Genomic DNA, 57671 nt, shown 5'->3' on the forward strand with positions numbered 1-57671 from the left:
CTCCCCTGAGCCGCTGTAAGGACGCACCATGTCCGACCTCGCAAGCTCCGCGACACCAGCCGAGCACACGCCACCGGGCGCACCCGGCCGGCGACAGCGTGATTCCGACGCCCTCCCGTCGGACGACCGCACCCCCACCCTGTGGCACCGGTGCATGGACCGGGACATCGGCATCGTGCCGCTGCCGGTGTTCGTGGCACTCGCGGCGCTGATCGCCGCGCTGGCCGCCACCGGTCACCTCACCGGGGAACTCGCCGTGGTCATCGGGATCATGGTGGTCTTCGCCTTCGCGCTGGCCGAGATCGGCAAGCGGGTCCCCGTCCTGCGCGCCGTCGGCGGAGCCGCGGTCTTCGTGACGCTCGTGCCGTCGTGGCTCGCCCACCAGGGGTGGATCCCGAGCGCCGCCGTGGAGTCGATCGGAGGGTTCTTCACCGATACGAAGGTCCTGAGCCTGTTCATCGCCTTCGTCATCGTCGGCTCCATCATGAGCATGGACCGCACGGTGCTGGTCCGGGGCTTCGCGAGGATCTTCGTCCCGCTGCTGGCGGGCAGTGCGGTCGCCCTCGTGGTGGGCACCGCCGTCGGCACCGCCACCGGCCTCGGCTTCGAGCACACGGTGTTCTTCGTCGTCGTACCGATCATGGCCGGCGGCGTCGGCGAGGGTGCCGTTCCGCTGACCATCGGTTACGCCGGTGTCCTCGGCGCCGCGCAGGGCGAGCTGCTCGCCCGGGTGCTGCCCGCCATCTTCGTCGGCAACCTGACCGCCGTCCTGCTCGCCGGGCTGCTGAGCCAGGTGTGCCGCAGGCGTCCGGACCTGACCGGCGACGGACGCCTGGACGCCGGCGAGGGCCCCGACCTGCTGGAGGCCGCCGAGTCCGGTCCGGGCGGGCGCACCCCGGTGACCGCCCAGCAGGTCGCGGCGGCGGGCATCACCGCCGTCACCCTCTACCTGGCCGGCGTCCTCGCCCACAGCCTGCTCGGCTGGCCGGCCCCGGTCGTGATGCTGGTCCTCGCGGTGGTCCTCAAGGTCGCCCATGGTGTCACCCCGCGCCTCCAGCACGGCTCGCGGTTCGTCTACGACTTCTGCCTGGCCGCCATGGCCTTCCCGATGCTGTTCACCTTCAGCGCCACCCAGACACCGTGGCGGACCCTGGTCGAGGGCTTCTCCCCGGCCCCACTGGCGACCTGCGTACTCACGGTGTGCGCCATGGTCGGCACCGGATTCCTCGTCGCCCGCAAGGTGGGCCTCCACCCCGTCGAGACCGCCCTGGTCACGGCCACGCACAGCGGCATGGGCGGCGCGGGGGACATCGCCATCCTCACCGCGGCCGACCGCATGCGGCTGATGCCGTTCGCCCAGATCGCCACCCGCATCGGCGGCGGCATCACCGTCACCGTGGCCCTGGTGGCCGCCCACACCTTCGGTCTGTGAACACCTTCCACCCCCCACCACCCCCTGAAAGGCACCCCGTGAACATCCTGGTCCTGCCCGGTGACGGCATCGGTCCCGAGATCACCGCGGCCACCCTCGACGTGCTCGGCGCCGCCGACAAGAAGCTCGGGCTGAACCTGACGTACGAGACCCACGACATCGGCTTCGCGTCGCTCGCCGCCTCCGGCTCGACCCTCCCGGACGCCGTACTGGAACGGGTTCCGCAGGCCGACGGCGTACTGCTCGGTCCGGTCTCGCACCTCGACTACCCGCCGCGCACCGAGGGCGGCGTCAACCCCTCGGCCGAACTGCGCACCGCGTTCAAGCTCTACGCCAACATCCGCCCCTGCCGCTCCCACCCCGACCTGAGCATCCTGCGCGAGCCGATGGACCTGGTCATCGTCCGGGAGAACACCGAGGGCTTCTACTCGGACCGCAACATGTTCGCGGGGGCCGGCGAGTTCATGCCCGACGAGGACTCGGCGTTCTCGATCCGCAAGGTCACCGCGACGGCCAGCGAGCGGGTCGCCCGGACCGCCTTCGAACTGGCCCGCGGCCGCCGCAGGAAGGTGACCGCCGTCCACAAGGCCAACGTGGTCAAGCTGTCGGACGGACTGTTCCTGCGCGAGGTGCGCAAGGTGGCCGCCGAGTACCCCGACGTCGAACTCGAAGAGCTGATCGTGGACGCCACCGCCGCGCTGCTCATCCGCAGCCCGCGGCGGTTCGACGTCGTCGTCACCACCAACATGTTCGGCGACATCCTCTCCGACGAGGCGTCCGAACTCTCCGGCAGTCTGGGCCTCGGCGGCTCCGTGAACGCCTCCGACACCCTGTGCGTGGCCCAGGCCCAGCACGGCTCCGCCCCCGACATCGCGGGCCGGGGCGTCGCCAACCCCACGTCCCTGATCCTGTCCGCCGCGATGCTGCTGGACTGGCGCGGCCGGCGCGACGGCGACGAGCGGCTCACCCGGGCCGCGGCCCTGATCACCGGCGCGGTCGGCACCGTGCTGGACAACCCCGCCACCCGCACCCGTGACATCGGCGGCAGCCTCGGCACCGCCGACTTCGCCGCCGAGACCGTCCGTACCATCGAACTCACCGGAGAGACCGCCTGATGATCGTCTCCAGCAACCCGGCCACCGGAACCGAACTCTCCCGCCACACCCCGCATACGCCCCAGGAGGTCGACGGCATCCTCGACGCCGCCGCCTCGGCCCAGGCCGGCTGGCGCCGGCGCGACGTCACCGACCGCACACCGCTGCTGCGGGAGATGGCCCGCGTCCTGCGCGAGGGCAAGGACCACTACGCGGCGCTCATCACCGCCGAGATGGGCAAGCCCGTCACCGAGGCGCGCGCCGAGATCGAGAAGTGCGCCATGGCCTGCGAGTACTACGCCGAGCACGCCCCGGCCCAACTCGCCGACCGCCCGGTCGAATCCAACGCCACCGAGAGCGCCGTCGTCCACGACCCGCTCGGCGTCGTCCTCGCCGTCATGCCGTGGAACTACCCCTTCTGGCAGTTCTTCCGCTTCGCCGCCCCCGCCCTCGCGGCCGGCAACGGCACGCTCCTCAAGCACGCCAACAACGTGCCGCAGTGCGCCCTCGCCGTCGAGGAGGTCGTCCGCGAGGCCGGCGCCCCGGACGGCCTGTGCCGGACCCTGCTGATCGAGGTCGACCAGGTGGCGGGGATCATCGCCGACCCGCGGATCGCGGCGGTCACCCTGACCGGCTCCACCGAGGTCGGCGCGATCGTCGCCGCCCAGGCCGCCGCCGTACTGAAGAAGCAGGTGCTGGAACTCGGCGGTTCCGACCCGTTCATCGTGCTCGCCGACGCCGACATCGCCGCTGCCGCCGCCACCGCCGTCAAGGCCCGCTACATCAACGTCGGCCAGTCCTGCGTCAACGCCAAGCGGTTCATCGTCGAGGAGGCGGTGGCCGAGGAGTTCGTGACGGTCTTCACCGCCGCCGCGGCGGCCCTGAAGACCGGTGACCCGACCGACCCCGACACCGCCATCGGCCCGATGGCCCGTGCCAACCTCCGCGAGACCCTGCACGACCAGGTCCGCCGCACGGTGGACGCCGGCGCCGTCCTCGCCCTCGGCGGCGAGATCCCCGACGGGCCGGGCTGCTACTACCCGCCCACCGTCCTCGACCACGTCCGCCCCGGCATGGCAGCCTTCGACGAGGAGACCTTCGGCCCCGTCGCCGCCATCACCCGCGTCGCCGACGCCGACGAGGCCATCGCCCTGGCCAACCGGACCGAGTACGGTCTCGGTGCGGCCCTGTGGACCGGCGACCTCGACCGAGCCCGCCGGCTGACCCGGGTCCTGGACGCCGGTGCCGTGTTCGTCAACGGCATGGTCGCCTCCGACCCGCGCCTGCCCTTCGGCGGCATCAAGAAGTCCGGCTACGGCCGGGAACTCGGCGCCGAGGGCATCCGCGAGTTCACCAACACCAAGACGGTCTGGATCGGCCCGGCCGCCTGACCACCCCCCCACCTGGAGAACACCGTGCACGACCACCACGCCACCGACGAGCCCTGCTTCGCCTCCTTCGAACCCGCCGTCCTGCGCCCGGCCGAGCTGACCTCCTTCAGCCGCGGCGGCGGCGCCCGCACCATCCCGCTGGTCACCCGGGCCGTCGGCGCCGAGGTCTTCCTCACCGGGCAGACCCTCTTCGAGGGCGGCGCGGGCATCGCGCTGCACACCCACAACTGCCCCGAGAGCGTGACCATCCTCGAAGGCGACGCCGTCGTGGAGATCGACGGCACCGAACACCACGTGACCCGCTTCGACACCACCTACGTCCCCGCCGGCACCCCCCACCGGTTCCGCAACGCCTCCGCCACCGAGCCGATGCGGATCCTGTGGATCTACGCTTCCGTCGACGCCACCCGCACCATTGTCGAGACCGGCGTCACCGCACGGGTCGACGCCGAACACAGCAAGGCCGCCGCGCACCGCGACTGACAGCAGAAAGCAGCACCGCATGATCACCGAGATCGCCCAGATCGAAGTCGAGCCGGGCCACGAGGAGCAGTTCGAGGAGGCCGTCGCCCAGGCCCGGCCCCACTTCCTCGCGGCAGACGGCTGCCACGGAGTCGACCTGCACCGCAGTGTCGAACACCCCTCGCGCTACCGGCTGATGGTCCGGTGGGAGACGGTCGAGCACCACACCGTCACCTTCCGCTCCTCCGAGGGCTTCGCCCGCTGGAGGGCCCTGGCCGGCCCGCACTTCGCGGCTCCGCCGCAGGTCGAACACGTACACTCCGTCCTCGCACCATGACGTCGGCGGCCGGGACCAGCAGGTCCCGGCCCACGCGGAGGCACCAGACGATGACAGCGCCCACGGCCGGTCCCGGCCCCACCCCGCTCACCCGGCGGACGGCCGCCCGCATCCTGGAGCACATCGCGTCCGGCGGGCTGCCGGCCGGCACCCGCCTGGTCGAACGGGCCCTCGCCGACCAGCTGAAGGTCTCCCGCTCACCCGTCCGCCAGGCCCTGCGCCTGCTGGCGGCGGAAGGTGCCGTGGCCCCGGCCGAACGCGGCGGCTACACCGTCGCCCTCTCCGGGCCGGCCCTCACCGAGGCGGCAGCGGGCCCGCCGGCCGAGGACCACGCCGAGGACGCCTACCTGCGGATCGCCGCCGACCGCCTCGACGGGAACCTGCCCGACCGGGTCACCGAGAACGCCCTCGCCCGGCGCTACGACCTCACGCCCGGACAACTCGCCCACCTCCTGCGCCGCATCGCCGTGGAAGGCTGGATCGAGCGCCTCCCGGGCTACGGCTGGGAGTTCCAGCCCATGCTCACCTCGATGGACGCGTACCAGGACAGCTACCGCTTCCGCCTCACCATCGAACCCGCCGCCGTCCTCGAACCCGGCTTCACCCTCGACCGCGAAGCCCTCGAAACCGTCCGCGCGCAACAACAGCGCCTGGTGGACGGCGACATCCGCACCATCGGCAACGCCCAGCTGTACGACCTCAACAGCCGCTTCCACGAAGCCGTGATGGCGTGCAGCCGCAACTCCTTCTTCATCGACGCGCTGCGCCGCGTCGACCGCCTGCGCCGGCTCATGGAATACCGCCGCTCGCTCCAACGCGACCGCGCACTGGTCCGGTGCGCGGAACACGTGGAGATCGCCGGCCTGCTGCTGGCGGGCAAGCGCGCCGAGGCATCCGCCTACCTGCGTGAGCACCTCTCCTCGGTCGGCGTGGAGAAGGCGAGCCGGCCGGCCGGCTGACCCGCCGGCGGCTCCAGGTGGTCCAGGAGCGCGGCGGCGCCCCGGACGGCGAGGGCGACGGAGGTCAGGGTCGGGTTGCAGGCGGTGGCGGTCGGGATGACGTTGTTGCCCGCGACCCACAGGCCCTCGGTGCCCCAGACGCGGCTGTGACTGTCGCAGACGCTGGTGCCGTCGTCGGCGGGGCCCATGCGGGTGGTGCCCTGGTAGTGCAGCGAGCTGCCCGCGGGCAGCAGGACGGGGGAGTCGTCCAGGGGGATTCCCACGGCCGCCGCCGCTTCGGTCACGGCCTTCCTGGCCCGGTCGACGGTGACGAGATCGCGCTCGGTGTAGCGGTAGTGCACGCGCATCGCGGGCAGGCCGTACGCGTCGGCCGTGGTGTCGTCGAACTCGACGCGGTCCTCGGCGGTGATGTCCTTGGCGCAGAACCAGCCCAGTCCCACGACCGTGCCGGGCTCGACGGTCGTGTCGTCGGCGAGCGGGACGGGGGAGGCGTCGAGCTGCATCACCTGGCCGTGGAAGGGGTGCGCGTCGGTGTAGGGCACCCAGCTGACCCCGCTCTGCGGGACGATGGCGCCGTCCTCGTCGCGGGTGCGGCCGGTGACGGCCCGGTGGGCGGTGACGACGTCGTCGGGCAGGCGGGCGGCGTGGACGATCTGCGGCTGGTCGTTGAGGTAACGGCCCAGGGCGGGCGGGCGGATGCCGGAGGCGTGCAGCAGCTGCGGGGTGCGCAGGGCGTCCGCGGCCACGACGACCGCCCGGGCGGTGACGGTCCTCTCCGCGCCGTCGGCCAGGTCCCGTACGGTCACCCCGGTCACGGTGCCGGCGTCCAGGACGACGCGCAGGCACAGACAGCGGTCCGCGATCTCCACGCGCGGGTCGTGTGCCGCCCGGCCGAGGACGACGTCGGTGCCGCTCCAGGTGTGGGCGCCGTCGGGGCGTCTGGTGACGGCCAGCGGCATCGGGGCCACCCGTCGGTCCTGCGGCCGCTCCGGGTCGAAGAGGGCCGAGAGGCGGGCGCGCACCTCGTCCGCGAAGGGGGCGTGGTCGAAGGCGTGGGCGTCGACGCGCAGCAGTTGCTCGGCCCGGGCCAGGTGGGCGTCCAGCTCGGCGGCGGGGACGAAGGGGATCCGCTCGCCGTCGCCCGGGCGGGGGCAGGCGCCGGTCCAGTGGGCGCCCATGCCGCCGACGTTGGTGGAGAGGGCGGCGGCGGGCAGGTCGGGCGCGCCGAGCAGGCGGGTGCCCGGCCGGCCGGCCGGGCCGGGGCCCTCGGAGGCGCGTTGCGCGCGGGCGCGTTCGCCGGCGTCGGGGATGTTCTTGACGTGGGTGCCGGGCGGGTCGGTCAGGCGCGGGCCGGCGTCGAGCAGCAGGACGCGGGCGGTGGGGTGACGGTCGTACACCTCGCGCACGTAGGTGCTGCCGGTGGGGCCGCTGCCGACGACGACGAGGTCGTAGGCGGTTGCCGAGGGGAGGGACATGGGGGCTCCGGGGTGAGGGTCAGGCCACGACGAGGGGGCGCAGGGTGTGGTGGGCGATGGCCAGGCCCTGGCAGACCTTCTCCGGGGTGCCGCCCCACAGCGGGTCCTCGTGTTCGACGGAGAGGGTGCCGGTGAACCCGGCCTCGTACAGCCGGTCGACGACGCGGGTCCAGTCGACCTGGCCGCGGCCGGGTACGCGGTAGCGCCACCAGCCGGTGGCCCAGGGGTCGCCGTTCTTGACGGTGGTGCCGAAGAAGCCGTAGCGGTTGCGGGCCACCGGGTCCAGCTCGATGTCCTTGGCCTGGGCGTGGACGATGCGGTCGGCGTAGGGCGCGATGGTGGCCAGGGGGTCGATGCCGAGCCACATCAGGTGGGAGGGGTCCCAGTTGAGGTACAGGCCGAGGGAGAACATCCACTCCCACAGCTCGGGGGAGTAGGCGATGTTGCCGGGGTGGCCGTCGGGGTGCCAGCCCTCCATCACGCAGTTCTCGATGATCAGCTTCACGTCGCGTTCGCCCGCGTAGTCGACGAGTTCGGGCAGGACGCGTTCGGCCTCGCGCTGGTTCTCGGGCACGCTGCGGGCCGGGTCGCGGCCGATGAAGGTGCCGACGTACGGCACGCCGAGGGCCTGGGCGGCGTCGACGGCGTGCTGGAGGTGGGTGCGGATCTCCTGGCGGCGGGCGGGGTCGGGGTGGAGGTTGTTCTCGTAGTAGGCCAGGGCCGAGACCGTCAGGCCGGTCTCCTCCGTCACGCGCCGCACGCGCTCGCGTTCGCGCGCGTCGAAGTGGGCGACGTCGATGTGCGCGGCCTCGAAGTCGCGTCCGCCGGTGTCCGGCCAGACGGCGACCTCCAGGCGCTCGTAGCCGGTCTGCGCGGCCCAGCCGGCGACGCGCTCCAGGGACCAGGTGGGCAGGCAGGCGGTGAGCATGCCGAGTTTCATGCGGGGACCTCCGTCCAGGTGGAGTCGGCGGCGGCCGAGTCGAGCACCGCCCGGGTCAGGCGGGCGGCGCGCAGGCCGGCGTCGAAGGTGGGCAGTCCGTCCACGCTCTCGCCCCGTACGGCGGCGTAGGTGTCGGCGACGAAGTCGGCGAAGCACTCGCGGTAGCCCTGCGGGTGGCCGGCGGGCAGGGCGTCCGGCCGGCCGCCGGTACGTGCCGGATCGCGCGTCAGCACGCGGTCGGCGTCCCGGCCGCCGACCCAGAGGCGTTCGGGACGCTCCTGGTCGAAGACGTAACTGGCTTCCGGACCGTCGAAGGAGAACCAGAGCCGGTTCTTGCGTCCGGCGCTGGCCTGACTGATCACCAGGGAGCCCAGCCCGCCGCCGTCCGTGCGGAAGGAGACCACCCCGCCGTCCTCGGTGGACACCGCGCGGCCCGCGCGGACCGGGTGGGCCCGGCCGAGGGTGGCCTGTACGGCCGTGATGCGCTGGCCGGTGACGAACTCCATCAGGTCGCACCAGTGGATGCCGATGTCCCCGAAGGCCCGGCTGTCGCCGCCGCGGCCGGTGTCCACCCGCCAGTTGTCGGCGTCCGCGTCCGCGAGCCAGTCCTGGAGGTACGAGCCGTGCAGCAGCCAGGGCCCGCGGGCCTGGTCCGCGATCAGCGAACGCGCCAGCCGTACGGAGGCGTAGAAGCGGTAGACGAACGGCACGGTCGCCACCCGCCCTGTCCGCGCCGCGAGGTCCGTGAGGTCCTCCGCCTCCTTCACCGAGACGGCGAGGGGCTTCTCGCAGACCACGTGCTTGCCGGCCTCCAGCACCCGCCGGGCCAGGTCGTGGTGCAGGTGGTTGGGGGTGCAGACGTGGACGACGTCCACGTCGGAGGCGAGTACCTCCTCGAACGTGGCGGGTACGGCTCCGGGCACGGCGTCGGCCAGCTCCCGGGCGCGGCCGGGCGTACTGCCTGCCACCAGGCGCACCCGGCCCGCCGCCGCCGTCACGGCACGGGCGTGCACGGAACCCATGAATCCCGTGCCCACGACCGCGGCTCGGATCTGCTGCATGTCCGCCTCGGCTTCTCCTCGGGAACGAATGACGGGACCACTATTGCACGTGGCGTGCAAAAGTCGTCAAGAGTGTGCTCCCCGGCGACAGAAGTCGCGACGGGGGTGCGCAATGATGGCGGCATGTCGCGTCGTCCTCCCACCGCCATCGACCAGTACGAGGCCCTCTCCACCGTGGTGCGCCTGGTGCGCGGCAACCGGGCGCGCACCCGTCCGGAGCTGGGCGCGACCGCCCTCCTGGGGCGCACGGTCATCTCCCAGCGGGTCGAGGAGGCGATGGACCTCGGTCTGCTGGAGGACGCCGACGTCGGTCCGTCGAACGGGGGGCGGGCGCCGCGGCGGCTGCGCTTCCGGGCCGAGCGGGGACTCGTGCTGTGCGCGGTGCTCGGCGCCGCCGCGCTCGACGTGGCCGTCACGGACCTCGACGGCCGGGTGCTGGACCGCCGCCACCTGGAGTGGCGCATCGCCCGCGGCCCCGAGCAGACCCTCGACTTCCTCGACGAGCAGTTCACCGCCCTGCTCGACGGGCGCGACCCCGAGCGGCTGTGGGCCGTGGTGATCGGTGTCCCCGGCCCCGTGGAGTTCGCCACCGGGCGGCCCTCGCAGCCCCCGATCATGCCCGGCTGGGACGGCTACGACATCCGCGGCCGGCTGCGCCGCCGCCGCGGCGTGCCGGTCTGGGTCGACAACGACGCCAATCTGCTCGCCCTGGGCGAGGCCAGGACCACCGGCCTCGCCGACGACCAGCACCTGATCTTCGTGAAGGCCGGCACCGGCATCGGCGCGGGCATCGTCAGCCGGGGCCGGGTCCATCGCGGCAGCAAGGGCGCCGCGGGCGACATCGGGCACGCCCGCGTGCTGGAGGACAACTCCGTGATGTGCCGGTGCGGGCGCACGGGCTGCCTGGAGGCGCTCGCGGGCGGCTGGGCGCTGGCCCGGGACGCGGTGAGCGCCGTGCACGAGGGCCGCAGCCGGTTCCTCGCCGACATCCACCGGGCGACCGGCGAGATCACCCCGGCCGACATCGGCCGGGGCGTCATGGCCGGTGACGCCTGGTGCCTGACGGCCGTAGCGCGGGCCGCCGAGCGCATCGGCAGCCTGCTGGCCGCCCTGGTGAACTTCTACGACCCCGACTGCCTGGTCTTCGGCGGCGGCGCCGTCTCCGGCGGGGACACCTTCCTGCGGGTCGTCGACCACACGGTGCGCAGCCGGGCCCTGCCGCTGGCCTCCGAGGGGCTGACCATCCGGTCCTCCGTCGCGGGCGACACCGGTGTCGTGGGCGGGGCGCACCTCGCCGTCGAGGCCCTGCTGTCGGCGGACGCGCTCGCCGCCTGGGCGCCGGGCGGAAGCCCCTCCGCGGTGGACCCCGAGCGCCTGGTGGCCGCGGTCTGAGGCGCCCGGCCGCTCGCGCACCTCGGCGGGTGGATGCCCGCGGGGCCGGCATCCATTGCGCCTATACCGCGCACAGGGTCGCCGTAATCCATTGACTTATGTCTACGGCGTGCATAAGTTCCGACGGCAGTGAGCGGACAGGACGACGTCCGCCGCAGTCACCGGCAGCCGCCCCTCCCGCCCCGCCTCCCGCGCGTCGCGGCGGCCCGCCCTGCCTCCCGAAGGGACTCGACGATGAGTGCCGTGCCCTCACCCGCCACCGGCGTGGCCGCCTCCCCCTCCGCCGGTCCGCCCGCGCCGACCAGGTCCGCCCAGTTCGGCTACGGGCTCGGTGACCTGGCGTCCAACCTGACCTGGACCACGCTGACGGCGTTCCTGCTGTTCTTCTACACGGACGTCGCCGCCCTGACCGCCGCCACCGCCGGCACGATCCTGCTGATCGGCCGGATCGCCGACGCGGCCATCGACCCGTTGGTCGGCCTCGCCGTCGACCGCACCCGCAGCCGCTTCGGCCGCGCCCGCCCCTACCTGATCTTCGCCGCGCCCGTCCTCGGCCTCGCCTTCGCGCTGGCCTTCACCTCGCCCGGCACCGGCACCACGGCGGTGGTCTGGGCCGCGGTCACCTTCGTCGTCGTCGGCATCTGCCACTCGCTGGTCAACGTCCCCTACGGCGCGATGCTGCCCATGCTCACCGACGACACCGACACCCGCCTGAAAATGAGCGGCTACCGGTTCGTCGGCGCCTCGCTCGGCCTGATCACCGTCTCCCTCGCCGTCATGCCGCTCGTCGAGGCCCTCGGCGGCACCGACCGGGCCCGCGGCTTCACCGGCATGGCCCTCGTCCTCGGCACGGCCGGCACGCTGCTCTACTGGATCGTCGCCCTGCTGTGCCGGGAACGCCCCGCCCCGCCGGCCGCCCGCGAGGCCACCTCCCTGCGCGCCCTCGCCTCGCTGCCCCGCAACCGCCACTGGCTCGGGGTGAGCGCCGCCTCCCTGACCGCCTTCGTCCGGCTCGGCATCATCACCGCGGGCGCCGTCTACTACGCCCGTGACGTCCTCGACGACACCTGGGCCACGAGCTACATCCTGCTCGCCTTCTCCCTCTCCGCACTGGTCGGCTCCCTCGTCACGCCGTGGTTCCTGCGCCGCAGCGGAAAGCGCCGCGGCATCACCCTCGGCCTCGCTGCGACGGCGGCCCTGTACGTCCTCCTCTTCTTCCTGGACGGACAGCCGGCCGCGTTCATCGCCGTCTTCCTCCTCGCCAACCTGCTCGGCGGCTTCGGGCTGGTCGCCGCCCCCGCGCTGGTCTCGGACACCATCGACCACCACGAGACCCTCACCGGCCGCCGCGACGAGGGCCTGCTCTACGCCGGGTACAGCTTCGCCACCAAGGTGGGCACCGCACTCGGCGGCTCTCTCTTCGCCTGGGCGCTCGCCTGGGGCGGCTACCGCGCCGACCACGTCTCCGCCCAGGCGAGCCAGGCCATCGAGTGGGCCTTCATCGGCCTGCCGGCCCTGCTCTGCCTGGTCCAGGCGGCCTGCATGCGCCTGTACGACCTGGAGCGGCGCCCCGCCTGACCACCGCGCGGCGCCCCAGGCGACCGACGCCCCACCGCACGCACCGAACCACGAAGGACGACCATGCTCGAACGCCCGATCATCCAGCAGCGCGGCTTCCGCAACACGACCGATGCCACCGGCACCGAGGGCTTCCAGCTCCAGCTGCGCAACCCCAACTACCGCGGCATCGCCGGCAGCCTCGTCGACGGCGCCGACGTGACCGTCGACGGCCGCGCGTTCCCCCGGCAGGCGCAGCGCTGGACATTGCAGGGACGCACGTTCACCCTCGACGAACTGCGCGCCTCCACGGACGTACGGTGGCAGCTCGACGAACCCGCCACGCTTTTCGTCCCCCACCCCGGCGGCCTGAGCGCGGGCGTCCACCACCTGGAGGTCGCCGTCCACCTGCGCCGCCCCTACATCCCCGAGATCGCCGGACCCTCGGTGTTCCGCTCCACCGCCACGGCCACGATCGTGCCCGACACCACCCCGGCCGACGGCCTGCGCTACGGCGTCTCGCTCTACAGCTACTCCGGTGACCTCTGGACCTCGATGTCCCTGGAGGACGCCATGGCCGACATCGCCGACCTCGGCGCCACCGGCATCGAGATCCTCGGCGAGGGCAACATCCCCGGCTACCCGCACCCCGACCCGGCCTGGACCGACACCTGGCACCGGCTCCTCGACCGCTACGGACTCACCCCGACCAACTACGGCTCCTGGGTCGACACCGCCCTGTGGCGCGACCGCGACCTCACCGCCGAGGAGGGCCGGGCCCAGCTCGAACGCGACCTGCGCCTGGCCAAGCGGCTCGGCTTCACGTCGATCCGCCCCAAGTTCGGCGTCGTCACCCCGGAACTCGACCCGCACCCCATCTGGCAGCCCGCCGTCGAACGCGTCCTCGACCTCGCCGCCGACCTCGACATCGTCATCTGCCCCGAGATCCACAGCCCCACTCCGGTCAAGCACCCGGTCACCCAGGCATACCTCGACTTCATCGACCGGACGGGCAGCGACCACTTCAAGCTGCTCATCGACACCGGCATCTTCCAGACGGCCCCGGTCGACGACGGCCACGAGGGCTTCGAGGGCAAGAAGCGGCCGGCCTTCCTGGAACCCCTGGCCGTCCCCATGAGCGACCTGGCCGACGTGCTGCCCCACGTGCACTTCATCCAGGCGAAGTTCTTCGAGATCGACGACCGGCTCACCGACCTGCACATCCCCTGGCCGGAGATCATCGCCACCCTGCGCACGGCCGGCTGGCAGGGCTGGCTGTCCAGCGAGTACGAGGGCCGGCGCGAGCCGTACCGGGGCCGCGAGCAGGTCCGTCGGCAGCACGCCCTGCTGCGCGCACTGAGCCAGGGAGCGGCCCCCGGCGCGGACCTCGGCTGACGGCCGGTGCCGGCCCCACGGTGGGCATCCCCGGCCGGCGGTTGCCTGGACCGGGCGGGTGTCCACGTCCCAGAAGCGCCCCGCCGGGCCTGCACCCGCGTCGACGGCAAGGACGCCATCCTGCGCGCGGCCCAGGAACGGTTCCAGGAAGTGCTCTGCACCGAGCACCGGGAACTCGTCCGGGACGACCGGTGGGAAGGCAGGCCACTGGCGGGCCTGCTCCCCGAACTCCGTCACCCCGATCCGCAGCGGGCGGTCAGGTCCTGCTTCGTCACCGTCTACGCGACGCTCGCCCGCGCCATGGCGCTCGGCGTCGCCGCGGAGGCCGCGGAGGCCGCGGAGGCGGCCGGGAGCGACAGCGGTGACCTGTCCGACCTCATCGAGGACCTGGGCGGGATGGCGCTGTCGTTCCTGCGCTGCGAGGCCCCCGCGGGGAACTGAGGGGCTCCGGTGCCGGGCGCGGGCACAGGCGCGCGGCACACCGCTCGATCAGCCGGTCGGGCCGGTGCGGAGCCTGCCCGGCCGGCCGACGTGCCCCCGGAAGCGGTGAAGACGTCCCGGCTGGAGCGGGCCAGCGGATCTCCCCGCACCCCGTGCGCGGCCGCAGGCCCCCCGCTCGGGTGTCCCCTGCGCTGACGTCCTCGATGTCCAGGGGGAGGCCGACGCGCCGGTCCTCTCCCGGGGCGACGTACCCCTGGACCGCCTCCTGGCCGCCCCGCCCGCCCGCCGGGCTGCGTGACGGCACACCCCGGTGCGACATACTCTCCCGATGAGTTCACGCACTTCCCCGATCAGCCGGCCGGTCACGGTACGGAGGGCCGTCGCACGGGATGCCAAACGGCTGACGCGGCTCGTGCGTGGCTCGGGCGCCTACGCGGGCACGTACGCGGCCGCGGTCGCGGGCTACCGGGTCGGGCCCGATTACATCGAGGCCCACCGCGTCTTCGCGGCCGTCGGCGCCGACGAGCAGGGAGGCCGGGTCCTCGGGTTCTACTCGCTCGTCCTCGCCCCACCGGAACTCGACCTCCTGTTCGTCGCCGACGAAGCGCAAGGAAGGGGTATCGGACGGCTGCTCGTCGCGCACATGCGGTCCGAGGCCCGTGCCGCCGGGCTCGACCGGGTCAAGGTCGTGTCGCATCGTCCTGCCGAGGGCTTCTACCACCGCGTAGGCGCGGTGCGGACCGGGACCGCGCTCGCCAACCCGCCCGCCGTGCCGTGGGACCGTCCCGAATTCGAGTTCCGCGTTCCTCCGGAATGACGCGGGCTCGCGTCCGGCGCCCCGGCGCCTTCGCTGAACCTCGCGGGGCAGGGCCGTGGGCCGCTATTCCACGTTCTGGTCGCTCGTCCCGTCCTGGTTGCTTGCCTTTCTGGCAGCCGCCCTGACGTCTTCGATCAGTGACTGCAGTCCCTTGTCGAAGCGCTGCCGGTATTTCTCCGTCTGCTCTTCGCTCATGGTGCTGCTGCCGAAGGTGTGGGCGAAGTCGATGAGTTTGAGCTTGGCCGAGGCGGCCTGGTTTCCGTCCGTCGGCTCCTGGTCCACTGCGATGAGCACGCTCGCGGCGATGAAGGCGAGGCCGGAAGCGCGGGCGGCGCCCCGCACCTGTTCCAACTGCTGCGCCATTTCGTCGTAGACGCTCGCGTCGTTCGACAGCTTCCGTATGTTGTGCTTGGACAACATGCCGTTCATGAGGCGGTTGCCTCCCAGGCCCGTGCCGGCGACCACGCGATAATCGTTCGACTTCGATCCGGTCACCGCATCGGCGAGCTTCAGCTTCGCCTTCTTCTTCGCGGCGGCCGCTTTCTCCATGGTGAGCAGCAACTCCTGCTTGCTCGCCGTGCTTTCACCCACCTTGATGTCGAGCAGCTTCGGCTTGTTCATCCCGTGAGTCAGGTTGTCGATGTAGATGTGGGTCTCGTCGCTGCCCTCCGTCTTGCTGTCCATTTTCTTGGCGTCCGCGGCGGAGTACGAATGCGGCACCACGTGCTCCAGAGCGGCATGCTTGCCGGCGCGCATGTCCGAGTAGAACTTCCGCTCCACCTCGTTCGTGGGCTTCTCCAGTACGCTGCCTCCGGCCCGTTTGTTGATACCGCCGTGGCCGCCCGTCGCTTTCTCCTCCGCCCGTTGGACGGTCGTCGCGGCCGTGCCGTGGCGCACGACACGCTGGACGGCTTCGGGGACCGCCGTGGCCCCTCCCTGCCGAGCCATGTCGACCACCCGTGACATGGCGGCGTTGCCCGCGGTGTTCTGCAGCAGAACGGCCGACGCCGGGAGCGATCCGGCATCGACCGGCTGACGCGTCGCGGTGGCGGCGAGCGCCGCCCTCCGCTCACGCTCCAGGTCCGCGGCCCTGGTCCGGTCTTCGGGCTGGTGCACCTCTGATGCTCCTCACGGTTCGGTGTGACCTCACTGGAATCGAACAAGGAGAGGCCGAAGGCAGGGGAGACGGGAAGGTACCGGAGGGCACGGGTGGGGGCAGCCGGCCCGGCCCCCGCGCCCTCGCGAGGCCAACGGCTGTCGCAGGGGCCGTCTGTACGATGCTCGGGCGTCCTGCCCACGTACCTCGCTGACAAGATCTCCTGTGGGCGTCCAGTCCAGGATGAGCCTGTCCCGGTCCTTGCGCCCGGCTGCCGGTCGGCGGACCCGGATCCCGGTGCGTCGATGGTCCCGGTTCTTCCCGTCGGTACCGAGGGGTCGATGACCTCGGTCAGGGCTTGCGGTCACACACCCGGGCTGACGGTGCGCCGTCGCCCGGCGAGCAAGGGCCGCACCTCGCCGGTTGTCCCGGAAGCCGGGCGCCTTGCTCATCAGCTCCGGGGGCGGCGTGGATGAGCCCGACGCGCTCCCGCCGGCGTGCGAGGGCGCATGGTGGGCCCCTTCGCCGCCGGCCGACCCGTCACCCGATCCCAGATGCCCGACCACTGCCCCCTTGGAAACGAACGTCCAGTGGCCGGTCGTGGTGGTGCGCGCCCCGCTGGGGAGGGAACGCACCACCACGGACTGTTCCCGTCACACCGCCGCTGCGGCCGGCCCCGGTCTCCCCGCCGGGCGGCCGGCCCGGACGCTCCAGCGTCCGTCGACGCGGGTGAGCCGGACCGGATGGTCGAAGCACTCGCTGACCCGGTCGCTGGTCAGCACCTCGTCGGCCGGGCCGGAGGCGAGACAGCGCCCGTCCCGCAACAGCATCACATGGCTCGTCCCCGGGGGGAGTTCCTCCAGATGGTGGGTGACCAGCACCGACGCCAGACCGGTGAAGGTGTGCTGGAGGGTGTCGATCCGCTCGATGAGTTGCTCCCGGCCGGCCACGTCCAGACCGGTGGCGGGCTCGTCGAGCAGCAGCAGCCGCGGACTGGGCATGAGGGCCCGCGCGATGAGCGCACGGCCCCGTTCGCCCTGGGACAGGGTCGGCCACCGGGCGTCGCGGCGCTCACCGAGGCCGAGCAGGGCGATCAGCCGGTCGGCCTCGGCGACCTGCTCGTGCGTCGGCTGCCGGCGGGGCACCCGCTCCAGGGTGTTGGTCAGGCCGGTCAGTACGACGTCGCGCACCTTCAGTGGCGACCGCAGGTCGTGTCGGGGATTGACATGGCCGATGTACGAGCGCAGCCGGCGCATGTCGACCCGGCCCAGGCGGTGGCCCAGTACCTCGACGTGGCCCCGGGTGGGGTGGGTCAGTGCCCCGAGGAGAGCGAGCAAGGTGCTCTTGCCCGCGCCGTTGCTCCCGAGCAGCGCCCAGTGCTCGCCGGCCCGGACGGTCAGTGACACCCCGTGCAGGATCGGGTTGCCGTCGCGTACGACGTCCACGTCCCGCACGGACAGAACCGGGGGTGCGCTCACGAGGCGACCCGCCCGGAACGGTTGACGGCGGCCATGACCGCGTGCACGGAGGCGGTGAGCACCGAGGTGTCCCAGCCGGCGCCCCAGCGCACCACGTCGTCGACGCGGCACTCGGCGTAGGCGACAGCGGGGCTGTTGGGGCCGCTGGTGGTGGAGTGCTCGGTGTAGCCGAGGATGTCGACGGTGACGCCGATGCCGCTCAGCGCGTCGGCGAAGGCGGACAGGGGCCCGTTGCCGGTGCCCGCGCAGTGGTGTTCCCGGTCGCCGGTGCGCAGGGTGCAGGTGAACCGGTGCTCGCCGGGAACGGGTTCGGTGGTGTGCCAGGACTCCAGGGTGGCCGGGCCGTCCAGGGCGGGGGCGAGGTAGGTGGTGCGGAACAGCTCCCACAGTTCCTTGTGCGACAGTTCCTCGCCGGTCGAGTCGGTGACCTGCTGCACCGTGCGGGAGAAGTCCGGCCGCATGCCCTGCGGCAGGTCCAGGCCGTGGTGGGTGTGCAGGAGGTGGGCGATGCCGCCCTTGCCGGACTGGGAGTTGATCCGGATGACCTCTTCGTAGGTACGGCCGATGTCACCCGGGTCGATGGGCAGGTACGGCACCGCCCACGGCGCCTGCTCGGCCGGCACCCCCAACTCGGCGGCGCGCTTGGCGTGGTGGGCCAGGCCCTTGGAGATGGCGTCCTGGTGGGTGCCGGAGAAGGCGGTGTGCACGAGGTCGCCGCCGTAGGGGTGACGGGGGTGTACCGGCAGCCGGTTGCAGTACTGCACGACCTCGCGCACCGCGTCGATGTCGGAGAAGTCGATCATCGGGTTGACGCCCTGCGCGTACAGGTTCAGCGCCAGCGTCACCAGATCGACGTTGCCGGTGCGCTCGCCGTTGCCGAACAGACACCCCTCCACCCGCTGCGCGCCCGCCAGGACCGCGAGTTCGGCGCAGGCCACGCCGGTACCCCGGTCGTTGTGCGGGTGCACCGAGAGGATCACCGCGTCGCGGCGGGCCAGATGGCGGTCCATGTACTCGATCTGGTCCGCGTACACATGGGGAGTGGCGATCTCCACGGTCGCCGGCAGGTTGTGCACCACCGGCCGGTCGGGGCCGGCCTCCCACAGCTCGGACAGGCTGTTGCACACCTCCAGTACGAAGTCCGGCTCGGTGAGGTTGAACACCTCGGGGGAGAACTCGAACCGGATGTCGGCGTGAGGCCGTTCCTCGACGCGGCGCAGCAGGTGGGTGGCGGCCTCGTGGATCAGCGCGTGCACCTCCTCGCGGGAGCGGCCCAGGACGACGTCCCGCCAGGTGGGCGCGGTGGCGGTGTAGAGGTGGACGAGGACGCGGGGCAGCCCTTCGACGGAGGCGACGGTCCGGTCGATGAGGTCCTGCCGCGCGGCGGTGAACACGGAGACGGTCACGTCGTCGGGGACGGCTCCGCTGGTGGCCAGGTGCCGGACGAAGTCGAAATCGGTCTGGCTCGCGGAGGGGTAGCCGACCTCGATCTCCTTGAAGCCCATGGTGACCAGGAGGTCGAACATCCGGCGCTTGCGCTCGGTGTCCATCGGTTCGGCCAGTGCCTGGTTGCCGTCCCGGAGGTCGACGGGCACCCACAGCGGAGCGCGCTCCAGCCGGCGCGACGGCCAGCGGCGGTCCGTGAGCGGCAGCGCGACCCGCTCGTGCGCGGACTGGTAGCGGTGGTGCGGCATCGCGCTCGGACGCTGGGGGTTCCAGCGGGGCGCGTCCGCGGGGAGGTCACCGGAAGGGGTGCGCAGGGTGGGGAACGCCGTGCCGTGCGGGAGGGGGGAGGAAGTCATCGGTGCGGAATTTCTTTCAGTCGGCTTTCCGGAGACCGGCCCAGCCCGGAACCCCGCTGCGGGGTGCCGGTCATGTGTCAGGCCCCGCAGCGGCAGCCGAGGAGAAGAAGCTCGCGCAGCAGCATGCGGGTACAGTAACGGCAACTCAGCTCCTCAGACAACCTGAGAGGTGATACGGCACGGTCGCGGCGGCACCCTGTTCCTCAGGGGAGTGATCTACGGGCCCATGGGAGCGTTCCTGCCCGAGCTGTTCCCGGTCCGCCTGCGTTACTCCGGGGCGGGGCTCGCCTACAGCCTCGGCGGGGTGGCGGGCGGCGCGGTGGCGCCTGTGGTGGTGACCCGCCCGCAGTCCGCCTGCGGATCGGCGTCGGTCGGCTGGTACGTGAGCGCGATGGCGGTGGTGCCGCCGGCGTGCCCGCTCCTGCTGCCGGAGACCCGTGAGCGGAGCACCGCGAAGCCTGATCCTCGGCTCGGCACACCGACCGGTGAACCGGTCGCGGCCGTCGACGGCACGGTGCCCACCACATGGGACGGCCCGCACGGTGAGGTGGACGGTCGTGCGTGAGGCCGGCGGCGTCACCCGAGGGTGGTCATCAGGTGCTGGTCGGAGTGGCCCGAACGGTTCCCCGCTGCGCCGTCCCGGCCTCCGGGAGGGCGCTGGGCACTCCGCCCCGACCGACTGGTCAGCCGCTCCCGCACAGCGGGGGATCCTCCTCCCGGCAGGTGGCGTGCTGGGCTGAACACCGCAAGCGAACGTGAGCGGCACAAGACCCGCCTGTCCGACACGCGGCGGCCGGGGTGCCATCGCGCTGTTCCAGCGCCCGCCCAGAGGGTCGTGGCTCGGTGCCGGTCGGGGCGTCATGTCCGTGAGGGCTTGGCTCGGGCCTCCGCCTCGTCGCGCATCCGGTACCGGTAACACTGCGGCGACTCCCCTACCTCCCGACGACTGAAGCACCGCTCAACTACGTTGCGACGCCGATGGACGTGACGGTCGCATGCCGGTGGCCGTTCGACGTGACGGCCGCGGTTGGGCCGGAGTGCGTCACGGCCCACCGGGGCGGGTCCGGATCGCTTCCAGCCCGCCGATGACCATGGCCACGGAGAACTCGGTCGCGGTGGCCAGGTCGTACCTTGAGTGGTCCACCGACGCGGTGTAGGCGGGCAGGGTCTCGCGGATGTGGTCGGACATGGCCGGCGTCGGCAGTCCCTGGGCGAGACCGAATGCCTGGAACTCGACCATGGCGACGACCAGGCGCAGCTGGTCTGGCCGGAAGCCCCCTTCGAGCAGCGCGGCGAACATCGGTTCGTACACCGCGATGGAACGGTCGCAGGCCACGGCGGTGGTGGACAGGAGCGGCAGGATGCGTCGGTGCCTGCTGTACAGGATGGTGAGCTGGCGCAGGAGGTTGGCCACGGCTTCGCGCCAGTCGCGCGCGGGTCCGACGGGTTCCATACGTTCCAGCATCCGCAGCCGGGCGAGGTCGATGACCTTCGCCCGGCCTGTGACATGGGAGTAGAGCGATGACGGGGCGACACCGAGGTGCCGGGCCAGCTGAACCATCTGGATGTCGCCGGTGCGCTCGACGAGTTCGATCGCGCCGTCCGCGATTCGTGTCGCGGACAACAGCGGCGTCTTCGGCCTGGCCACGCCCGGTGCCCTCACTCCCTGTCGAATGCCCTTCAGCGCAGCAGGTAGCCGCGCTCCTCCAGCGTACGGCGCAGGTTCTCACGCCCGTCCATGTAGTCCAGGCCCATGCCCACCACGACCGAGTGGCTCCATGTCTTGTCACGCAGTCCGTACTCGGCGCGGAAGTCCTTGAACGCGGTCTCGTAGTCCTCGATCCACTCCTCGGTCGGCCGTGTCCGGTAGCGCTCGCGGTGCAGTACGACGTTCTGCGCCGGGCGGGGATGCACCGCGCTGGGGCGGTGCGGGTCCGGGGTGCCGATGGCCATGCCGAACACGACATAGGCGTACGGGGGAAGTGCGATCAGGTCGGCGAGCTCCTTGGCATGGTTGCGCAGCGAGCCCAGGTACACGCCTCCCAGGCCGATCGCCTCTGCCGCGACGAGCCCGTTCTGGGCAGCCAGGGCCGCGTCGATCGAAGCCATCAGGAAGGCGTCGACGTAGTCGGTGACGACGGGCTTGCTGCCCAGCTCGACGCTGATCGTGTGGTTGCGCGACATGTCCGCTACCCACAGCAGCACGCTGGGGGCCTGGGCGACGAAATCGAACCCGGCGAACTCCACGCCGTGCGTCAGCCTCGCCAGCTCGGCCTTCGTCTCCGGGTCCGAGACGGCCACGAGACTCCACTGGTGAAGGTTCGACGATGTGGACGCCGACTGGGCGGCTGCCACCACCGTCTCCAGAGCGCCGTCGGGCAGCGGCTCGTCGGTGAACGCGCGCACTGAGCGGTGCGCGATCAGCGTTTCGATCTGCTCGTTCCAGATGAAGTTCTCCGGCTTTGCCTGCTGCCCGTAGCGGGCTTCCAAGAGTGCGTCCCGCCGCGACGAGTCGGTCATGGCTGTCCTTCCGTTATCCGAATCACATTCGGTTACGGCAACCACCAGCCTGCCGGGTTCATTCCCCGCCGTTCCGGCCTGTCGGCAAGAAGCTGGACAGGCACGACGTGATCCATCCACCTGGCGGCCGCAGCACCCGTCGCCAGGTCCGCCGGGGCCCGGCCGCGATACGGAAGTGGAGCCCGACTCCCTCTTCCACCCACCCGAGAAGTCATCGCCGACCTCTTCGCCCAGGCGAAGCCCGCGATCCCGGCCGTCACCGCTGCTGGGTCACCGCGTGCCTGGGCGCCGACCCGCAGCATCTCACCCTCCGCGATGGCGAGACGGTGAAGTCCGCGGGCGCCCCCGCCGGCGAACTCATGGCCGCACTGCGGGTCAGCGGCGCCGACTCGGTCACCGTGACCACGGCCCTGGCCCCCACGTCTGCGATCGCACGCGCGATGCCTCCGCCGGCCGGGAAGCTGCTGTCGATCCCGGTGGTGCGGCGTTTCGCCGTCCGTCGTATGGCCGCCGTCAAGGCAGAGGCCACACCCAGGCCGCGCCGGCACTCCTGGGACCACGCGGTCGTCACCTGGCCCGACGGCACCCGTCGCGAGGGCTGGCTGCGTGCCGACGACGGTATGGACCACACCGCCGTCACCGCCGAGACCGCCGCCCGCCTCGCACGCGGCCGAGGCAAGCCCGGCGCTTGCACCCCCGCGGCAGCCCTCGCACCCGACCTCGCACCCGACCTCGCCACCGCAGCCGGCGGTACCTTCATCCTCGACTGAGGCCCGTCACCGTACGCTCACGGCCACAAAGCAGATGACCCGGCCCCAAGGCCGGCTGACCGTCCACGGCGGACGCCTCCTGGTCGATCCGGTCCGCACCGGGACGCCCCAGCGCGCACATCGTCGACGCAACCGGCGTCTCCCGCGCCACCGCTCACAAGTGGGTACGCCGACGGCGGCGGCCATCGCACCATGTCCCGACGACAGACCACGGCCAACCGGCAGGCCACGACCGACGCGCCTGGAGGCGGAAGCCGGTGATCGGTCACAGCTCCGTCCACACCGCCGTCGACGACCACTCCCGGCTCGCCCGCACGAGGTCCTGACGCCGCACCGCGCTCGATGGCCGGCCACCCATCAGCCGCGTCAACAAGCCTACGGGTCAATGCACCTGGTTCTCCTCGCCGCCCCGCAGGCGCGTTCACGAGGCCGCCGGTCACTCAGCCAGCGTGGCCGCCCAGCGGGTGAAGATCTTGACGTACTGTTCCGGGTCGAGCTGGTGCATCACGTGCAACGCGTCCGGCACCGACTCGTAGTCGACCCTCACCCCGGCCGACTCCATCAACCGCCTGGCCTGCGCGGCCTGCTCGTCGGAGAGTGCCCCGAGCCGGTCGCCGGTCTCCGGGTCGATGCCGCGCGTGTGGTGCGTGAGGAGTACCGGCGTCTTGACCTGGCTCAGCATGCGCTCGTGCGGGCAGTTCAGGGCAACGGTCCCTTCCCAGAAGGCCCGCGCCCACTCCGGGTCGTACTCCTTCATGTGCTGCGGGATCTCGTCGGCCACGAAGTGCCGCGCCGCCGGCGACGACGCGGCGTCGGCCGCGCGCCGGAAGCCCTCCCAGTCGCCCACGGTCCACTGGTCGCCGAGGTACGTGCGGAAGAGTTCGAACAGGGGGCCCATCCCCTGACGGACCGAGTGGCCGTACGTGGGGACGAGTTCGGACGCGAAGAACGGGGCGTCCTCGCACAGCACACCCCGGATCTGCCCGGGCATGGCGTACGCCGACAGCCAGGCCGCGAGGACGCCGCCGGAGGAATTGCCCGCGACGACGACGGGTCGCCGCACCACCAGGGCGATGAACCGGACCAGGTCGTTGCCGAAGTTGTCGAGGCTGTACCGCTTCGGTGTCCAGCTGCTGCGCCCCTGGCCCCGCAGGTCGACGGCGTAGACGTGGAAGTCCTCCGCGAGGAGGCCCATCGTCTCCTCATATCCCCACCAGGAGCCCGTCTGCTCGGGGACCAGCAGCACGGCGGGCTTGTCGGGATCACCGGCCTCGGCGTAGTTCATGGTGATCTCACCGAGGTCGGCCTGCCGCTCGGGATAGGCGTGCGGGACGTAGACATCGCGCAGCGCGGGGTTGGGCATCATCACTGTCTCCTTGGTCTTCGAGCCCGAACATGACCAGTACCGGCGTCCACAGGTCACCGGCCGGGTGGGTCACGGAGCTAGTATTCGAACCGTGGCCGCCGACGCGCACGGACGATTCCAATGAGTGGAACACCAGTACAGACCCCTCGCTCGGGACGGCCGCCCCGTGGCGAACCGATCCTGGAGCGGGCCTTCAGGGTCCTGGGGGCCTTCGCGGAGGCCGGGGAGGGCCTGCCCCTGCACACGCTCGCGGCTCGGGCGGGTCTTCCGAAGAGCACCACGTCCCGGATCGCGGCCCAGCTGACGGGTGCGGGCGCCCTCGAACGCCTCGACAACGGCGATTTCGTCGTCGGCCTGCAGCTCCTGGAGATCGCCTCGCTGGCGCCCCGCGGCCACGGACTGCGTGCCGCCGCGCTGCCGTTCATGGAGGAGCTGCACCGGGTCACCGGCCAGCACATCCTCCTCGCCGTACGCGACGGCGACGAGGCCGTTCTCGTCGAGCGCCTGTCCGCACGGGACTCGGCAGAGGTCAAGTACCGGGTCGGCGGTCGCCTCCCCCTGACCGGAACCGGCATCGGCATCGCCCTGCTGGCGCACGCCCCCGAGCGGGTACGGGAGGAGGCGCTGGCCGACGCGAACGACGCGGAGCTCCTGCGCCGGCTCATGGCCGCCGTCCGCACCGAGGGCGTCTGCGCCATGACGGTGCCCAACCCCCTGCCTTCCGGGCCCGCCACCATGTCGACCGTCGCAGCCCCGATCCTGGACCGTCGCGGTGACGCGCTGGGCGCGCTGTCCCTGGTCGCCCCCGGCGAGGGCGGAACCCGGGCCGCCGCCGCTCGGACGGCGCTGCGGACGGCGGGCCTGGTGATCTCCCGGGCCGTGGGGCGGTGAACCGCGACTTGGCCGATCCGCTGACCCGCGCCCACGGCGCCGGGTCCCGCACTCAGGCGCCTGACAACGACCCGCGAAGCCGTCAGCGGCTCAGGACTCGACGAACTTGTCCGCCACGCCCCGTTCCAGGCAGTCGTCCGGCAGGTCCTGGACGGCCGACTCGGCTTCGGCGCGTTCGGTGTGCAGCCGCCGGCAGGCGTCGGCCGTCGTCCTGAGGCTGGGAGTCGTGGCCCCCTGGCCGATGAAGACGGCGGCCTGGTCCGAGCGCGATCTTCGCATCGCTGTGCGGGGCCGGGTGGCGTCAGGAGGTGTCAGAGCGCTCGCCTTCTGCGGACAGGCAGGATACTCAGGGCCATGACAGTGCCATCGGCGTGGAAAGAGATCGGGCCGTTCCATTTCCCGGCTTCACGCGAGTGGGGCCGTTTGCAGTGAAGTTCGTAGTGCGGCTTGCCGGTACTCCTCCACGCGGCCGTCTTTGATCAGTCCGGACAGCTCCTCCGTCATTCCGGAGAATGCCTCGATACGTGCGCTCCCGATGCGGAAGACGTGGTCCGTGCCGACGAATTTCGTATCGCCCACCTCGATATCTGCGTCGTCGACGCTCGATGTGGCGGCGAAGGCGGGAACGTTGTTCCCGAGGAATCCCTGGCTCTACCGCATACCCGGCGCGGTCTCGGTGGCCCGGCTGTTGCCCTCCGGCGACGACACCGCCTTCCGGTTCTCGGTGCGCGCGCTGGCGGACGCGGGCAGGACACTGCGCCGACTGCACCGGGAACCGTGGGCGTTCCCGGAGCGGCCACCGCATCCCGGCACGCGACGGCTCCGCGCCTGGCTCGCGGGGGAGGAGGCCGGCCCCGGGGCGGCCCGGTTGCGCGCGCTGGCCCGCACCCGGCTCGGCACCTCTTTGCGGGCGCGGCTGACGGACTGGTCCGAGGCCGCGAACGAACCGCCCGGCGGGGGAGAGGCGGTCCTGCTGCACGGTGCGCCCAGCACCGGCTGGCTGGTGCCTTCCCTGGCCGGCGGCCACGCCGCCCTGCTCACCGGCGAGGAGGTCACCGGCGGCGACCCGGCCCTCGATCTCGGCTGGATCCTCGGGGAACTGCACGAACTGCGCACCGCCGCCGCACGGGGCCTCGGCGCCGCCGGACAGGGCCCGCCGGTCGACTACCCGGCCGCGGCCCGGGCCCTGCTCTCCGGGTACACCGACGGTGCCGGTGCGCCCGCCCTCCCGTCCGGCACCGCACGCGCGGCCACCCTCCGGCTGGCCGTCCACATGCGGGACTTCGCCTCGTTCGTCGGCTGGCACGAGGACCTGCGCCGTTACTGCGACCTGCTGGCGGAGACGCTCACCGAGGACGGCGCCCCCGCCCTGCGGTGGGACGTCAGCCGCTCGCGACGACCGTCGTCGCCACCGTCACCGCGATGATCGCCGTCAGCGCGTCCTCCGCGGCCTTCACGACGTGGCGCACCGCCGCCGCGGACCACCGGCCCTGCGAGACCGACTCCATGGCCGCCTCGACCCGGCGCGCGTCGGCGCCGGGGAAGGCGAGACGGTGCAGCTTCGCTCCGTGCAGGAGGGCGACCAGGCTCGCCGTACGCTCGTCCGGCGCCGCGCCCGACAGGACGACCGCGTCGAGGCGCTGCCGCACCGCCGCCTCCACCGAGCCGTCGGCCTCCGGATAGCGGCGCACGGGGAAGAGGCCGAGCACCTTCTTCTTCTCCTCCCGGACCAGCCCCTTCTCGATCAGGCCCGTGTTCGCCCCGGCCACGGCGTCGGACTTGAGCCGGTTGATCCAGTCCTTGGTGCTGCCCGGCCGGTCCTTGCCGGCGACGGCTTCGAGCGCGGCGTCCAGGGCCGGCTCCCCCAGCGGCGTGGCATCGACGACGGTGACCTCGTCGTCCGTCACGTCGATCCGGCCGGCCAGCGCGAGTTCCACCAGCGAGGCCGCCGCGATCGCCGGGGCCACCTTCGCCGGCTCCTTGGCGGTGCCGGACTCGTCGTCCAGGGAGATGAGCAGAAGCTGCTCGCCCAGGGTGGTGGGGATTTCCTCGGGGGCTTCCATGTGTCCGTTCCTCCGGTGTCCGGGTGGGGCCGGGTGTCGGCGGCGAAGATCCTCGCCTCCGTTCTCTGGGACGCCCCTGCCCGTACTTCCGTTCCCGCACCAGCCCACTTCGCCGACGGGGCGCGGTCGTGTACTCGGTGGTCCTGCTCGGCTGGGTGAACGCACACGGAGCGCGTCGAGCGGATCAGCGCCCCCGCAGGGCGTCGAGTGCCCGCAGCGCCACAAGGAGTTCGGTGCGCTGCTCGCCGGATCCCAGGGCGCGGCCGATCAACCGTTCGATCGTACGGAGCCGTTGGTGGACGGTCTCGCGGGACACACCGCCGGAGCGGGCGGCGACGGTCCTGTTGCCGGCGGCGTTCAGGTATCCGCGCAGGGTCGTCAGGAGGTCGCGTGCCCAGGAACCGGGGTCGAGGCCCATGGGGGACAACCCCGGGCGACTGGACATCGAGGCGTCCTTTGCTGCCCTTTGCGGAGCCAGCCCCGTCGAGTGCTCGTCGGGACGGCGGCGCACACGTCGGCTCAACACGGCGGCGACCGCGAGGCGAACGCCGCACCCAGGAGGGCAAGACCCGACGTGAGATCATCCGGTGCCTCGAGCGATACACGGCCCGCGAGGTCTTCGACCTGGTCGGACGGGTTCCCCGCACCCCCGCGTTACAGGGGCGTCCGTGAGACGTGAGAGGGTCGGAGCCGTGAGTGAGACACCGCCGAACACCCTGCAATACCGCTTTGACGGGCCAGAACACCTCCCGGTTCTGATCCTCGGCCCCTCACTGGGTACCACCTGGCACATGTGGGACCGCCAAGTGCCCGAGCTGGCGCAGCAATGGCGGGTCTTCCGGTACGACCTGCCGGGACACGGAGGCGCCCCGGCCCACCCGGGGGGCTCCGTCGCCGACGTCACCACCCGGCTGCTGGCCACCCTCGACGAACTCGGCGTGCAGCGCTTCGGCTACGCCGGCTGCGCGTTCGGGGGCGCGGTCGGGATCGAGCTGGCCCTGCGCCACCCCGAGCGCCTGGCCTCGCTGGCGCTGATCGCCGCCTCGCCGCGCTTCGGGACCGCCGACGAGTTCCGCCAGCGCGGGGTGATCGTGCGGACCAACGGGCTCGACCCCATCGCCCGCACCTCGCCCGACCGTTGGTTCACCGGCGGGTTCGCCGCCGCCCAGCCGGCGATCACCGAGTGGGCCGTACAGATGGTCCGCACCACCGACCCCGGCTGCTACATCGCCGCCTGCGAGGCCCTCGCCGCCTTCGACGTCCGGCACGAACTGGGTCACGTCGGCGTGCCCACCCTCGTCCTGGTCGGCTCCGACGACCAGGTCACCGGCCCCGCCGAGGCACGCACCCTGGTCGCCGGCATCCCCGACGCCCGCCTCGCCGTGGTGCCCGGCGCCTCCCACCTGGTCCCGGTGGAGCAGCCCGCCGCCGTCACCGACCTGCTCGTACGCCACTTCACCATCGCCTGGCAGCCCGCCCCCGACGCCACGGGCCAGACCGTGCTCCCCGGTGTCCCCGGCGTTCCCGGCAAGCCGGTCCCGGTCGCGGCGCCGCAGTCCGTGCCGATGGCCGAGATCGCCCCCGCCGTCGCGCAGCCGCAGGCCGCCCAGGGCCGCCCCGATCCCTACGAGGCGGGGCTGAAGGTGCGCCGCGAGGTGCTCGGCGACGCGCATGTCGACCGGGTGCTGGCGGACGCCGACGACTTCGCCGGCGACTTCCAGGAACTCCTCACCCGGTACGCCTGGGGCGAGGTCTGGAACCGTCCGGGCCTGGACCGCCGTACCCGCAGCTGCGTCACCCTCACCGCCCTGGTCGCCGGCGGCCACGCCGAGGAGATCGCCCCGCATCTGCGGGCCGCCCTGCGCAACGGGCTGACCCCGGCCGAGATCAAGGAAGTGCTGCTCCAGGCGGCCGTCTACTGCGGCATCCCCGCGGCGGACCGCGCCTTCCGGATCGCCCAGCAGGTGGTACGAGAGGAGACGACCCCCTCGGAGTGACCCGAGGAGGCGAGCCGAGGAGCGAGCCCCGGAGTGACCCGTACCGGCCCCGGGGTCAGGATGGAACCATGAAGCTGACCAAGAAGTCCCACTCCTGCGTCCGACTGGAGAAGGACGGACAGACGCTCGTCCTCGACCCCGGAGGGTTCAGCGAGGAGGACGCGGCCCTCGGCGCGGACGCCGTCCTCATCACGCACGAGCACCCCGACCACTTCGACGAGCTGCGGCTGCGCGCCGCGATGGAGATCAACCCGGCCGCCCAGGTCTACACCCTGCGGGCGGTCGCGGAGAAGATCGCGTCGGCGTTCCCGGGCCGGGTGCACACCGTGGGCCACGGCGACACCTTCACCGCAGCCGGTTTCGACGTCCAGGTCCACGGCGAGCTGCACGCGGTGATCCACCCGGACATCCCGCGCATCACCAACATCGGTTTCCTCGTCGAGGGCGGCCGGCTCTTCCACCCCGGGGACGCCCTCACCGTCCCCGACCACCCGGTAGAGACGCTGATGCTCCCCGTGATGGCTCCCTGGAGCAAGATCTCCGAGGTCATCGACTACGTCCGTGAGGTCCGCCCGCAGCGCGCCTACGACATACACGACGCCCTGCTCACCGACCTGGCCCGCCCGGTCTACGACCGTCAGATCGGCGAGCTGGGCGGCGCCGAGCACCTGCGGCTGGCGGCCGGGGAGGCCACCGTCCTGTGAGTGTCGGACCCGGCCGGTAGGTTGTGGGGCATGCGTATCGCGACCTGGAACGTCAACTCGATCACCGCCCGCCTGCCGAGGCTGCTGGCCTGGCTGGAGAGCAGCGGCACCGATGTGCTCTGCCTCCAGGAGGCCAAGGTGGCCGAGGACCAGTTCCCGTTCGAGCCCCTGCGGGAGGCGGGCTACGAGGCCGCCGTGCACGCCACCGGCCGGTGGAACGGCGTGGCGGTGCTCAGCCGCGTCGGCCTGGCGGACGTGGTCAAGGGGCTGCCCGGCGACCCCGGCTACGACGGCGTCCAGGAGCCCCGCGCCGTCTCCGCGACCTGCGGCCCGGTCCGCGTCTGGTCGGTGTACGTGCCCAACGGCCGCGAGGTCGACCACCCGCACTACGCGTACAAGCTCCAGTGGTTCGAGGCCCTGCGCGCGGCCGTCGAGGGCGACGCGGCCGGCAGCCGCCCGTTCGCGGTCATGGGGGACTACAACGTGGCGCCGACCGACGACGACGTCCACGACCCCGCCGCCTTCGAGGGCGCCACCCACGTCACCCCCGCCGAGCGCGCCGCCCTCGCCTCGCTGCGCGGCGCCGGGCTGTCGGACGTCGTCCCCCGCCCGCTGAAGTACGACCACCCGTACACGTACTGGGACTACCGCCAGCTCTGCTTCCCGAAGAACCGCGGCATGCGCATCGACCTGGTGTACGGCAACGAGCCGTTCGCGAAGGCGGTCACCGACTCCTACGTGGACCGCGAGGAGCGCAAGGGCAAGGGCGCCTCCGACCACGCCCCGGTCGTGGTCGACCTCGACGTCTAGGGCCTACGGAACCAGTAGCCGCAGGTCCACCGAGTCGGCCAGCGCCTTCAGGCCCGCGTCCCCGGGGTGCAGGTGGTCGCCGCTGTCGTAGGCGGGCCGCATCCGCGCCGGGTCGGCCGGGTCGCGCAGTACGGCGTCGAAGTCGAGCACGGCGTCGAAGGCGCCGGAGCCGCGGATCCAGGCGTTGACCTCGGTCCGCTCGGCGTCGACGGCGGCCGTGCACCCCGCCCGGCCGCCGCACGGCACGATCGTCGCCGCCAGCGTCCGCAGACCGGCGGCGCGCGCCCGGTCCGCCAGCTCGCGCAGCCCCGCGGCCAGCGTCCCGGCGTCCGTGCCCGCCAGCAGATCGTTGACGCCCTCGAACACCACCGCCGTGCGCACCGATGGCTGGGCGGCCACGTCGCGTTCGAAGCGGTGCAGGGCGCTCACCCCGGCCTGGTCGGTGGAGACCCCGTCGCCGGGATAGCGGTCGGTGACGACACGGTTGCCGGAGATCCCGTGGTTGAGCACCCCGTACCGGGGCACCGCGTCCTGGGCCCGCAGCCGGCCGGCCAGCACATCGGGCCACCGCCGGTTCGCGTCCACGGTCGACCGGTCGCCGTCGGTGATCGAGTCCCCGAGCAGCACCACCGACCCCGGCCCGCCGCCGACGTCCACCCCGGCCAGCAGCGGCCAGGACGTCAGCGTCGAGGTGTACGCCCCGCCCGGCTCCTCCGCCGCGTGGTCGCCCGGCTCGCTCAGGTACGACCGCTGCACCGCGAGCCGGTGCACGGGCGCCGCCGTCACCGGGCCCGGCAGGTGGAAGCTCACCAGCAGATCGGCGCCCCCGGGCACGGCGAAAGCCAGCGGATCGCTGTACGCCTGCGCCCCCGCCGGGATCTCCACGCCGCCGGCACCGCCGAACGACAGCCGCGCCGGCGTCCCCCGCGCCGCCGCGCCGGACGCCCGCACCGCCACCGTCGCGGCACCGATCCGTACCGGCGCCGCCGCGAAGGTGTTGTCGAACCGCACCCGCACCCGCGTCCCGCCCACCGAGGTGTGCACCACCAGCCGCAGCGTCCGGTCCGTCCACGGACCCACCGCCGGGTAGCCGGACGTGGAGGCCGCCCACGTCCCCGTCCAGTCCCGTCCGGCGTCCCGCACCGCCAGCGCGAAGACGTGCAGGTCCCGCGCGTACGGCAGCCGTACCGAGGCCACCTCGCGCTCCGCCGCCAACGGCACCGTCACCGCGTACAGCCGGGCCCGCTCGGCGATCCGGCCGGACGGTGTGCTGACGTGCGGCAGCGCCACCGCCTTGGTGGCGAGCGGGCCGGTGCGCCAGTCGGGGGAGGTGAGGCGGAACGCCGAGCGGGTGCCGTCCGCGTACGCCACCTCGCCCGTTCCGCCCGCCTCACCGCCGCCGGTGGCCGCCACCAGGAAGGCGAGCGCGTCGCCGCGTCCGGTGACCCGCACCTCCTGCCCGTTCGCCCGTACGTTGTCCGGTTCGCCCGGCGCCCGCGCGGGCCACCGCAGCGGCGCCCCCAGCACGGTGAGCGCGCGGCCCGGAGTCCAGCCCGCGGCGGCCAGGTCCCCGGCCGGCAGGGAGGCACCCGAGCCGTCGAAATCCGCCTCGCCGGGGCGGGCGTCGTCGCTGACGGCCGTGTTGTCGAAGTACCGCTCCAGCGGCAGCGGCGCGGCGGCGCGCGCCGGGGCGCCCGGCGACAGGACCGCCAGCAGGACGAACACGACCGCGCAACCGCGGACCCCTCGGCGCACGGCGGCTCCTCCCCCTCGACGGACGGAACGCGAAGGTAGGAAGACACCCGGCGCGCGTCAACGTGCCGTGCCGCGCGGGCCCGTCATGTCACCCGTAAGCCGTACCCGCGCGCCTGTGGTGCGTACGGCGGTGCGAATGACACGCTGGAGACATGAACATCCCCTTCCTGGGCAAGAGGCACGCGGATCCGGGGACTCGTGACCCGGAGGGCATCGCCGGCCTGCTCGCCGAGTGCGAACTGCTGCGGTCCCAGGCGTCCCGGGAGGGCGTCGGACTGGACGACTCCCCGGCCTCGCTGGAGCGGCTCGACCAGCTCGTGCCGCGCTGGCGGGACGACGAGGAGATCCTGCCCTGGCTGGGCAACGACGCCGGGCTGTACCTGGGCACCGTCATCGTGCGCACCGTGCCGGGCGCCGCCTGGGGGTTCCGGGCGGACGGCCAGCCCGTCGTGCGGCTCGTCTCCGGCCGGGAGTTCGACGTGGTGGCCTCCGGCCAGGAGTGGGCCGCCAGCGGCGCGCCCGAGCTGTCGCAGTCGTACGCCGAGGTCGCCGAGGAGTGAACACCCCGCCCGGACAACGGCCTTGAGCCCGCCACGACCATGGCATCGAGCCCGCCACAACAATGACCTTAAATACGGCTAATGCTCGAAAAGTGCGTGTCGGGTGCGGGGCGCCTCCCCGGCCGGATACGTTGCGGCAGCAGCCAGGACACAGCTGAGGAAAAGGGCTGGAATGGTCGTCGATCCAGTGATCGAGTCGAGTGACGTCAGGACAGGCCCGGGGGAGAGGGCCTCGGGCAGCGGAGGGCGCGCGAGCCCCGCCCTCCGGCACATCGGGCAACAGGCCTGACCCGGCCGCGGGCACCCCTCCGGACGCCGGACCCGTCCGGTGCCAGCCGCAGATCACTCCTCGTGCCGGACGCGAGGGGAAGGTCAGCTGCGCGCCGGCCGGGCGGCGGAGCGGCCCGCACGGATCGCTCGGGGCCCGGCACCGGACACCCCGTCCGGCGCCGGGCCCCGAGGCGTGCGGGGCGGGATTCAGGAGGCCCGGTGGGAGGTGCGCGGCGCCGGCGCCGGGGCCGGCGGCGGGCTCGTCGCGGCCCGCGTCACATCCCCCACCAGCTCGACCACGTCCGGCCCGTACGCGTGCGAGTTGACCACCTTGAGCAGCAGGACGAACGTGCCGTTGCCGTGTCTGCGGGCCAGCCGCTCGTGGTTGCGGGCGAGATAACGGGTGGCGGCCTGGTTGGCGATCGCCCGCTGGCCGCAGAAGAGGAACGCCGGACGCGTCTCCCGCCGGTCGCCGGCGGTGAGCCGGGCCAGCAGTACGTACTCGGTGATGCCCGGGTCCATGCGGTAGCGCTCGCCGCCGATCTGGAAGGCACCGCGGTCCGGACCCGGCTCCGGGTCCACGTTGACCCGCACCCCCGGCAGCATCGCCGCCATGTGGGCCGTCATCCGCCGACTCGAGGCCGGGCCGCCGACGCAGAACTCGGTGCGCTCACCGAACCCCTGGTGGACCACGTCCTGGGTGACCACCTGGACATGGGCGCCACAGTCCTTGATCAGCGCGGACAGCTCCAGCAGCGCGAACACGTCGACGCGGTGGACGGCCGGCTCCGCGGTCGCCGGGTCTCGGTTGACGACGAGCAGGGACTCGGAGTTCTCCGGCAGCCCGAAGAACGCCTGCTTGCGGCGGAGGCCGCGCCGCCACAGGTAGGTGCGGGCGGCCCAGCCCAGCGTGGCGCTGATGCCCGCCGCGATCACGCCCAGGACGATGTTGCGGACGTCGTCATTCATGAGCGCGCATGCTAGCGGTCGGAGGTGGAGAGGTGTTCGACTGGCCCCTGACGGGGGCATGGCGATCAGTCGGCAGTAACGAACGGTAGCAACGAACGGCAACAACGAACGGCAGCAACGGACGGCTGTCTCTGGAGGTGTTGAGGTGCGGATGCGTCAACCGGTCGCACGGAAACTGGCGGTCCTGGCGGTCTCGGCCGCCGTCGTGTCGGTGGGGGCGGCGGCGCCACCCGCCGCCGGGAGCGGAGACGGTGAGCCGGTGAAGACCCCGGTCGCCACCGGCTACGGCGGCGCCGTCGCGAGCGTGGACGCGGATGCCAGCGCCGCGGGCATCGAGGTGCTGAGGAAGGGCGGCAACGCGGTCGACGCGGCCGTCGCCACCGCCGCCGCGCTCGGCGTCACCGAGCCGTACTCGGCCGGCATCGGAGGGGGCGGCTACTTCGTCTACTACGACGCCAAGTCCCGTACCGTACGGACGATCGACGGCCGCGAGACCGCGCCGCTCACCGCCGACGAAGGGCTGTTCACGGAGGACGGCGAGCCGATCCCGTTCGCCGACGCCGTCAGCAGCGGGCTGGCCGTCGGCACCCCGGGGACGCCCGCCACCTGGCAGACGGCCCTCGACAAGTGGGGCAGCCGGGGGCTCGGCACGCTGCTGGCCCCCGCGGAGCGGCTGGCGCGCGACGGCTTCACCGTCGACGAGACGTTCCGCTCCCAGACCGCGGCCAACGAGACCCGGTTCCGCTACTTCCCCGACACCGCCGAACTGTTCCTGCCGGGCGGCGAACTCCCGGTCGTCGGCTCCACCTTCAAGAACCCCGACCTGGCCCGTACCTACAAGGAGCTGGGCCGCAAGGGCGTCGGCGCGCTCTACCACGGCGACCTCGGCGAGGACGTCCTCGCCACCGTCAACAAGCCGCCGGTGGACCCCGACTCGGGCTGGAACGCCCGCCCCGGCGACCTGTCGGCCAAGGACCTCGCGGCCTACCGCGCCAAGCTCCAGCCGCCGACGAAGACCTCCTACCGGGGACTCGACGTCTACTCCATCGCCCCGTCCTCCTCCGGCGGCACCACGGTCGGCGAGGCCCTCAACATCCTGGAGCGCACCGACCTGTCCCAGGCGAGCAAGACCCAGTACCTGCACCGCTTCATCGAGGCCAGCCGGATCGCCTTCGCCGACCGGGGGCGCTGGGTCGGCGACCCCGCCTTCGAGGACGTACCGACGAAGGAGCTGCTGTCGCAGCGGTACGCCGACTCCCGGGAGTGCCTGATCCGCGACGACGCCGCGCTCACCAGCCCCCTCGCGCCCGGCGACCCGGGCGACCCGTCCTCCTGCGCGGCCGGCGGCACGGCGGCGCCGACGACGTACGAGGGTGAGAACACCACCCACCTGACGACCGCCGACAAGTGGGGCAACGTCGTCGCCTACACCCTCACCATCGAGCAGACCGGCGGCAGCGGCATCACCGTGCCCGGCCGGGGCTTCCTGCTCAACAACGAGCTGACCGACTTCTCCTTCGCCCCCGCCAACCCGGCGGTCCACGACCCGAACCTGCCGGGTCCCGGCAAGCGGCCCCGGTCCTCGATCGCCCCGACGATCGTCCTGGACCGGCACGACAAGCCGGTCGTCGCGGTCGGCTCGCCCGGCGGCGCGACCATCATCACCACCGTCCTTCAGACGCTGACCGGGTTCCTGGACCGGGGACTGCCGCTGGTCGACGCGATCGCCGCGCCGCGCGCCAGCCAGCGCAACGCCGCGCAGACGGAGCTGGAGCCCGGCCTGTACGACAGTGATCTGCGGGGCGAACTGGAGGCGCTCGGGCACTCCTTCAAGGCCAATCCCGAGATCGGGGCGGCGACGGGTGTGCAGCGGCTGCCGGGCGGGAAGTGGCTGGCCGCGGCGGAGACGGTGCGGCGCGGGGGCGGATCGGCGATGGTGGTGCGCCCGGAGCGTTAGCGCCGCGACGGTGCCTGCCGTTGGTCCGCATCCTTGAAAAACCATGTGGCTCATGGCGGTGGCGTACTGCGCCGCCATGAGCCACCACACCGTGGTCCGAACGCTGCGGCCTCACCGTGGCTCGAGCCGGCAAGGGCCCCGGCGAACAGCGGTCAGATCGTGTCAGTGATGAAAATGTCGAGAGACTGGGTGACGATGTCGATCGGGTTCGCGAAGGACCTGCTTGCGTTGCTGGTACCTGCAAAGATCATGCCGACAGGATTGCGGGCGAGATCGAAAGTCCAGACGATGGAACCGGAATCTCCGGGCTCGCTGAAGGACCCGAGGTTCCCCTCTATCGCGAGAGAACCGGAGAAATATGCTGCTTGTCCCCCTGGGTAACCGACCCAGTGGGAAGCGCCCACTTCTCGGACAGTCCCTGATCTCACCTCTGTCGTCCGACCACTCTTGAACACCAGTGAACCCACCGAAGCCGCCGCTGTCGTGGAACTGATGGGTACCTCGACCGGGCCCAGCACTCCGGTGATGAGGATATGAGGGCTGACTTTCGCTTCATCCGCCCATGCCGTCGCGCAGTCGACGCTGTTTATGGGACCTCCGAATTGCACCTTCGTGAAACGCTCCAGGACTGCGATCAGATCTTGCGGGCAGACTCCTCCGTCACCGACGGCAGGTTGGACAACGCAATCACCGAGCTGCCCACTGTTGCTGTTCGCGAGAATGTGGTTGCAGCTGAGGACGAGTTTTCTCTGGTTGCGCGGGAATGATCGGCCGGTGGCCAGACAGCCCAGCGTGCCAGTAGCGAGTGCATTGGGGTGTCCGATGGTCGATATCCCGCCCGGTGCGGGTCTCCTCTGGAAGGTATACGCATGTACCTCGATGGCCCCGGTGACGACCGGAATCACAGGCACTCTTGGTGATGCGGCGACGCGGACACCCATCTGCTCCACCAGTACCGATTCGACATCGTCCGCCATCCTCGGTTGGGCCAGGTAGACGTTCAAAGTATGCTGTCCTGGCTCCACGATGCTGCGGCGGGGACCGTACTCCGCTGGTGTGGCTCTGCCGATGCCAACGCCTTGTATATTGGTCAGCTCGGTGAGATCGTCCGCGGACCGGACTCCGCTGCGCTGCTCACCCTGACCACTGAGTGTTCCCTCGATCGCGACTCGCGCTTCGATCAACTCCGTCGGGAACTCTTCAGGGTCGAGCCCGGCGCCTTCGGGCAATCCTTCCGGCTGTTCTGTTTCGACGTGTTCGCCTGACTGCGCGAAGTCGTCAGGGGGCGGCTCACTAGGGCTTGGCATGACGCCCTCCTGCTGAGTTAGGGGCCGTTTGCTCTTTGCTCCGGGTGGCGTATCAGCTGTCGCCGTCGGAGAGGGGGATCTCCGTTCCGGCGGCTACCCCTTCACGGGCGACCGTGCGGTAGGAATCGGAGTACAGCGGCATGCCGAGTCGTTCGAGCATCTCGGGATCGCTGACTCTCCTGCCGCGTGGCGGAACCACCAATGTGCAGGACGGGGTCACCTCTGCCTCCGCCAGTGTGCGAAGTTCCACCCACCTGATCCATGGCGTGCAAATCGCGTATGGCATTATCTGGTAGACGGCGACCTGATGCTCCTCTGGATATTCCTTGAGCAACGTTTCCGTCAGAACAGCGAGGTTGGCGCGATAGTCGTACCGCCATCTGAAATCGAGGGCGCCTATAACGCCTATCTGCCAGAGAATCAGCAGGCTTGTAGGGTCGTGCTGCCGTTGGTTCACGAGGAAGTCGGTCGCCTCAAAGCTCTGGCAGCCGCTGCTGGCGGGGTCGAGCCCTAGATCTGCGAAGAGCCAGTCTTCCGCGGACACAGCCGGAAGCATGTGTGCTGAGAAGCCCTCCTTCTTCGCTTGCTTGATTGCCGCATGCGAAGGGGCGACGAAGACCCCTGGATGGCCGTAGAAGGCTGCGGTCACGAATCTGCCGGCCCGTACTGGGCGGAGAATGCGCTCCGTCATTTCAGAGTAGCTCTCGACCCGGGGCTTTTTGTCCCTGTAGAGGGGTTGCAGGTTCTCGGCACGGGGGTTCTGCTCAACGATCCAGCCGGCCGTTACGGGGTCGGTGACCAGATAGAAGACCTGGTCGGCCTGTTCAATGCTGGCTCGGCCCTCCAGTGTTATGTCGCTGACTGATCGGTAACCCGTGCCGACCACGTTGAGCCAGCCGCGCTCGGCATCGACTGCGGTATCCGGCTGAGGCGCACTAGTCATTCTCGCTCCAAGGCAAGGCTGATCTTCTCTTCGTGACCTGCGCGGTGACCTACACGATGACAAGAACGATGACGACGACGACCACTGTCTCCGCAGTCGGTATCTCGATTCCTGAATTCCTCACCGCGGCCTCAAGTGCCGGATCGGACACCAAGGACTTCTGGATCAGGAGGGGGTCGCCGGAAAGTATGAGAGTTTTTTCGGCGGGTGACAGATCTGATTCCTCGAGAGTCTTCTCCGGATTACTCTTGAAGGCGGCGAGCGCGCGGGGATCTGTTCCGAGTCGGATGAGGAACTGTGTGGCTCTCTCAGTCATGAGGGCAACCTCCTCGGATCAATGAGGAATGGCAATGGTTTACTTGCTCGACTGCTCGGGGACAGGCGCCTCGAATGCGGTCGCCAGGTGCAGTGATTCACCTTCTGCGAGTACTGTGCGGACCGCGCGCCCAGCGCATGTCCGGGCAACAGGCAGCGGCATGTGAAGCGGTCTCGCTCTGGCAGACGCCCTGATCATCGTCCGAAGCGACATCGAGTCGCCTGTTCCAGGACGGAGGCTCAACACCAGACCAACACAGGTGCTTCGCTTTCGCAAGGCGAGAGGAGCGGCCCCTTGCGGTCCGGCCTTCGCGTCCGCCAACACGCTCTTGGGAGTCGCGCAGTTGGGCTTCGCAGGGCAGCTGGTCGACCCTCACGCTCGGACGGCGTCTCGGACGGTTCACCGGACCAGCTCTCTTCTGCCACCTCCGTGGCCGCGTGGAGACGGCCTCGCGACGGACGCCGGAAACGACGTGACCCGCCCGGCCCGGGTCCTGCGGAACCTGCCCGTCGGGCTGATCGGGCTGATCGGGATGATCGGGCGGATCCATGGCGGCCGCGTGACGCGGTTACCGAAGCCACCGCGCATCCACGATCCCGAGGGCGGCCGGCCGTCCGAGCACGGTCCGGAGTTCCGCTACGCCCAGCCGGAGACCTGGCCCGATCCGGCGGCCACCTCCCGCACCGCCGCCACGAGCGACGGCGAGACCGTCGCACCGGCATGGGACCAGGTGCACCCGCGGCTCACCCACCGGGCCGCCTGGCTGGACCGTGAAGGTGAACTTCACCTGCACGAGGGAACGTTGACCCGGCCGGAGGACGAGCATCTGCCGAGGGGCCGTGAGGCGCCGGCGGTGTGGCTGTGGTCCGCAAGATCCCGGGACAAGTTCAGCGGCAGCAGCTGAACCTCACCGAGACAGGACACCGTCCGTCGGTGTGCGGAACGCCAGGCGTCCGCCCTCAGTGTCCACCGTCACCCGACCGCCCTCCGCGACCCGGCCGTCCAGCAGCAGCCGCGACAGTTCGTTGTCCACCTCCCGCTGGATGGTGCGGCGCAGCGGGCGGGCGCCGTACTCGGGCTGGTAGCCGCGCTCGGCCAGCCAGTCCACGGCCGCGTCGGTGAAGTCGACGGTGATGCCCTGGGCGCTGACCATGCGGCGGGTCTGGTCCAGGAGCAGGCTGGTGATCTGCCGCAGCTGTTCGCCGGTGAGCTGGCGGAAGACGACGATCTCGTCGATGCGGTTGAGGAACTCCGGCCGGAAGTGCTCGCGCAGCGGGCGCAGCACCTGCTCGCGCCGGGCCTCCTCGTCGGCTTCGGAGCCGCCGGCCCCGAAGCCCAGGGTGGCGCCGCGCCGGGTGATGACGTCCGACCCCAGGTTGCTGGTCATCACCACCACCGTGTTGCTGAAGTCGACCGTGCGGCCCTGGGAGTCGGTGAGCCGGCCGTCGTCCAGCACCTGGAGCAGGATGTTGAAGACGTCCGGGTGCGCCTTCTCCACCTCGTCGAGCAGGAGCAGGGAGTACGGGTGGCGGCGGACGACCTCGGTGAGCTGGCCGGCCTCCTCGTGGCCGACGTACCCGGGCGGGGCGCCGACCAGGCGGGAGACGGTGTGCCGCTCCTGGTACTCGCTCATGTCGAGGCGGACCATCCGGTCCTCGCTGCCGAACAGCGCCTCGGCCAGCGCGCGGGCCAGTTCGGTCTTGCCGACGCCGGTCGGGCCGAGGAAGAGGAAGCTGCCGATGGGGCGGTTCGGGCTGGCGAGGCCCGCGCGGGAGCGCAGTACGGCGTCGGAGACGACGCGGACCGCCTCGTCCTGGCCGACGACCCGTTCGTGCAGGTGCTGTTCCAGGCCGAGCAGGCGGTCTTTCTCCTCCTGGGTGAGGCTGCTGACCGGGATGCCGGTCTGCCGGGACACCACCTCGGCGATGGACTCGGTGCAGACGACGAGGTTCTGGCCCTCGTCGGCCTGGCCGTCGCCGGACGCCTCGGAGATCCGCCGCTTGAGGTCCGTGATCCGGTCCCGCAACTGCGTGGCCTGCTCGTACTGTTCGTCCGCGACGGCCTGGTCCTTGTCCCGGATCAGCTGCTCGACGTCGCGCTCCATGGTCCGTACGTCCGTGCCCTTGGTGCGGGCCCGCAGCCGTACCCGGGCGCCGGCCTGGTCGATCAGGTCGATGGCCTTGTCCGGCAGCCGCCGGTCGGTGAGGTAGCGGTCGGACATCTCCACGGCCGCCACCAGCGCCTCGTCGGTGTAGCGGACCTGGTGGTGGGCCTCGTAGCGGTCGCGCAGCCCGCGCAGGATCTCGATCGCGTCCGCGGCGGACGGCTCGGGCACCAGGATGGGCTGGAAGCGGCGGGCGAGGGCCGCGTCCTTCTCGATCCGGCGGTACTCCTCCAGCGTGGTGGCGCCGACGATGTGCAGCTCGCCGCGGGCGAGCGCGGGCTTGAGGATGTTGCCCGCGTCCATCGAGCCGCCCTCGCCGCCGCCGCCCGCGCCGACCACCGTGTGCAGCTCGTCGATGAAGATGATCAGGTGGTCGGAGTTGGCGCGGATCTCGCCGACGATGTTGTTCAGCCGCTCCTCGAAGTCGCCCCGGTAGCGGGTGCCGGCCACCACGCCGGTCAGGTCGAGGGCGACCACCCGGCGCCCGATGAGCACGTCCGGTACGTCCCCGTCGGCGATGCGCTGGGCCAGCCCCTCCACGATGGCGGTCTTGCCGACGCCCGCGTCCCCGATCAGCACCGGGTTGTTCTTGCCCCGCCGGGACAGCACCTCGACGGTCTGCTCGATCTCGTCGTCCCGCCCGATCACCGGGTCGATCCGGCCCTGCTGGGCCAGCTCGGTGAGGTCACGGCCGTACTTGTCGAGGGTGGGGGTGCCGCTGGTCCGCTGGCTCTCGGCGGTACGGGGCTGCTGACCGGCCTCCGGGGTCTCCGGCGGCAGACCGGAGGGCGAGAAGCGGGCCGCGTTCAGGATGTGCCCGGCCGCCGAGTCCGGGTTGGCGGCCAGGGCGCTGAGCACGTGCTCCGGGCCGATGTAGCCGGTGCCGGAGGCGCGGGCCAGCTCGTGCGCGTCCAGCAGGGCCCGCTTGACCGCCGGGGTCAGCGAGAGCGAGGTGGGCGGCGGGGCCTCGCCGGGGCCGTGCTGCACCGGCCCGGACCGCTCGTCGATCTGCGACGCCATGGAGTCGGGGTCGGCGCCGGCCCGGTTGAGCAGGCTGCGGGTCGGCTCGGTGGTCAGCGCGGAGCGCAGCAGGTGCTCGGTGTCCAGGTCCCGGCTGCCGTGCTCGGCGGCGTACTGGGCGGCGCCCCGCACCAGCTCGCGGGCGGGCTGGCTGAGCAGCCGCCCGATGTCGATCTGGCGGGGCCCCTGGCGCGGTCCGCCGAAGAAGCGGGCGAAGAACTCCGCGAAGGGGTCGTATCCTTCGGGTCCGCTGAAACCGCTGGTCATGGCCTTCCCATCCGGCGTCCCCGCGCCGGTCCGGGACGCCTTCGCTGGTCGACGTGCCGGGGCCGGGTAACCCGGACGGGCGCCGGTCACACACCGGGGGCGTGCTCTGCGACCACCCTGGCACGGCCGGCCGGCGGCGGCATCTTTGGTGGGCGGCGAGGAGTACGGGGTCCGGCGGGGCCGGGTGCCAGGGGTGCGGCGGAACCGGGGCCTCGTACCGCCGTCTCCTCCAGCCGGACGGAGCGGTATTAGAATGACGGCATGGTACGCACCCCTCTCACCCCCGAAGAGCGCGCACGCGGCGAGCGGCTGGGGCGGCTGCTGCGTGAGGCGCGCGGCGACCGCAGCATGCCCGAGGTCGCGGCCGTCGCCGGGGTCTCCGCCGAGACGCTGCGCAAGATCGAGACCGGCCGGGCGCCGACGCCGGCCTTCTTCACGATCGTCGCGCTCGCCCGGGCCCTCGGCCTGTCGCTGGACGCCCTGGCGGAGTGGTGCGCGCTCGCGGCGGCGGAGGCAGGGCCGGACGACGGGGGCGGAGCGCTTCCCGTGGCCGCGGCCTGACGCGGCGGGGGCGGCGTGCCGGTGCGGCTGCGCGCGGGCGTGCGCGGACACTCGGGTCCGCGCGGGGCGTGCGCGGGGTCCGGTCCGGCGGCCGGGGGCGCTCGCCCACCGGAGTGTGAAACCTGATCGACACCACGCCTTGACGACGATGGTCTTGGCAAGCTCGCCCGAGAGGCTTACGTTCATCCCTCTACGGCCTGTTCTACGGGCGTAGAGGCTCTGGCGTCGCGTCGAAGGAGCAGTTCATGGCCAACGTCGTACGTGCCGCTCTGGTCCAGGCCACCTGGACCGGAGACACCGAGTCCATGATCGCGAAACACGAGGAGCACGCGCGCGAGGCCGCGCGTCAGGGCGCGCGGATCATCGGCTTCCAGGAAGTCTTCAACAGCCCCTACTTCTGCCAGGTCCAGGACCCCGAGCACTACCGCTGGGCCGAACCCGTCCCCGACGGCCCCACCGTCCGCCGTATGCAAGCCCTCGCCCGCGAGACCGGCATGGTGATCGTCGCCCCCGTCTTCGAGGTCGAGCAGTCCGGCTTCTACTACAACACCGCCGCCGTGATCGACGCCGACGGCACCGTCCTCGGCACCTACCGCAAACACCACATCCCGCAGGTGAAGGGCTTCTGGGAGAAGTACTACTTCCGCCCGGGCAACCTCGGCTGGCCGGTCTTCGACACCGCCGTCGGCAAGGTCGGCGTCTACATCTGCTACGACCGCCACTTCCCGGAGGGCTGGCGGCAACTGGGGCTCAACGGAGCCCAGTTGGTCTACAACCCGTCTGCCACCCACCGCGGCCTCTCCGCCCACCTGTGGCGCCTCGAGCAGCCGGCCGCGGCCGTCGCCAACGAGTACTTCGTCGCCGCGATCAACCGCGTCGGCCAGGAGGAGTACGGCGACAACGACTTCTACGGCACCTCCTACTTCGTCGACCCGCGCGGCCGGTTCGTCGGCGACACCGCCAGCGACAGCAAGGAGGAACTCGTCGTACGCGACCTCGACTTCGGCCTGGTCGAGGAGGTCCGGCAGCAGTGGGCGTTCTACCGCGACCGCCGCCCCGACGCCTACGAGGGGCTGGTGCGGCCGTGACCCACGACCTGCTGGGCCGCCACCGCGCCGTGCTGCCCGACTGGCTCGCCCTCTACTACGAGGACCCCATCGAGATCACCCACGGCGAGGGCCGGTACGTGTGGGACGCCGCCGGCAACCGGTACCTCGACTTCTTCGGCGGCATCCTCACCACCATGACCGCCCACGCCCTGCCCGAGGTGTCCAAGGCGGTCGGCGAGCAGGCCGGCCGGCTCCTGCACTCCTCGACCCTCTACCTCAACCGGCCGATGGTCGAACTCGCCGAGCGCGTCGCCCAGGTGAGCGGCATCCCCGACGCCCGCGTCTTCTTCACCACCTCCGGCACCGAGGCCAACGACACCGCGCTGCTGCTGGCGACGACGTACCGGCGCAGCAACACGGTGCTGGCGATGCGCAACAGCTACCACGGCCGTTCCTTCAGCGCCGTCGGCGTCACCGGCAACCGCGGCTGGTCCCCGACCTCCCTCTCCCCGCTCCAGACCCTGTACGTGCACGGCGGCGTCCGCACCCGGGGCCCCTACGCGCACCTCACCGACCGCGAGTTCATCGCCGCCTGCGTCGACGACCTCACCGACCTGCTCGGCCACACCCGGGCGCCCGCCGCGCTGATCGCCGAACCCGTCCAGGGCGTCGGCGGGTTCACCTCCCCGCCGGACGGGCTGTACGCCGCCTTCCGCGACGTACTGCACGAGCGCGGCGTGCTGTGGATCGCCGACGAGGTGCAGACCGGCTGGGGCCGCACCGGCGACCACTTCTGGGGCTGGCAGGCACACGGCCGCAGCGGTCCGCCCGACATCGTCACCTTCGCCAAGGGCCTCGGCAACGGCATGTCCATCGGCGGCGTCATCGCCCGCGCCGAGATCATGAACTGCCTGGACGCCAACAGCATCTCCACCTTCGGCGGCACCCAGGTCACCATGGCGGCCGGTCTGGCCAACCTCACCTACCTCCTCGAACACGACCTCCAGGGCAACGCCCGCCGGGTCGGCGGACTGCTCATCGAGCGGCTGCGGGCCGTCGCCGCCGGTGTGCCGCACGTACGGGAGGTGCGCGGACGCGGCCTGATGATCGGCATCGAGCTGACCCGGCCCGGCACCGACGAGGCCGACCCGCGGGCCGCCTCCGCCGTACTGGAGGAGGCCCGCGCCGGCGGACTGCTCATCGGCAAGGGCGGCGGCCACGACACCAGCGCCCTGCGCGTCGCCCCGCCGCTCACCCTGACCGTCGCGGAGGCCGAGGAGGGCGCCGCGATCCTGGAGCGTGCCCTGCGCGGCCTGTAAGCGCCCTGCCCTGACAGAGGGGAACCGCATGAGCAGCAGCCGTACCGTCATCCGCGGCGGCCTCGTCGTCACCGCCGCCGACGAACTCCACGCCGACGTCCTGATCGAGGACGGCCGGGTCGCCGCCCTCGCCGCCTCCGGCACCCCGGCCGCCGAGTCCCTCACCGCCGCGCACACCCTGGACGCCACCGGCAAGTACGTCATCCCGGGCGGGGTGGACGCCCACACCCACATGGAGCTGCCGTTCGGCGGCACCTCCGCCTCCGACACCTTCGAGACCGGCACCCGCGCCGCCGCCTGGGGCGGCACGACCACCATCGTCGACTTCGCCGTCCAGACCGTCGGCCGCACCCTGCGCGACGGCCTGGACACCTGGCACGCCAAGGCCGACGGGCAGTGCGCCGTCGACTACTCCTTCCACATGATCCTCTCCGACGTCGACGAGAACTCCCTCAAGGAGATGGACCTCCTCGTCGACGAAGGCGTGAGCTCGTTCAAGAGTTTCGTTCGGTCGCGTGACCAGGGGTTTTCTAGCGGAGTAGATCGTGCGACGGGTGGTGGCGTGGTCGACAGGCGGCGTGAAGGGACTTCTGGGGCATGAGTCGGACTCTGATTACCGGCGGTCTCGTGATCACGGCCGCGGACGAGGTGCACGCGGATGTGCTGATCGAGCATGGCCGGGTGGTGGCGTTGGCGGCGCCGGGGACGCAGGAGTGGACTGCGGACCGGGTGATCGACGCTTCGCAGAAGTACGTGATCCCGGGCGGGGTCGACGCGCACACGCACATGGAGCTGCCGTTCGGTGGCACGTTCGCGTCGGACACCTTCGAGACGGGGACGCGGGCGGCGGCGTGGGGCGGGACCACGACGATCGTCGACTTCGCGGTCCAGTCGAAGGGCCATTCACTCCAGGCCGGCCTGAACGCGTGGCTTGAGAAGGCGGACGGGAAATGTGCGATCGACTACGCGTTCCACATGATCATGTCGGACGTGAACGAGTCGACGCTCAAGGAGATGCCGAAGCTCATCGAGCATGGGATTTCCTCGTTCAAATTGTTTATGGCCTATCCGGGGGTCTTCTTTTCGGACGACGGGCAGATTCTGCGGGCGATGCAGGTGGCCGGCGAGACCGGCGGGCTGATCATGATGCACGCCGAGAACGGCATCGCGATCGACGTGCTGGTGGAGCAGGCCCTGGCCCGCGGTGAGACCGTTCCGCGCTATCACGGGGAGGTCCGCAAGGCGCTGTTGGAGGCGGAGGCGACGCACCGGGCGGTCCAGCTCGCGCGGGTGGCGGGCTCGCCGCTCTACGTCGTCCATGTGTCGGCGCAGGAGGCCGTGGCCGAGCTGGCGGCGGCGCGCGACCTGGGGCTGCCGGTCTTCGGCGAGACCTGTCCGCAGTACCTCTTCCTGTCCACCGACAACCTCGCCGAGCCGGACTTCGAGGGCGCGAAGTACGTGTGCAGCACCCCGCTGCGGCCGAAGGAGCACCAGGCGGCGCTGTGGCGGGGCCTGCGAACGAACGACCTCCAGGTGGTCTCCACCGACCACTGCCCGTTCTGCTTCGTCGGGCAGAAGGAGCTGGGCCGCGGGGACTTCTCGAAGATCCCCAACGGCCTGCCGGGGGTGGAGAACCGCATGGACCTGCTCCACCAGGCGGTCGTCGACGGGCACATCTCGCGGCGCCGCTGGATCGAGATCGCCTGCGCCACCCCGGCCCGGATGTTCGGCCTCTACCCGCAGAAGGGCACGATCGCGCCCGGCGCGGACGCCGACGTCGTCATCTACGACCCGCACACCACGCAGACCCTGTCGGCGGCCACCCACCACATGAACGTCGACTACTCGGCGTACGAGGGGAAGACGGTCACCGGCCAGGTCGAGACGGTCCTGTCGCGCGGCGAGGTCGTCGTCGACCAGCGGAAGTACGTGGGCCGCGCCGGCCACGGCACGTTCGTGCCGCGCTCCACCTGCCAGTACCTGGGCTGAAGCACTCCGTACCGGGGCTGAAGCATCCCAGGACCTCACCGCACCGACCTGAACTTGGAGGTCCCCGCGTGGACTTCGGAATCGTCCTGCAGACCGACCCGCCCGCCTCGCAGGTGGTGGGTCTGATGCGCCGGGCGGAGCGCAACGGCTTCCGCTACGGCTGGACCTTCGACTCCGCCGTGCTGTGGCAGGAACCGTTCGTCATCTACAGCCAGATCCTCGAACACACCACGAAGCTCCACGTCGGACCCATGGTGACGAACCCGGGCACCCGGACCTGGGAGGTGACGGCCTCCACGTTCGCCACCCTCAACGACATGTTCGGCAACCGGACGATCTGCGGCATCGGGCGCGGCGACTCCGCCATGCGCGTCGCGGGCCGCAGGCCGAACACCCTGGCCCGGCTCGGCGAGGCCATCGACGTCATCCGTGACCTCGCCGAGGGCCGGGAGGCCGTGGTCGACGGCAACCCGATCCGCATCCCGTGGATCAAGAACGGCAAGCTGCCCGTCTGGATGGCCGCCTACGGGCCCAAGGCCCTCGCCCTGGCCGGTCAGAAGGCCGACGGCTTCATCCTCCAGCTCGCTGACCCCTTCCTCACCGAGTGGATGGTCAAGGCGGTCCGCCAGGCGGCGGTGGAGGCCGGCCGCGACCTCGATGCCCTCACGATCTGCGTCGCCGCCCCCGCGTACGTGACCGCCGACGACTCGCCCGAGGCCCTGGCCCACGCCCGGGACCAGTGCCGCTGGTTCGGCGGCATGGTCGGCAACCACGTCGCCGACCTGGTCGCCAAGTACGGTGAGCACTCGGACATGGTGCCGGAGGAGCTCACGGCGTACATCAAGGACCGGCAGGGCTACGACTACTCCCACCACGGCCGCGCCGACAACCCCGACACCGCCTTCGTCCCCGACGAGATCGTCGACCGCTTCTGCCTCCTCGGCCCCGCCGAGGCCCACATCGCCAAACTCCGTCACCTCAAGGACCTCGGCGTCGACCAGTTCGCCGTCTACGCCATGCACGACCACCGCGAGGCCACCGTCGACGCCTACGGATCCATGGTCATCCCCGCTCTTCGCTGACGAATTCATTCGGTGCAGGGGATAACGGCCATCTACCTGTTCTCGATGCCCCGCCCTGTTGAGTGCCTGGCGATCCTTAAGTCTGTCGAAGACGAGCCGTTGAACGCTTCTTGCAGCAACAATGCTGAAAATCTCGATGTCAGACCGCAGCGATAGGGTCCGTCCGTGAGGTGCTTGGGGTGTGTGACCCTGCGCTATATCGGAAAGGACACATGGCTCTGTTGACTTCCGCACTGCTGGCGAAGGTGGCCGCGCCGTGGGCTGGCAAGCTTGCGCTAAGCGGGTTCACGAAGGTCGTTCGCAGGCCCAAGGTGGCGCGTGCCGCGGCCAAGCGGGCCGCTGAAGCTGGGATCCAAGTGACGGCCAAGTCGCTGCGGATCTGGCTGGCGCGCAAGGACACTGGCGAACAACTGCGCACTTGCAGCGAGGCATCGCTCGACCAGGCAGCCGGGCGCCTCGCTTACATGGTGTCCGGCGGCAGCACCGAGGAACGCCGTGGCAATGCGCTGCAGGTGCTGTGGATGGTGATGAAGGAGTCGGTGCGTGCCGCTGATCCCTCGCAGGCGACGCTTCTCATTGGTAGCTGGGGGCTGCAGACCACGAAGGAGGAGGGGCAGAAGACTCGGGGCCAGCTCCGGGAACTTCAGCAGGATGTGCGAGGCCGTGACGGTCTTGAGCAGGCCGTGCGTACGCTCAGTCCCTGGGCAGCTGAAGAAGCCCTCCTCCTCGCGGCATCGTGGCCAGGCGTGGTCAAGTGCGTGGACATCCTGACCACCGTAGGGCGGCAGCGCGGCGATGTCCTGCGGCAGTGGGCGGACGTGCCCCCGGCCTGGCTTGAGGATGCCCCCGCCGGCGCTTATGCCTGGCTGGGCCATCTCGCGGCTGACTACGGCGCTCTGGGGGCGTCCCGGCATTTCTTCGAGGCGTGCCTTCGAGAAGGGGGGCACCCGCGGGACTACTACACGATGATGGCGGCGCTCCAGGAGGAGGGCGGCGCGGGGGAAGGCGCACGAAGCTACCTCGATACTCACGAAAGCGCAGGCTCGTCCCCGCTCCTGGCAGCGTTCCGTGGCTTTCTTGATGAAGCTTGGGAGCAGGGTTTGACGGAACTTGGGCGGTGGGAACCGCACCAGGGGCGAGCAGCGGCCATCAAGACTCACTTCGAGGCCAAGGCTCTGCTCAATCTTCAACGACCGGAAGAGGCACTGGCCGTGCTCCGAGGGGCCGACGAGACCTCCAGTGGCATGGGAATGACCCTGGCCTCGACGCTGCTGGAACAAGCCCGCAACAGTCGGACCACGAACCGACTCGGTGCTGCTCAGGAGGCTCTGGCCGTGGCCCTCCGCGCCAGGAACAGCCGTCGGAGCTGGTTGGGCGATAGCACTGATGCAGCCGTACTGGCAGTACAGGCGGCCGTTGCGAGTGAGGACCTGGCCCTGGCATGGAAGCTGGCTCGACCGGCGCCGGAAGGGGAGGCCGAACCGCATGAAGCGGAAGCCCCCCACATGGGTGCACAGACCGCCCTGGTTGCCGCGATGACGGGGCGGTGGCGGGAGGCCGAGGAATTGATGGAGGGCATGCCTCACGGGTTCGCACGTGCGCATGCCGCGGCAGTTCTCGCTGAATCGAGGGACGGCCATGGTGCGAATACCGCAAGGGTTCAGCGGCTGTGGCAGGAGGCATGGGAAGTCGCCGACACGGAGGGCGAACAGTTCACAGCCGCGGCCGGCCTGGCCTCCAGCGGTGCGGATCTACCCGACCTGAGCCACCTCGTCCCCCTTTATGGTGAGCGCGTACGGGAGCTCGAACTGCTCGCCCGAGCCCTGCACGCCGAGGGAAGCGATCCGCTGAGCCTGCTACGCGCCAACATCACCAGGAGCCCGGTCATCGTGGTCACGCTCGCCGAGCGCTACCACCGTGCCGGAGACATTGCTCTGGCTGCCGAGACCCTCAGGGACGGCTCTGTCGAGTGGAACGACGCGCGACTGATGGCCATGGCCGCGGGCCTGTTCCTGGAGGCCAAGAACCACCAGCGAGCCCGTGAGTGCGCGCAGGAAGCATTGAGGATGGCCGGGCCTCACTGGGCAGGGCAGGGACGCATGCACGCACTTCTCGTCGAGGCCGAAGCCGCCGACGGACGCTACGACCGTGCCACGGACGCGGCCCTGCGTCTTCTCCAGCTTGATCCCTTGGACATCGACGCTCGTTGGGCCCTGGTCAAGTGCTACGCGCTCCGTGGCCTGCTCGACCAGGCGTGGCAGGCTCTCACCTCCGGTGGGCAGGGGCAGCCGCTCGAACCGCGCAGCTCGGACGAGACGGCCCTGTGGGTCATGCTCGGTGCACGCTTCAGCGCCGACCCGCACTTCACCGGCCGGGCCCTCGCCCTGACGCAGCGCTGGCGCGACGACAGCGACCTGGTAGGCAAGGTCCTTGCCAACCTGCACTGGCGTGCCGTCCAGTCTGCGCAGTCCCTCTCCGAGCAGGACGGGGAGCAGCTCCGCACCGCCACCGCCGCGTACCTGGAACGCTTCCCCGACAACACCGTTTTTAGGGCCGTCCAGTTCGGTCCCGAGGACGACCCCCTCAAGAACATCGCTGACGATCTACGCCGTTCCTATGAGAACGCCAAGGAACTCCACCGCAGGACCGCCGCCGGTGAACTACCCGCCGGCATGCTCGTTCTGTCCTCCGGTCGCAGTTACGCTGAGGTCCTGCTGCGTCCCTCTGCCGAGCGCCCGCACGTCTTCGCCGCTGGCTTCGTCACCGATCCGGCGGAGGTTGAAGCAGTGCGGGCCGCCCGCTCAGGTCGAGTGGTCGTAGACACCAGTGCTGCTGTCACTCTCGCCCTCCTGGAGCCGGGCATCGCCGAACGGCTCATGGGGCACCCCCTGTCGCTTGTGACGACCGACCAGCTCTTCACCGACGCCTTGCATGCGCAGGAATCACTTGCCTTGCGCAGCGACATGGTGCTCACCTGGGACGAGAGCGACGGCCGTCCGGCCGTCCTTACCACCTCCGCCGAGCGTCTCGACCGAATGCGGACCACCTCGGCTCGACTCGTCGAGGTGGTCCGGGCAATGCCTCGTGTGCCCCGGCCAGAACTACGCAGCCTCCAGCGACTGGCTGTCTACAGGAACAACACGCAGTGGCTGACAGCCCTCGACCACGCCAAGGAGCACGGTCTTGTTCTGTGGTGCGACGACCGAGTCCTGCGGGCCATTGCGCGGGCAGAAGGCGTGGCCACCTTCGGCACCCTCGCGCTCCTCGACGGACGCATCAACGCGGGCCTGACCACGCCTGAGGAAGCCCTACTGACCAAGGCCGAGCTGCTGCGGAACCACTACGTCGACATCCCCTTCTCCCCCGACCTCTACCACGCTGCCGCGCTGGCCGACGGCTGGCAGGCCGGAGCCGTCGCCGTGGCGCTTTCCCGCCCTTCTGCCTGGGCTGATCCGAAGGCGACAGCCGCCTTCTCAATCAACGCCGCCTCCTGCAGCATTGAGACACTGCCGCACGAGGCCGCGGGATGGATCAGCGCCGCGTATGGCGGCCTTCACCGGGCCACACTCCCCACACACCAGTCGCGCAACCTGCAGGCGTTCGCGCTGCAGGTCCTCATGCAGCCCTGGATATCGTCATCCACTCTCCCCTTCGCATGGGCCGGGCTGCGCGCCGGTGCGGAAGACGTAGGCGACAGCGCTGCTTCCCTGGAAGCAGCGCTAGCCCTCTATTACCGTGCCCTAGCAGAGGAGTTGACCCCCCTGGTGGCTGCGGGAACCCTTACGGCAATGTTCGTCCACACCGATGAAGTAGACCGCGCCATGGCGGCCCGCGTTGTGCTGACCTCTCCCGAGTACTGAATGGTTTCAGCATGGGCACTGATTGGGCCAGATGAGGTCGATCAGGAGATGGTTGCCAGGAGGTCTGTCGCAGGGGCTGTAGTGGAAAGTGATCGTCTTGCGCAGTGCTACCTATGGGTGGGCAGGAAGTAACACCTTGATTCCCTGTAAGCCTTGAGCCGCCCATGCGACATGGTGTTCCGCCTCGTAGTCAGGCCGGGCGGCATATGATCCGGGGGTAATCCGCTTACGGGTGGGGCACTTGAGGCGGTTGTCCTCGCCTGCGCCCGCTCGGGCGCAGGCTCCTGCGACATGGGGGGCCATGTACCTAGCACGACTGCGTGCCGAGAACTTCAGGATCTTCGGCGCTGCCACACAACAGGGCGACGGCTCGGGCGAGTCACTGGACGTATCGTTTAGCCCGGGAACGAATGTTCTGGTGGGGGAGAACGACAGCGGGAAGACTGCGATCGTCGATGCGATTCGCCTGTGCTTGCAGACCGCGGCGGCGGACTACTACCGGATATCGAGGGACGACTTCCACGTCGGTGACCATGGCAGGGCCGAGACCTTCTCGATCTCCTGCCGGTTCGAGGACCTGTCCACGCAGGAGCAGGGGGCCTTCCTGGAGCTGCTGACGAATGACGGTCGCGGCAATGCTGTCTTGGACGTTACCTTCAAGGCGCAGCTCATGGACCCGCTCCGGAATCGTGTGTCCTGGAGCACGCGCACCGGCGAGGGCGGGAGGGGGCCGGCTCTCGATGGGGCGGCGCGTGAGTTCCTCAAAGCCACCTACCTCCGTCCGCTACGAGACGCCGAAGCAGAGCTCCGCTCGGGGCGAGGGTCTCGGCTGTCGCAGATCCTTGCCAGTTATCCAGCGATGACGGACCAGGACAAGGATGACTTCGACGCGGAGGACGACTCGGCTTCCACCCTCGTAGGCATCCTCAGCCGCGCAGAGCATCACATCGGCCGGAACCCAGCCGTTACCGCTGCCCGGGACGACATCAACACGGCGTACCTGCAGAAGTTCGCGATCGGCGGGGACGTGCTCCGAGGGAAGATCGGGGTCGCGGGTGACGCGTCGCTGGCCCGGGCCCTGGAGAGGCTGGAGCTGACCCTGTTCTCGGCGTCCGACGAATGGACCCGCCGCGGGCTCGGCTACAACAACGCGCTGTTCATGGCCGCAGAACTCTTGCTTCTCGGGAAGGGCGACATCGCGCCGCTGCTGCTCATCGAGGAGCCGGAGGCTCACCTTCATCCGCAGCTGCAGGCCAGGATCATGGATCTGCTGCGTGAACGATCGGAAGAAGCCGAGGAAGCCGCCACAGCGGCACCCGTCCAGGTCATCCTGACCACGCACAGTCCCAATCTGGCGTCAGCCATGCCGGTCGGGTCCCTCACGATGGTGGCCCGGGGACGTACGTTCAGCCTGGCGCCTGAGCACACCAAGCTTGACGATGGCGACTACGCTTTTCTCTCCCGCTTCCTGGACGTGACCAAGGCCAACCTGTTCTTCGCCTGCGGCGTCGCGGTCGTCGAGGGCGATGCCGAGGCGATCTTCCTTCCCGCTCTCGCCAAGGCGATGGGGCGCTCCTTCAACGAACGCGGCATCAGCGTGGTGAACGTCGGGCACGTCGGGCTGTTCCGCTACAGCCGGATCTTCCAGCGCGATGGCGAGCAGGTTCCCATCCCTGTGGCCTGCATCAGGGACCGAGACCTCGTACCGAAGGACACCCCGGCCAAGATGCGGGGCGAACTGCGCTGCTCGGCGGAGATGACGCCGGCTGAGATCGCCGAGCACGTCGCCAGCCTCAAGAAGGAGGACGACGGACCGGTAGAGACCTTCGTCTCGGACTCTTGGACTCTCGAGTATGACCTCGCGGCGGCCTCCTGGCCCATGGCTACCCTGATGCACCAGGCGGTCCGCGCGGCCCGTTCGTCCGAGAGCTCGTGGCCGGGCGCTGAGAAGCTCAAGAAACTAACGGACGCTGCGCGGGAGGAGGTGGAGACGTGGAAGGCAGCTGACGTCCCACTGGAGACTGTCGCGCTCCGCATCTATGAGCCCTTGAAGGCGGGTAACGCCAGCAAGACGATTACAGCCCAGCACGCGGCTGACCTCCTTGAGGCCACGGACCTCACGGAAGGCGATCTCCCTCCGTACCTGGTTGCTGCGTTCGACCACATCTGCGGCGAGGTGGAGCGGTGAAGCCTCCGTACCTGCCCGATGCCCTGGTGAAGGACAAGGTCGAGGCCCTCGCCCAGATCCTCGGCCTCGACCTGCCACATGCCGAGCAGTGGGACTTCGTGCAGAGCGAGCTTTCCCAGGACCTCCAAGCGGCACCCGGTTCCGGCAAGACCACGCTGATCGGACTCAAGCTGGCCCTGCTTGCCGGCGCGTGGACCTCACGGACCCGGGGCATCTGCGTCCTCTCGCACACGAACACAGCGAAGGACGAGATCATCAACCGCCTCACAGCGGTTCCCGACGGACGACGGTTTCTCCAGTATCCGCACTTCATCGGGACGATCCAGTCCTTCGCCAACACCTTCCTCGCCCTGCCGGCCATCCGTGCCCTGGGCTACGAAGTGCAGGCTGTGGACGATGACGTCTACGAAGCAGCGGCCCTGCGTCTGCTGGAACGTCGCGACTTCTCCACCCTCCACAGCTTTCTGAGCCGCCGCCACGGTGGACTCGACACCGTTGCCCAGGCCGTCTTCGTCTGTGAGGCCGGAAAGCTGAAGGTGGTCGGCCCCCGCGGCAGCGCCCCGGCCGATCCCGACACGACGCCCAGCGGCAAGCAGTACGACCGTCTGAAGCGACAGCTGGCCAAAGAAGGAATATTCCGCTACGACGACATGTATGCGATCGCAGAGTGGTACCTGATACGGAACCCCGCAATCGCGGTGGCGGTATCGCAGCGCTTCCCGTTCGTGCTGCTCGACGAGATGCAGGACACCAGTGATGTGCAGCAGCACCTCCTGGACCGCGTCTTCTCCTCCGGCGCAGTCGTCCAGCGTGTAGGGGACGTGAACCAGGCGATCTTCACAGACGGCACGCCGGCTACACCGAGGGCATCAGCGTTTCCCGCCCCGTTGGCGGCCGAGCTTCCCGTCAGTCAAAGGTTCGGCCCCAAGATCGCGGACATGGCGAGTGCTCTCACCATCCGTCGACAGCAACGGATCAGCGGTGTCGGTCCAGACACCCAGATCGGCCTCCTCCTCTTCGACGATCATTCGGTACGTGAAGTCGTGCCGACATTCGAACGCCTGGCACACGCGTTCGTCCCCCGTGAAGTGCTGGTCCGAAACCCGCCCCGAGTGCTGGGAGCACGACTGACCAAGGGAACATCAACCACGTATCCGCAGTCGCTTACCTGCTACCTCCCCACCCACACTCCGGCAGGACGTGTCCCGGCACAGAAGGAGCTGATCAGCACCGTTCGCGCTGCTGCCGCGCGATGGGCGGCCAGCGGCAGTGAACACGAAGCCGTGGCCGAGCTCTGGGAAGGCATACGCACGACGCTGAGGCCGGCCCTCACCACAACCCTTCCATCGCTGAGCCGACTTGAACGCTCCATAACCACGACGGGCGGCCAGCTCCGGCTGATTCTGCGCGACCTGCTCATGGGCTCCAGCGACACCGATGAAGCGACCTGGAACAGTGCGACCGCACGTCTCCTCCAACTCCTTCCCGAGCTGGCACAAGAGCCGCTGCGAGACGCTGCCGCTCTGGCAGAACGCCTAGCTTTCACCCCACGCCTGAACGTCCCGGCTGTCGACCGCCCAGTCGACCACGACGATCAGGACCTGGCGGTACAAGTGCCGTCCGTCGCCGGGTCCATCCAGAGTGCCAAGGGGGAGACGCACGCAGCAACGCTGATCCTTGAGTGCTTGGACAGGCGAGGCAACAAGCACGACGTCCACGAAACGCTCAAGCTCCTGGCCAACGGCGGCATCCAACGCGCCCAGGTAACCGTGCAGCGCGCCGCACAGCTTATCTTCGTCGGGGCCACCCGCCCGACGCATCTCCTCATGCTGGCTACCCATCGGAGGCACGCGCTGCCCTACGCGGAAGAACTCGTCGGCCGAGGCTGGAGCATCCATGAAATCAGGGATCAGGGCAGGGACACCTGAACCGCACACCCCATGGTGCTGATCCCTGTGCCTGCGCCATCAGCACCAACGGCCTCCAGCCAGGTTCGGGCTCGTAGCCGCAGGAGGGTGCCGGCCATGCCCGGCCTCGGGGAACATCGGTACAGCCGTTGGCGCTGAGATTGATCATGAGGTCTAGCCGCGGATCTCCGCGTTGCGTTGGGGTGCCGTTAACGAGCAGCGACCCAGGTGACAAGTAACCTGCCAGTAGCTTTCGGATCGAAGGCCGTCGAGCCGGTTCGCATGCCTGGCCGATAGTCAGGTCAGGCCGGGTGGATCGCCGTTGAGATAGCGGCGGGCGGCGGTGACGAACGCGCGCTCGGCCTCGTCGTACATCTCCCGAACCCGGTTCGGAGGCACCGCTTCGCCCTCTGACACCAGTACTCGCTCGTTTTCGGCATCCGGCGGCACGATTTGGCAGACGTAGATGAGCGATCGGCCGATCCTGGTCAGGGAGTCAAGGAAGCCGAGCAGTTCGTCAGGGCCTTCGAGCGTGACCAAGGCCGCCGCCTTGTGCAGAGCGTCGTACGCCTCCGCGACCGCGTCGATGGCCTGGGAACGCTCCTCCTCGGCCTCCGTGCGACGGGCGTCGCTCTCGTGGTCGCGATTCCTGACCAAGTGGCAGAACAAGGCGACGTCACGGGCCCGGGCGTCGGCGTCTCGGAGGGTCCGCACGGCGGCGAGCAGTTCGAGGAAGGCGGCACGCTGAGCGGTCCGGCGATCCTGAGCGTGCTGGGCGCGGGCGGTCACCCCGGCTGCGGCGACGGGGCTGCGGGCCGCCCGGACTGCGGTGCGGGCCTGCCAGTAGACGGCCGGAAGGCCCACCGCTGTGATGGCGACGGTCGCGACAGCCGCGACGCCCTCGATAGTCACGACTGTGATCCCGTCTGATTCTCCAGGGCCGTCTCGGACTGTTCGTCCTCAGCAAGGATGCGGTAGACCGTGGCGACCGAGGGGCGCTGGCCCTTGTTCTTGCCCGAGGTGATGACGAGCCTCTGGGCGATCTGCGGTACGGGCACGCCGTTGGCGCGCAGGCTGCGGGCGTAGTCGGCCATGTCGTCGTCGACGACCTTGGGCCGCCCGCCGTGACGGCCGCGCTCGCGGGCGGACGCCTGGCCTTCCAGGGACTTCTCCCGGATGTACTCGCGCTCGGACTCGGCCATGCCGGCGAAGAATGCGAAGAGGGCGGCGCCGTGCCCGGAGGGGTCGTAGACGCCCTGGAGGGGGCCGGTGAGGAGTTCGAGCTGGATGTCGTGGTGACGCAGATCTTCGGCGATGGCCAGCAGCTCGGCGGCGCCGCGGCCCAGGCGCTTCATCTCGTGCACGGTGAAGATCACCCGTTGATGCGGGACGGCCCTCTTGATGGTGCGGGCGAAGTCCATCGCCTTGACGAACTCCGGCCGCACCCTGATCCGGGTGCTGATCTTCTCCGAGAAGACCGGATCACAGCCTGCCTCCTCCAGGGCGTCGAGCTGACTCTGGAGCTCCTGCTGGGCGGTACTGCAACGGGCATACCCCACCCTCGTGGGCTTTGTTGCGGCCTCGGGCACTGCGGCGTCGATCGCCGGGCCGATCTCCCACGCTCGGACGGGACCGCGGTCGGCGGGGGTCTTCACCTCCAGCTCGGCGCGGAGCTGGGGGACCAGCATGAAACGCGGGGTGTGGTACTTCGGGGCGACCTTGCCACCTCGGGTGCGGCAGGTGCTTCCGGCGGGCACCTCACAGGTCGGACAGTCGAACTGTTCGACGGCGGCTGCCGGTTCGGCGAGCTCTGGCATGTCGCAGAACCTATCGCGAGGGGCATTGTGCGAGAGCCGTTTTGCGAGAGGTTATGAGAACAAAGATTGGGGACAAACCGGACGCGGTCCGGCGGGGGTTCGTGATCTCTCAGAACTACTC

The 57671-nt window shown here is 70.7% G+C and carries 48 protein-coding genes and 3 pseudogenes; 31 read left to right on the forward strand and 20 right to left on the reverse strand.

Translation table 11 applies throughout. The annotated features are described in order from the left end of the window. Window positions 1-28 precede the first annotated feature (28 nt). Genes ACIQR3_RS31420 through ACIQR3_RS31445 form a run of 6 tightly spaced genes read left to right on the forward strand, consistent with a single transcriptional unit; the run spans window position 29 to window position 5675 of the window. Window positions 29-1432 carry a 2-hydroxycarboxylate transporter family protein gene (locus tag ACIQR3_RS31420; protein WP_403544021.1) on the forward strand — a complete coding sequence of 468 codons (1404 nt, stop codon included), beginning with the start codon at window positions 29-31 and terminating at the stop codon, window positions 1430-1432. 38 nt (window positions 1433-1470) lie between these two features. Next, window positions 1471-2547, forward strand: a complete 1077-nt coding sequence (locus ACIQR3_RS31425; protein WP_403544022.1) for an isocitrate/isopropylmalate dehydrogenase family protein — start codon at window positions 1471-1473, stop codon at window positions 2545-2547. Beyond that, window positions 2547-3917, forward strand: a complete 1371-nt coding sequence (locus ACIQR3_RS31430; RefSeq protein WP_403544023.1) for an NAD-dependent succinate-semialdehyde dehydrogenase — start codon at window positions 2547-2549, stop codon at window positions 3915-3917. The genes ACIQR3_RS31425 and ACIQR3_RS31430 overlap by 1 nt, the downstream gene beginning before the upstream one ends. 24 nt (window positions 3918-3941) lie before the next feature. Continuing rightward, window positions 3942-4400: a cupin domain-containing protein gene (locus tag ACIQR3_RS31435; protein WP_403544024.1), complete on the forward strand. Its 459-nt coding sequence runs from the start codon at window positions 3942-3944 to the stop codon at window positions 4398-4400. Between the two features lie 19 nt (window positions 4401-4419). After that, window positions 4420-4716, forward strand: a complete 297-nt coding sequence (locus ACIQR3_RS31440) for an antibiotic biosynthesis monooxygenase family protein (protein ID WP_403544025.1) — start codon at window positions 4420-4422, stop codon at window positions 4714-4716. A 50-nt stretch (window positions 4717-4766) separates the two neighbouring features. Next, the gene (locus tag ACIQR3_RS31445) at window positions 4767-5675 is read left to right on the forward strand and encodes a GntR family transcriptional regulator (protein ID WP_403544026.1); all 909 of its coding nucleotides are present in this window, start codon (window positions 4767-4769) and stop codon (window positions 5673-5675) included. Here the strand turns inward: ACIQR3_RS31445 and ACIQR3_RS31450 are convergent. Genes ACIQR3_RS31450 through ACIQR3_RS31460 form a run of 3 tightly spaced genes read right to left on the reverse strand, consistent with a single transcriptional unit; the run spans window position 5615 to window position 9151 of the window. Beyond that, entirely contained in the window at window positions 5615-7150 is a 1536-nt protein-coding gene (locus ACIQR3_RS31450) for a GMC oxidoreductase (protein WP_403544027.1), read from the reverse strand. The genes ACIQR3_RS31445 and ACIQR3_RS31450 overlap by 61 nt on opposite strands. A 19-nt stretch (window positions 7151-7169) precedes the next feature. Continuing rightward, window positions 7170-8090, reverse strand: a complete 921-nt coding sequence (locus tag ACIQR3_RS31455) for a sugar phosphate isomerase/epimerase family protein (RefSeq protein ID WP_403544028.1) — start codon at window positions 8088-8090, stop codon at window positions 7170-7172. After that, window positions 8087-9151, reverse strand: a complete 1065-nt coding sequence (locus ACIQR3_RS31460; RefSeq protein WP_403544029.1) for a Gfo/Idh/MocA family protein — start codon at window positions 9149-9151, stop codon at window positions 8087-8089. Before ACIQR3_RS31460 ends, ACIQR3_RS31455 begins: the two co-directional genes overlap by 4 nt. A gap of 123 nt (window positions 9152-9274) precedes the next feature. Here ACIQR3_RS31460 and ACIQR3_RS31465 point away from each other — a divergent pair, with 123 nt between their 5' ends. The 5 genes from ACIQR3_RS31465 to ACIQR3_RS31485 all read left to right on the forward strand — a co-directional run bounded on the left by ACIQR3_RS31465 (window position 9275) and on the right by ACIQR3_RS31485 (window position 14753). Further along, on the forward strand, window positions 9275-10543 hold the full coding sequence (locus ACIQR3_RS31465; RefSeq protein WP_403544030.1) for an ROK family protein: 1269 nt from the start codon (window positions 9275-9277) through the stop codon (window positions 10541-10543). Between the two features lie 234 nt (window positions 10544-10777). After that, the gene (locus ACIQR3_RS31470) at window positions 10778-12121 is read left to right on the forward strand and encodes an MFS transporter (protein ID WP_403544031.1); all 1344 of its coding nucleotides are present in this window, start codon (window positions 10778-10780) and stop codon (window positions 12119-12121) included. A 63-nt stretch (window positions 12122-12184) separates the two neighbouring features. Then, the gene (locus tag ACIQR3_RS31475) at window positions 12185-13495 is read left to right on the forward strand and encodes a DUF6379 domain-containing protein (RefSeq protein ID WP_403544032.1); all 1311 of its coding nucleotides are present in this window, start codon (window positions 12185-12187) and stop codon (window positions 13493-13495) included. Between the two features lie 6 nt (window positions 13496-13501). Beyond that, window positions 13502-13936: a hypothetical protein gene (locus ACIQR3_RS31480; RefSeq protein ID WP_403544033.1), complete on the forward strand. Its 435-nt coding sequence runs from the start codon at window positions 13502-13504 to the stop codon at window positions 13934-13936. Between the two features lie 328 nt (window positions 13937-14264). Next, window positions 14265-14753: a GNAT family N-acetyltransferase gene (locus tag ACIQR3_RS31485; protein ID WP_403544034.1), complete on the forward strand. Its 489-nt coding sequence runs from the start codon at window positions 14265-14267 to the stop codon at window positions 14751-14753. 63 nt (window positions 14754-14816) lie between these two features. Here ACIQR3_RS31485 and ACIQR3_RS31490 read toward each other — a convergent pair whose 3' ends face one another. The 3 genes from ACIQR3_RS31490 to leuA all read right to left on the reverse strand — a co-directional run bounded on the left by ACIQR3_RS31490 (window position 14817) and on the right by leuA (window position 19129). Then, on the reverse strand, window positions 14817-15869 hold the full coding sequence (locus ACIQR3_RS31490; protein ID WP_403544035.1) for an inositol polyphosphate kinase family protein: 1053 nt from the start codon (window positions 15867-15869) through the stop codon (window positions 14817-14819). A gap of 633 nt (window positions 15870-16502) precedes the next feature. Next, window positions 16503-17327, reverse strand: a complete 825-nt coding sequence (locus tag ACIQR3_RS31495; RefSeq protein WP_403544036.1) for an ABC transporter ATP-binding protein — start codon at window positions 17325-17327, stop codon at window positions 16503-16505. Continuing rightward, on the reverse strand, window positions 17324-19129 hold the full coding sequence (leuA, locus tag ACIQR3_RS31500; protein ID WP_403544037.1) for a 2-isopropylmalate synthase: 1806 nt from the start codon (window positions 19127-19129) through the stop codon (window positions 17324-17326). Before leuA ends, ACIQR3_RS31495 begins: the two co-directional genes overlap by 4 nt. Before the next feature lie 169 nt (window positions 19130-19298). Here leuA and ACIQR3_RS31505 point away from each other — a divergent pair, with 169 nt between their 5' ends. Next, window positions 19299-19694 (forward strand): hypothetical protein, encoded by a 396-nt coding sequence (locus tag ACIQR3_RS31505; protein WP_403544038.1) that lies wholly within the window; start codon window positions 19299-19301, stop codon window positions 19692-19694. Window positions 19695-20171: 477 nt separating this feature from the next. Here the strand turns inward: ACIQR3_RS31505 and ACIQR3_RS31510 are convergent, their stop codons facing one another. Together ACIQR3_RS31510 and ACIQR3_RS31515 are read right to left on the reverse strand one after the other, a co-directional pair. Beyond that, complete coding sequence (locus ACIQR3_RS31510) at window positions 20172-20753, reverse strand: TetR/AcrR family transcriptional regulator (RefSeq protein WP_403544039.1); 582 nt, start codon at window positions 20751-20753, stop codon at window positions 20172-20174. Between the two features lie 56 nt (window positions 20754-20809). After that, entirely contained in the window at window positions 20810-21649 is an 840-nt protein-coding gene (locus ACIQR3_RS31515) for an NADPH-dependent oxidoreductase (RefSeq protein WP_403544040.1), read from the reverse strand. A gap of 326 nt (window positions 21650-21975) precedes the next feature. Here ACIQR3_RS31515 and ACIQR3_RS31520 point away from each other — a divergent pair, with 326 nt between their 5' ends. Beyond that, a complete protein-coding gene (locus ACIQR3_RS31520; protein ID WP_403544041.1) occupies window positions 21976-22419 on the forward strand; it encodes a hypothetical protein in 444 nt (147 codons plus the stop codon). Between the two features lie 34 nt (window positions 22420-22453). Next, window positions 22454-22810, forward strand: a pseudogene (locus ACIQR3_RS31525) (hypothetical protein); the annotation flags it as partial. Window positions 22811-22855: 45 nt separating this feature from the next. Here the strand turns inward: ACIQR3_RS31525 and ACIQR3_RS31530 are convergent. Then, window positions 22856-23785 (reverse strand): alpha/beta fold hydrolase, encoded by a 930-nt coding sequence (locus ACIQR3_RS31530; protein ID WP_403544042.1) that lies wholly within the window; start codon window positions 23783-23785, stop codon window positions 22856-22858. Between the two features lie 120 nt (window positions 23786-23905). Here ACIQR3_RS31530 and ACIQR3_RS31535 point away from each other — a divergent pair, with 120 nt between their 5' ends. Next, window positions 23906-24676, forward strand: a complete 771-nt coding sequence (locus tag ACIQR3_RS31535) for an IclR family transcriptional regulator (protein WP_403544043.1) — start codon at window positions 23906-23908, stop codon at window positions 24674-24676. Between the two features lie 90 nt (window positions 24677-24766). Here ACIQR3_RS31535 and ACIQR3_RS31540 read toward each other — a convergent pair whose 3' ends face one another. Continuing rightward, the gene (locus ACIQR3_RS31540) at window positions 24767-24955 is read right to left on the reverse strand and encodes a hypothetical protein (RefSeq protein ID WP_403544044.1); all 189 of its coding nucleotides are present in this window, start codon (window positions 24953-24955) and stop codon (window positions 24767-24769) included. 349 nt (window positions 24956-25304) lie between these two features. On the opposite strand from ACIQR3_RS31540, the gene ACIQR3_RS31545 reads away from it, so the two are divergent. Continuing rightward, entirely contained in the window at window positions 25305-26102 is a 798-nt protein-coding gene (locus tag ACIQR3_RS31545) for a hypothetical protein (protein WP_403544045.1), read from the forward strand. Here the strand turns inward: ACIQR3_RS31545 and ACIQR3_RS31550 are convergent. After that, window positions 26059-26739, reverse strand: a complete 681-nt coding sequence (locus tag ACIQR3_RS31550; protein ID WP_403544046.1) for a GPP34 family phosphoprotein — start codon at window positions 26737-26739, stop codon at window positions 26059-26061. The genes ACIQR3_RS31545 and ACIQR3_RS31550 overlap by 44 nt on opposite strands. Window positions 26740-26923: 184 nt before the next feature. Then, window positions 26924-27127, reverse strand: a pseudogene (locus ACIQR3_RS31555) (helix-turn-helix domain-containing protein); the annotation flags it as partial. Window positions 27128-27431: 304 nt separating this feature from the next. On the opposite strand from ACIQR3_RS31555, the gene pcaC reads away from it, so the two are divergent. The 3 genes from pcaC to ACIQR3_RS31570 all read left to right on the forward strand — a co-directional run bounded on the left by pcaC (window position 27432) and on the right by ACIQR3_RS31570 (window position 30250). Continuing rightward, window positions 27432-28736, forward strand: a complete 1305-nt coding sequence (gene pcaC / locus ACIQR3_RS31560) for a 4-carboxymuconolactone decarboxylase (RefSeq protein ID WP_403544047.1) — start codon at window positions 27432-27434, stop codon at window positions 28734-28736. Between the two features lie 68 nt (window positions 28737-28804). Continuing rightward, window positions 28805-29440, forward strand: a complete 636-nt coding sequence (locus ACIQR3_RS31565) for an MBL fold metallo-hydrolase (RefSeq protein ID WP_403544048.1) — start codon at window positions 28805-28807, stop codon at window positions 29438-29440. Window positions 29441-29470: 30 nt separating this feature from the next. Continuing rightward, entirely contained in the window at window positions 29471-30250 is a 780-nt protein-coding gene (locus ACIQR3_RS31570) for an exodeoxyribonuclease III (protein WP_403544049.1), read from the forward strand. A gap of 3 nt (window positions 30251-30253) precedes the next feature. Here the strand turns inward: ACIQR3_RS31570 and ACIQR3_RS31575 are convergent, their stop codons facing one another. Then, window positions 30254-32005: a GDSL-type esterase/lipase family protein gene (locus ACIQR3_RS31575; protein ID WP_403544050.1), complete on the reverse strand. Its 1752-nt coding sequence runs from the start codon at window positions 32003-32005 to the stop codon at window positions 30254-30256. A gap of 152 nt (window positions 32006-32157) precedes the next feature. Between ACIQR3_RS31575 and ACIQR3_RS31580 the strand changes: the two genes are divergently transcribed. Further along, window positions 32158-32565, forward strand: a complete 408-nt coding sequence (locus tag ACIQR3_RS31580) for a DUF6278 family protein (RefSeq protein ID WP_215173551.1) — start codon at window positions 32158-32160, stop codon at window positions 32563-32565. A 477-nt stretch (window positions 32566-33042) separates the two neighbouring features. On the opposite strand, the gene ACIQR3_RS31585 is transcribed toward ACIQR3_RS31580, so the two are convergent. Then, window positions 33043-33804, reverse strand: a complete 762-nt coding sequence (locus ACIQR3_RS31585) for a hypothetical protein (RefSeq protein WP_403544051.1) — start codon at window positions 33802-33804, stop codon at window positions 33043-33045. A 151-nt stretch (window positions 33805-33955) separates the two neighbouring features. Between ACIQR3_RS31585 and ggt the strand changes: the two genes are divergently transcribed. Next, window positions 33956-35761, forward strand: a complete 1806-nt coding sequence (gene ggt / locus ACIQR3_RS31590) for a gamma-glutamyltransferase (RefSeq protein ID WP_403544052.1) — start codon at window positions 33956-33958, stop codon at window positions 35759-35761. A gap of 152 nt (window positions 35762-35913) precedes the next feature. On the opposite strand, the gene ACIQR3_RS31595 is transcribed toward ggt, so the two are convergent. Genes ACIQR3_RS31595 through ACIQR3_RS31605 form a run of 3 tightly spaced genes read right to left on the reverse strand, consistent with a single transcriptional unit; the run spans window position 35914 to window position 38327 of the window. After that, window positions 35914-37068, reverse strand: coding sequence for a hypothetical protein (locus ACIQR3_RS31595; protein WP_403544054.1), 1155 nt, complete (start codon window positions 37066-37068; stop codon window positions 35914-35916). 52 nt (window positions 37069-37120) lie between these two features. Continuing rightward, a complete protein-coding gene (locus ACIQR3_RS31600; protein ID WP_403544056.1) occupies window positions 37121-38011 on the reverse strand; it encodes an SAM-dependent methyltransferase in 891 nt (296 codons plus the stop codon). Between the two features lie 49 nt (window positions 38012-38060). Continuing rightward, entirely contained in the window at window positions 38061-38327 is a 267-nt protein-coding gene (locus ACIQR3_RS31605) for a hypothetical protein (protein WP_403544057.1), read from the reverse strand. A gap of 472 nt (window positions 38328-38799) precedes the next feature. Between ACIQR3_RS31605 and ACIQR3_RS31610 the strand changes: the two genes are divergently transcribed. After that, window positions 38800-39231 carry a hypothetical protein gene (locus ACIQR3_RS31610; RefSeq protein ID WP_403544059.1) on the forward strand — a complete coding sequence of 144 codons (432 nt, stop codon included), beginning with the start codon at window positions 38800-38802 and terminating at the stop codon, window positions 39229-39231. A gap of 3 nt (window positions 39232-39234) precedes the next feature. Here ACIQR3_RS31610 and ACIQR3_RS31615 read toward each other — a convergent pair whose 3' ends face one another. Then, window positions 39235-41778 (reverse strand): ATP-dependent Clp protease ATP-binding subunit, encoded by a 2544-nt coding sequence (locus ACIQR3_RS31615; RefSeq protein WP_403544061.1) that lies wholly within the window; start codon window positions 41776-41778, stop codon window positions 39235-39237. A gap of 261 nt (window positions 41779-42039) precedes the next feature. On the opposite strand from ACIQR3_RS31615, the gene ACIQR3_RS31620 reads away from it, so the two are divergent. The 9 genes and pseudogenes from ACIQR3_RS31620 to ACIQR3_RS31660 all read left to right on the forward strand — a co-directional run bounded on the left by ACIQR3_RS31620 (window position 42040) and on the right by ACIQR3_RS31660 (window position 55754). After that, window positions 42040-42339 carry a helix-turn-helix domain-containing protein gene (locus ACIQR3_RS31620; RefSeq protein ID WP_403544063.1) on the forward strand — a complete coding sequence of 100 codons (300 nt, stop codon included), beginning with the start codon at window positions 42040-42042 and terminating at the stop codon, window positions 42337-42339. A 245-nt stretch (window positions 42340-42584) separates the two neighbouring features. Beyond that, entirely contained in the window at window positions 42585-43427 is an 843-nt protein-coding gene (locus ACIQR3_RS31625; RefSeq protein ID WP_403544065.1) for a nitrilase-related carbon-nitrogen hydrolase, read from the forward strand. After that, window positions 43424-44707 carry an aspartate aminotransferase family protein gene (locus tag ACIQR3_RS31630; protein ID WP_403544067.1) on the forward strand — a complete coding sequence of 428 codons (1284 nt, stop codon included), beginning with the start codon at window positions 43424-43426 and terminating at the stop codon, window positions 44705-44707. Before ACIQR3_RS31625 ends, ACIQR3_RS31630 begins: the two co-directional genes overlap by 4 nt. 28 nt (window positions 44708-44735) lie before the next feature. After that, a pseudogene (locus tag ACIQR3_RS31635) lies at window positions 44736-45215 on the forward strand (amidohydrolase family protein); the annotation flags it as partial. Window positions 45216-45304: 89 nt separating this feature from the next. After that, complete coding sequence (gene hydA, locus ACIQR3_RS31640; RefSeq protein WP_403544069.1) at window positions 45305-46696, forward strand: dihydropyrimidinase; 1392 nt, start codon at window positions 45305-45307, stop codon at window positions 46694-46696. Window positions 46697-46764: 68 nt separating this feature from the next. Continuing rightward, a complete protein-coding gene (locus tag ACIQR3_RS31645; protein WP_403544071.1) occupies window positions 46765-47778 on the forward strand; it encodes a TIGR03842 family LLM class F420-dependent oxidoreductase in 1014 nt (337 codons plus the stop codon). 212 nt (window positions 47779-47990) lie between these two features. Further along, window positions 47991-51638 carry a tetratricopeptide repeat protein gene (locus tag ACIQR3_RS31650; protein WP_403544073.1) on the forward strand — a complete coding sequence of 1216 codons (3648 nt, stop codon included), beginning with the start codon at window positions 47991-47993 and terminating at the stop codon, window positions 51636-51638. 301 nt (window positions 51639-51939) lie between these two features. Beyond that, window positions 51940-53826, forward strand: coding sequence for an ATP-dependent nuclease (locus tag ACIQR3_RS31655; RefSeq protein WP_403544074.1), 1887 nt, complete (start codon window positions 51940-51942; stop codon window positions 53824-53826). Next, complete coding sequence (locus ACIQR3_RS31660; RefSeq protein WP_403544076.1) at window positions 53823-55754, forward strand: UvrD-helicase domain-containing protein; 1932 nt, start codon at window positions 53823-53825, stop codon at window positions 55752-55754. Before ACIQR3_RS31655 ends, ACIQR3_RS31660 begins: the two co-directional genes overlap by 4 nt. Window positions 55755-56030: 276 nt before the next feature. Here ACIQR3_RS31660 and ACIQR3_RS31665 read toward each other — a convergent pair whose 3' ends face one another. After that, window positions 56031-56645: a hypothetical protein gene (locus ACIQR3_RS31665; RefSeq protein WP_403544078.1), complete on the reverse strand. Its 615-nt coding sequence runs from the start codon at window positions 56643-56645 to the stop codon at window positions 56031-56033. Further along, window positions 56642-57550, reverse strand: a complete 909-nt coding sequence (locus ACIQR3_RS31670; protein WP_403544080.1) for a recombinase family protein — start codon at window positions 57548-57550, stop codon at window positions 56642-56644. Before ACIQR3_RS31670 ends, ACIQR3_RS31665 begins: the two co-directional genes overlap by 4 nt. Window positions 57551-57671: the final 121 nt, after the last annotated feature.

This window comes from Streptomyces sp. NPDC090994, assembly GCF_044768905.1.
Taxonomy (GTDB): Bacteria; Actinomycetota; Actinomycetes; order Streptomycetales; family Streptomycetaceae; genus Streptomyces.

Coding starts and splice junctions, on each gene's coding strand:
- ACIQR3_RS31420 (WP_403544021.1), top strand. CDS start 29: ATGTCCGACCTCGCAAGCTCCGCGACACCAGCCGAGCACACGCCACCG.
- ACIQR3_RS31430 (WP_403544023.1), top strand. CDS start 2,547: ATGATCGTCTCCAGCAACCCGGCCACCGGAACCGAACTCTCCCGCCAC.
- ACIQR3_RS31440 (WP_403544025.1), top strand. CDS start 4,420: ATGATCACCGAGATCGCCCAGATCGAAGTCGAGCCGGGCCACGAGGAG.
- ACIQR3_RS31445 (WP_403544026.1), top strand. CDS start 4,767: ATGACAGCGCCCACGGCCGGTCCCGGCCCCACCCCGCTCACCCGGCGG.
- ACIQR3_RS31450 (WP_403544027.1), bottom strand. CDS start 7,150: ATGTCCCTCCCCTCGGCAACCGCCTACGACCTCGTCGTCGTCGGCAGC.
- ACIQR3_RS31455 (WP_403544028.1), bottom strand. CDS start 8,090: ATGAAACTCGGCATGCTCACCGCCTGCCTGCCCACCTGGTCCCTGGAG.
- ACIQR3_RS31460 (WP_403544029.1), bottom strand. CDS start 9,151: ATGCAGCAGATCCGAGCCGCGGTCGTGGGCACGGGATTCATGGGTTCC.
- ACIQR3_RS31465 (WP_403544030.1), top strand. CDS start 9,275: ATGTCGCGTCGTCCTCCCACCGCCATCGACCAGTACGAGGCCCTCTCC.
- ACIQR3_RS31470 (WP_403544031.1), top strand. CDS start 10,778: ATGAGTGCCGTGCCCTCACCCGCCACCGGCGTGGCCGCCTCCCCCTCC.
- ACIQR3_RS31475 (WP_403544032.1), top strand. CDS start 12,185: ATGCTCGAACGCCCGATCATCCAGCAGCGCGGCTTCCGCAACACGACC.
- ACIQR3_RS31485 (WP_403544034.1), top strand. CDS start 14,265: ATGAGTTCACGCACTTCCCCGATCAGCCGGCCGGTCACGGTACGGAGG.
- leuA (WP_403544037.1), bottom strand. CDS start 19,129: ATGACTTCCTCCCCCCTCCCGCACGGCACGGCGTTCCCCACCCTGCGC.
- ACIQR3_RS31515 (WP_403544040.1), bottom strand. CDS start 21,649: ATGACCGACTCGTCGCGGCGGGACGCACTCTTGGAAGCCCGCTACGGG.
- ACIQR3_RS31530 (WP_403544042.1), bottom strand. CDS start 23,785: ATGATGCCCAACCCCGCGCTGCGCGATGTCTACGTCCCGCACGCCTAT.
- ACIQR3_RS31535 (WP_403544043.1), top strand. CDS start 23,906: ATGAGTGGAACACCAGTACAGACCCCTCGCTCGGGACGGCCGCCCCGT.
- ACIQR3_RS31540 (WP_403544044.1), bottom strand. CDS start 24,955: ATGCGAAGATCGCGCTCGGACCAGGCCGCCGTCTTCATCGGCCAGGGG.
- ACIQR3_RS31550 (WP_403544046.1), bottom strand. CDS start 26,739: ATGGAAGCCCCCGAGGAAATCCCCACCACCCTGGGCGAGCAGCTTCTG.
- ACIQR3_RS31565 (WP_403544048.1), top strand. CDS start 28,805: ATGAAGCTGACCAAGAAGTCCCACTCCTGCGTCCGACTGGAGAAGGAC.
- ACIQR3_RS31570 (WP_403544049.1), top strand. CDS start 29,471: ATGCGTATCGCGACCTGGAACGTCAACTCGATCACCGCCCGCCTGCCG.
- ACIQR3_RS31580 (WP_215173551.1), top strand. CDS start 32,158: ATGAACATCCCCTTCCTGGGCAAGAGGCACGCGGATCCGGGGACTCGT.
- ACIQR3_RS31585 (WP_403544051.1), bottom strand. CDS start 33,804: ATGAATGACGACGTCCGCAACATCGTCCTGGGCGTGATCGCGGCGGGC.
- ggt (WP_403544052.1), top strand. CDS start 33,956: ATGCGTCAACCGGTCGCACGGAAACTGGCGGTCCTGGCGGTCTCGGCC.
- ACIQR3_RS31595 (WP_403544054.1), bottom strand. CDS start 37,068: ATGCCAAGCCCTAGTGAGCCGCCCCCTGACGACTTCGCGCAGTCAGGC.
- ACIQR3_RS31600 (WP_403544056.1), bottom strand. CDS start 38,011: ATGACTAGTGCGCCTCAGCCGGATACCGCAGTCGATGCCGAGCGCGGC.
- ACIQR3_RS31605 (WP_403544057.1), bottom strand. CDS start 38,327: ATGACTGAGAGAGCCACACAGTTCCTCATCCGACTCGGAACAGATCCC.
- ACIQR3_RS31615 (WP_403544061.1), bottom strand. CDS start 41,778: ATGACCAGCGGTTTCAGCGGACCCGAAGGATACGACCCCTTCGCGGAG.
- ACIQR3_RS31620 (WP_403544063.1), top strand. CDS start 42,040: ATGGTACGCACCCCTCTCACCCCCGAAGAGCGCGCACGCGGCGAGCGG.
- ACIQR3_RS31625 (WP_403544065.1), top strand. CDS start 42,585: ATGGCCAACGTCGTACGTGCCGCTCTGGTCCAGGCCACCTGGACCGGA.
- hydA (WP_403544069.1), top strand. CDS start 45,305: ATGAGTCGGACTCTGATTACCGGCGGTCTCGTGATCACGGCCGCGGAC.
- ACIQR3_RS31650 (WP_403544073.1), top strand. CDS start 47,991: ATGGCTCTGTTGACTTCCGCACTGCTGGCGAAGGTGGCCGCGCCGTGG.
- ACIQR3_RS31655 (WP_403544074.1), top strand. CDS start 51,940: ATGTACCTAGCACGACTGCGTGCCGAGAACTTCAGGATCTTCGGCGCT.
- ACIQR3_RS31670 (WP_403544080.1), bottom strand. CDS start 57,550: ATGCCAGAGCTCGCCGAACCGGCAGCCGCCGTCGAACAGTTCGACTGT.